51 protein-coding genes and 3 pseudogenes (2 of these 54 running past the window's edge) are annotated in these 57,671 nt (G+C 59.5%); 31 read left to right on the top strand and 23 right to left on the bottom strand.

All coding sequences use genetic code 11. From position 1 onward, the window contains the following. Window positions 1–167 carry the end of a TenA family protein gene (locus tag DNA98_RS07970; RefSeq protein WP_110528748.1) on the top strand. Its footprint begins 544 nt before the window's first position, so the window shows 167 of its 711 coding nt (coding positions 545–711); its start codon lies beyond the left edge, outside the window; its stop codon occupies window positions 165–167. 53 nt (window positions 168–220) lie between these two features. Here DNA98_RS07970 and DNA98_RS07965 read toward each other — a convergent pair whose 3' ends face one another. Then, complete coding sequence (locus DNA98_RS07965; RefSeq protein WP_110528745.1) at window positions 221–1,039, bottom strand: IclR family transcriptional regulator; 819 nt, start codon at window positions 1,037–1,039, stop codon at window positions 221–223. A 132-nt stretch (window positions 1,040–1,171) separates the two neighbouring features. Between DNA98_RS07965 and DNA98_RS07960 the strand changes: the two genes are divergently transcribed. The 9 genes and pseudogenes from DNA98_RS07960 to DNA98_RS07920 all read left to right on the top strand — a co-directional run bounded on the left by DNA98_RS07960 (window position 1,172) and on the right by DNA98_RS07920 (window position 10,594). Next, window positions 1,172–2,380 (top strand): amidohydrolase family protein, encoded by a 1,209-nt coding sequence (locus DNA98_RS07960; RefSeq protein ID WP_158531625.1) that lies wholly within the window; start codon window positions 1,172–1,174, stop codon window positions 2,378–2,380. A gap of 15 nt (window positions 2,381–2,395) precedes the next feature. Continuing rightward, the gene (locus DNA98_RS07955) at window positions 2,396–3,604 is read left to right on the top strand and encodes an ABC transporter substrate-binding protein (RefSeq protein WP_110528739.1); all 1,209 of its coding nucleotides are present in this window, start codon (window positions 2,396–2,398) and stop codon (window positions 3,602–3,604) included. A gap of 14 nt (window positions 3,605–3,618) precedes the next feature. Beyond that, window positions 3,619–4,479 carry a branched-chain amino acid ABC transporter permease gene (locus tag DNA98_RS07950; RefSeq protein WP_110528736.1) on the top strand — a complete coding sequence of 287 codons (861 nt, stop codon included), beginning with the start codon at window positions 3,619–3,621 and terminating at the stop codon, window positions 4,477–4,479. Further along, window positions 4,476–5,360: a branched-chain amino acid ABC transporter permease gene (locus DNA98_RS07945; RefSeq protein WP_110528734.1), complete on the top strand. Its 885-nt coding sequence runs from the start codon at window positions 4,476–4,478 to the stop codon at window positions 5,358–5,360. Before DNA98_RS07950 ends, DNA98_RS07945 begins: the two co-directional genes overlap by 4 nt. Before the next feature lies 1 nt (window position 5,361). Further along, complete coding sequence (locus DNA98_RS07940) at window positions 5,362–6,117, top strand: ABC transporter ATP-binding protein (RefSeq protein ID WP_110528731.1); 756 nt, start codon at window positions 5,362–5,364, stop codon at window positions 6,115–6,117. Then, window positions 6,117–6,839: an ABC transporter ATP-binding protein gene (locus DNA98_RS07935; protein WP_110528728.1), complete on the top strand. Its 723-nt coding sequence runs from the start codon at window positions 6,117–6,119 to the stop codon at window positions 6,837–6,839. Before DNA98_RS07940 ends, DNA98_RS07935 begins: the two co-directional genes overlap by 1 nt. 5 nt (window positions 6,840–6,844) lie before the next feature. Beyond that, entirely contained in the window at window positions 6,845–7,699 is an 855-nt protein-coding gene (locus tag DNA98_RS07930; RefSeq protein WP_110528726.1) for a 5-oxoprolinase subunit PxpA, read from the top strand. Beyond that, entirely contained in the window at window positions 7,692–8,933 is a 1,242-nt protein-coding gene (locus tag DNA98_RS07925; protein ID WP_110528724.1) for an amidohydrolase family protein, read from the top strand. The genes DNA98_RS07930 and DNA98_RS07925 overlap by 8 nt, the downstream gene beginning before the upstream one ends. 63 nt (window positions 8,934–8,996) lie before the next feature. Further along, window positions 8,997–10,594 (top strand): annotated as a pseudogene (locus tag DNA98_RS07920) (IS1634 family transposase). Between the two features lie 101 nt (window positions 10,595–10,695). On the opposite strand, the gene DNA98_RS07915 reads toward DNA98_RS07920, so the two are convergent. The 18 genes and pseudogenes from DNA98_RS07915 to DNA98_RS07835 all read right to left on the bottom strand — a co-directional run bounded on the left by DNA98_RS07915 (window position 10,696) and on the right by DNA98_RS07835 (window position 29,298). Then, window positions 10,696–11,370 (bottom strand): AroM family protein, encoded by a 675-nt coding sequence (locus tag DNA98_RS07915; RefSeq protein ID WP_110528723.1) that lies wholly within the window; start codon window positions 11,368–11,370, stop codon window positions 10,696–10,698. Then, the gene (locus DNA98_RS07910; protein ID WP_233493159.1) at window positions 11,367–12,212 is read right to left on the bottom strand and encodes a DUF1177 domain-containing protein; all 846 of its coding nucleotides are present in this window, start codon (window positions 12,210–12,212) and stop codon (window positions 11,367–11,369) included. The genes DNA98_RS07915 and DNA98_RS07910 overlap by 4 nt, the downstream gene beginning before the upstream one ends. A 95-nt stretch (window positions 12,213–12,307) precedes the next feature. Continuing rightward, entirely contained in the window at window positions 12,308–13,372 is a 1,065-nt protein-coding gene (locus tag DNA98_RS07905) for a DUF917 family protein (protein ID WP_110528987.1), read from the bottom strand. Between the two features lie 28 nt (window positions 13,373–13,400). Then, complete coding sequence (locus tag DNA98_RS07900; RefSeq protein WP_110528719.1) at window positions 13,401–14,264, bottom strand: ABC transporter permease; 864 nt, start codon at window positions 14,262–14,264, stop codon at window positions 13,401–13,403. Beyond that, window positions 14,257–15,261 (bottom strand): ABC transporter permease, encoded by a 1,005-nt coding sequence (locus DNA98_RS07895; protein WP_110528717.1) that lies wholly within the window; start codon window positions 15,259–15,261, stop codon window positions 14,257–14,259. The genes DNA98_RS07900 and DNA98_RS07895 overlap by 8 nt, the downstream gene beginning before the upstream one ends. A gap of 23 nt (window positions 15,262–15,284) precedes the next feature. Then, window positions 15,285–16,748 carry an ABC transporter substrate-binding protein gene (locus DNA98_RS07890; RefSeq protein ID WP_158531624.1) on the bottom strand — a complete coding sequence of 488 codons (1,464 nt, stop codon included), beginning with the start codon at window positions 16,746–16,748 and terminating at the stop codon, window positions 15,285–15,287. A gap of 162 nt (window positions 16,749–16,910) precedes the next feature. Beyond that, window positions 16,911–17,336 (bottom strand): IclR family transcriptional regulator C-terminal domain-containing protein, encoded by a 426-nt coding sequence (locus DNA98_RS18060; RefSeq protein WP_233493152.1) that lies wholly within the window; start codon window positions 17,334–17,336, stop codon window positions 16,911–16,913. Between the two features lie 177 nt (window positions 17,337–17,513). Beyond that, a pseudogene (locus DNA98_RS18505) lies at window positions 17,514–17,705 on the bottom strand (helix-turn-helix domain-containing protein); the annotation flags it as partial. A gap of 199 nt (window positions 17,706–17,904) precedes the next feature. Beyond that, window positions 17,905–19,563, bottom strand: coding sequence for a hydantoinase B/oxoprolinase family protein (locus DNA98_RS07880; RefSeq protein ID WP_110528707.1), 1,659 nt, complete (start codon window positions 19,561–19,563; stop codon window positions 17,905–17,907). Between the two features lie 14 nt (window positions 19,564–19,577). Further along, complete coding sequence (locus DNA98_RS07875; protein ID WP_110528704.1) at window positions 19,578–21,659, bottom strand: hydantoinase/oxoprolinase family protein; 2,082 nt, start codon at window positions 21,657–21,659, stop codon at window positions 19,578–19,580. A gap of 30 nt (window positions 21,660–21,689) precedes the next feature. Then, window positions 21,690–22,862 carry a Xaa-Pro peptidase family protein gene (locus DNA98_RS07870; protein WP_110528701.1) on the bottom strand — a complete coding sequence of 391 codons (1,173 nt, stop codon included), beginning with the start codon at window positions 22,860–22,862 and terminating at the stop codon, window positions 21,690–21,692. 10 nt (window positions 22,863–22,872) lie between these two features. Then, window positions 22,873–23,850: an ABC transporter ATP-binding protein gene (locus DNA98_RS07865; protein ID WP_110528699.1), complete on the bottom strand. Its 978-nt coding sequence runs from the start codon at window positions 23,848–23,850 to the stop codon at window positions 22,873–22,875. Next, a complete protein-coding gene (locus tag DNA98_RS07860; protein WP_110528696.1) occupies window positions 23,843–24,817 on the bottom strand; it encodes an ABC transporter ATP-binding protein in 975 nt (324 codons plus the stop codon). The genes DNA98_RS07865 and DNA98_RS07860 overlap by 8 nt, the downstream gene beginning before the upstream one ends. Further along, the gene (locus DNA98_RS07855; RefSeq protein WP_110528693.1) at window positions 24,818–25,666 is read right to left on the bottom strand and encodes an ABC transporter permease; all 849 of its coding nucleotides are present in this window, start codon (window positions 25,664–25,666) and stop codon (window positions 24,818–24,820) included. Beyond that, complete coding sequence (locus DNA98_RS07850; protein WP_199489373.1) at window positions 25,666–26,694, bottom strand: ABC transporter permease; 1,029 nt, start codon at window positions 26,692–26,694, stop codon at window positions 25,666–25,668. The genes DNA98_RS07855 and DNA98_RS07850 overlap by 1 nt, the downstream gene beginning before the upstream one ends. Before the next feature lie 125 nt (window positions 26,695–26,819). Continuing rightward, window positions 26,820–28,409: an ABC transporter substrate-binding protein gene (locus DNA98_RS07845; RefSeq protein ID WP_110528690.1), complete on the bottom strand. Its 1,590-nt coding sequence runs from the start codon at window positions 28,407–28,409 to the stop codon at window positions 26,820–26,822. Beyond that, complete coding sequence (locus tag DNA98_RS18500) at window positions 28,406–28,660, bottom strand: cupin domain-containing protein (RefSeq protein WP_370444439.1); 255 nt, start codon at window positions 28,658–28,660, stop codon at window positions 28,406–28,408. The genes DNA98_RS07845 and DNA98_RS18500 overlap by 4 nt, the downstream gene beginning before the upstream one ends. A 98-nt stretch (window positions 28,661–28,758) precedes the next feature. Then, window positions 28,759–29,298 carry a helix-turn-helix domain-containing protein gene (locus DNA98_RS07835; protein ID WP_110528684.1) on the bottom strand — a complete coding sequence of 180 codons (540 nt, stop codon included), beginning with the start codon at window positions 29,296–29,298 and terminating at the stop codon, window positions 28,759–28,761. Between the two features lie 246 nt (window positions 29,299–29,544). Between DNA98_RS07835 and DNA98_RS07830 the strand changes: the two are divergent. The 5 genes and pseudogenes from DNA98_RS07830 to dnaE all read left to right on the top strand — a co-directional run bounded on the left by DNA98_RS07830 (window position 29,545) and on the right by dnaE (window position 35,961). Then, window positions 29,545–30,356, top strand: a pseudogene (locus DNA98_RS07830) (IS5 family transposase). 263 nt (window positions 30,357–30,619) lie between these two features. Further along, window positions 30,620–31,261: a LexA family transcriptional regulator gene (locus tag DNA98_RS07825; protein WP_110528681.1), complete on the top strand. Its 642-nt coding sequence runs from the start codon at window positions 30,620–30,622 to the stop codon at window positions 31,259–31,261. A gap of 127 nt (window positions 31,262–31,388) precedes the next feature. Further along, window positions 31,389–32,573 (top strand): hypothetical protein, encoded by a 1,185-nt coding sequence (locus tag DNA98_RS17780; protein ID WP_110528678.1) that lies wholly within the window; start codon window positions 31,389–31,391, stop codon window positions 32,571–32,573. Beyond that, window positions 32,573–32,815: a hypothetical protein gene (locus tag DNA98_RS17775; RefSeq protein WP_110528675.1), complete on the top strand. Its 243-nt coding sequence runs from the start codon at window positions 32,573–32,575 to the stop codon at window positions 32,813–32,815. Before DNA98_RS17780 ends, DNA98_RS17775 begins: the two co-directional genes overlap by 1 nt. Continuing rightward, a complete protein-coding gene (gene dnaE, locus DNA98_RS07810) occupies window positions 32,788–35,961 on the top strand; it encodes a DNA polymerase III subunit alpha (protein WP_110528672.1) in 3,174 nt (1,057 codons plus the stop codon). The genes DNA98_RS17775 and dnaE overlap by 28 nt, the downstream gene beginning before the upstream one ends. A 558-nt stretch (window positions 35,962–36,519) precedes the next feature. On the opposite strand, the gene DNA98_RS07805 is transcribed toward dnaE, so the two are convergent. The 3 genes from DNA98_RS07805 to DNA98_RS07795 form a co-directional block, all read right to left on the bottom strand. Beyond that, window positions 36,520–37,122, bottom strand: coding sequence for a hypothetical protein (locus tag DNA98_RS07805; protein ID WP_110528669.1), 603 nt, complete (start codon window positions 37,120–37,122; stop codon window positions 36,520–36,522). Window positions 37,123–37,338: 216 nt separating this feature from the next. Then, complete coding sequence (locus DNA98_RS07800; RefSeq protein ID WP_110528666.1) at window positions 37,339–39,318, bottom strand: PQQ-binding-like beta-propeller repeat protein; 1,980 nt, start codon at window positions 39,316–39,318, stop codon at window positions 37,339–37,341. Between the two features lie 71 nt (window positions 39,319–39,389). Further along, complete coding sequence (locus DNA98_RS07795) at window positions 39,390–40,202, bottom strand: IclR family transcriptional regulator (protein WP_110528664.1); 813 nt, start codon at window positions 40,200–40,202, stop codon at window positions 39,390–39,392. A 237-nt stretch (window positions 40,203–40,439) separates the two neighbouring features. Between DNA98_RS07795 and DNA98_RS07790 the strand changes: the two genes are divergently transcribed. The 10 genes from DNA98_RS07790 (at window position 40,440) to DNA98_RS07750 (ending at window position 50,447) form a co-directional block, all read left to right on the top strand. Continuing rightward, window positions 40,440–41,195: an IclR family transcriptional regulator gene (locus DNA98_RS07790; protein WP_199489372.1), complete on the top strand. Its 756-nt coding sequence runs from the start codon at window positions 40,440–40,442 to the stop codon at window positions 41,193–41,195. A 33-nt stretch (window positions 41,196–41,228) separates the two neighbouring features. Continuing rightward, the gene (locus DNA98_RS07785; protein ID WP_110528659.1) at window positions 41,229–42,824 is read left to right on the top strand and encodes an ABC transporter substrate-binding protein; all 1,596 of its coding nucleotides are present in this window, start codon (window positions 41,229–41,231) and stop codon (window positions 42,822–42,824) included. Window positions 42,825–42,833: 9 nt separating this feature from the next. Continuing rightward, window positions 42,834–43,781: an ABC transporter permease gene (locus DNA98_RS07780; RefSeq protein WP_199489371.1), complete on the top strand. Its 948-nt coding sequence runs from the start codon at window positions 42,834–42,836 to the stop codon at window positions 43,779–43,781. Then, window positions 43,774–44,640 carry an ABC transporter permease gene (locus DNA98_RS07775; RefSeq protein ID WP_110528653.1) on the top strand — a complete coding sequence of 289 codons (867 nt, stop codon included), beginning with the start codon at window positions 43,774–43,776 and terminating at the stop codon, window positions 44,638–44,640. The genes DNA98_RS07780 and DNA98_RS07775 overlap by 8 nt, the downstream gene beginning before the upstream one ends. A 53-nt stretch (window positions 44,641–44,693) precedes the next feature. Next, on the top strand, window positions 44,694–46,046 hold the full coding sequence (locus DNA98_RS07770; RefSeq protein WP_110528650.1) for a hypothetical protein: 1,353 nt from the start codon (window positions 44,694–44,696) through the stop codon (window positions 46,044–46,046). Further along, complete coding sequence (locus tag DNA98_RS07765; RefSeq protein WP_110528648.1) at window positions 46,036–47,238, top strand: dipeptidase; 1,203 nt, start codon at window positions 46,036–46,038, stop codon at window positions 47,236–47,238. Before DNA98_RS07770 ends, DNA98_RS07765 begins: the two co-directional genes overlap by 11 nt. 25 nt (window positions 47,239–47,263) lie before the next feature. Beyond that, a complete protein-coding gene (locus tag DNA98_RS07760) occupies window positions 47,264–48,103 on the top strand; it encodes an alpha/beta fold hydrolase (RefSeq protein ID WP_110528645.1) in 840 nt (279 codons plus the stop codon). Window positions 48,104–48,210: 107 nt separating this feature from the next. Beyond that, window positions 48,211–48,399: a transposase gene (locus DNA98_RS07755; protein ID WP_158531623.1), complete on the top strand. Its 189-nt coding sequence runs from the start codon at window positions 48,211–48,213 to the stop codon at window positions 48,397–48,399. A 60-nt stretch (window positions 48,400–48,459) separates the two neighbouring features. Continuing rightward, a complete protein-coding gene (locus DNA98_RS17670) occupies window positions 48,460–48,798 on the top strand; it encodes a hypothetical protein (RefSeq protein WP_146237988.1) in 339 nt (112 codons plus the stop codon). A 131-nt stretch (window positions 48,799–48,929) separates the two neighbouring features. After that, entirely contained in the window at window positions 48,930–50,447 is a 1,518-nt protein-coding gene (locus DNA98_RS07750) for an FGGY-family carbohydrate kinase (RefSeq protein ID WP_110528639.1), read from the top strand. A gap of 18 nt (window positions 50,448–50,465) precedes the next feature. Here the strand turns inward: DNA98_RS07750 and xylB are convergent, their stop codons facing one another. Further along, window positions 50,466–52,001, bottom strand: a complete 1,536-nt coding sequence (xylB, locus tag DNA98_RS07745) for a xylulokinase (RefSeq protein ID WP_110528636.1) — start codon at window positions 51,999–52,001, stop codon at window positions 50,466–50,468. A gap of 469 nt (window positions 52,002–52,470) precedes the next feature. On the opposite strand from xylB, the gene DNA98_RS07740 reads away from it, so the two are divergent. From DNA98_RS07740 to DNA98_RS07715, 6 genes are all read left to right on the top strand, one after another. Further along, complete coding sequence (locus DNA98_RS07740; RefSeq protein ID WP_110528633.1) at window positions 52,471–53,244, top strand: DeoR/GlpR family DNA-binding transcription regulator; 774 nt, start codon at window positions 52,471–52,473, stop codon at window positions 53,242–53,244. Beyond that, window positions 53,241–54,284 (top strand): zinc-binding dehydrogenase, encoded by a 1,044-nt coding sequence (locus tag DNA98_RS07735; protein WP_110528630.1) that lies wholly within the window; start codon window positions 53,241–53,243, stop codon window positions 54,282–54,284. The genes DNA98_RS07740 and DNA98_RS07735 overlap by 4 nt, the downstream gene beginning before the upstream one ends. A 48-nt stretch (window positions 54,285–54,332) precedes the next feature. Then, the gene (locus tag DNA98_RS07730; protein ID WP_110528981.1) at window positions 54,333–55,682 is read left to right on the top strand and encodes a sugar ABC transporter substrate-binding protein; all 1,350 of its coding nucleotides are present in this window, start codon (window positions 54,333–54,335) and stop codon (window positions 55,680–55,682) included. An 88-nt stretch (window positions 55,683–55,770) separates the two neighbouring features. Further along, window positions 55,771–56,331 (top strand): SIS domain-containing protein, encoded by a 561-nt coding sequence (locus DNA98_RS07725; protein ID WP_013159422.1) that lies wholly within the window; start codon window positions 55,771–55,773, stop codon window positions 56,329–56,331. 2 nt (window positions 56,332–56,333) lie between these two features. Then, the gene (locus tag DNA98_RS07720; protein ID WP_110528627.1) at window positions 56,334–57,206 is read left to right on the top strand and encodes a carbohydrate ABC transporter permease; all 873 of its coding nucleotides are present in this window, start codon (window positions 56,334–56,336) and stop codon (window positions 57,204–57,206) included. 12 nt (window positions 57,207–57,218) lie between these two features. After that, on the top strand, window positions 57,219–57,671 hold the 5' portion of the coding sequence (locus DNA98_RS07715) for a carbohydrate ABC transporter permease (protein ID WP_199489370.1). Its footprint extends 408 nt past the window's final position; the window shows 453 of its 861 coding nt (coding positions 1–453); its start codon is at window positions 57,219–57,221; the stop codon falls past the right edge of the window.

The following is a 57,671-nucleotide window of genomic DNA, read 5'->3' as shown; positions in this document are numbered from 1 at the left end:
GGTTGCACGCGGGAGGGGCCTTCAAGAAAAACGTCTTCTGGATGCTAAAGCAGCTAGATCAGCTGGGCCCAGTCCATCCTGAGGAAGTTCAGCAGCGACTGGCCCGTATTTTCCGAGAGGTGCTGGAGTGGGAGATCGCTTTTCACGACGCGGTATATATCGAGTAAACAGAATACGGCTGTGTCGCCGAGTTTCACTCCTAAGGTTGAGGGTGTTCCCGCTAGCCGAGGCTCGGCGCTGCCTCACTACGGGGGGTTGTCTGGGTGTTTCTCCTAAGTCGATCTGAGATAATTTGCGCTGCCTTAAGGACAAGCTCCTTGTGCTTCTCTTCTTGTGAGGCGTCCAGCCGGGAAAGAGGACCGGAAACGCAGATGGCGCAGGTTACTGAGCCATCCGGGTTATGGATGGGAGCGGCTACGCTGAAGGCTCCGGGATCAAAGTCTTCTCTGGCAGTGTAAACTCCCTCAGCGCGAATCCGCCGCAGTATCTGACGGATTCTTTCCGGATCAACAAGGGTCTTAGGGGTAACTTTTTTAAGCGGTTGCGAGAGAATACGTTCAATGAACGTGGGATCAGAATAAGCTAAAATGACCATCCCTGTGCCCCCTACAGTGAGGGGATCAATCTGGCCAATTGGTGCAAAGGTTCGTAGGGGCTGTGGTGATTCTCGCATATCTACGATAAACCGCACATCCCCCCTTCTCTCAACTAGGTGGACGCTCTCTTGGCTTTCTGTCATTAGCCAATCCAGCACATCTCGGGATAAGGCTACAATCGGCATTGATCGCTCTGCTAGGTGACCTATATAGAGGCCACGGTATCCCAGGCGATAGGCCTGGCCTTCCTTAATTACGTAGCCCAGATGTTCTAGGGTCGTTAGCAGACGAAAAGCCTGGCTTTTGGTCATCTTTTTGGCTTTTGCCAGTGAAGAAACACTTTGCCACGGGTTCTCGGCCACCTCCTCTAAAAGCTGCATCGCTGCTACTACGGACTGGACGATGTACTGCTCCTTTTTGTTAGAGTCCAAAATCTTCTTCATAGACTTCCTCGTAATGGTTTGCTTGACAACCTTCGACGCTTAACCCTAGACTACTCTATATCACAATACGATATAGCGTTTCGTTAGACGAAACAAACCCTGGAGTATCTCTTTAGATTCAGAGAGGAAAACGTGATAAAAGTTTTGAAAGAAGTAAACATCGTGGATGTGGAGGCTAGCACCCTGATCGAGGGTCAAGCGATAGTTATCGAGAACGGCCGGATCGTAGACGTTACCCGCAGCCCAGTAGGGGGAGAGGCTATTTCCTTTAGGGGGGCATTTCTATGCCCGGGTCTGGTGGATGCCCATGTGCACTTGGTATGGGAAGGGCAGCCCGATCCTAATAGCTTTAGCCTGCGCGAGTCTGTGGCTATGACCGCTTATCGTGCAGCACGTAGCGCGTGGCGTAACCTAGAGGGCGGAGTGACCACCGTACGGGACGTTGGTGGACCTCATGGGATCTCTATCGCATTAGCGGAGGCAATCGAGCAAGGGATTAGCCAAGGAGCTCGAGTGCTGGCAGCTGGATCACCAGTAGTACAGACAGGCGGACATGTCTACAGCATTAGCGAGGAAGCCGATGGTCCAGATGAGGTGCGCAAGGCGGTACGGCGCCAGATTAAGGCCGGAGCCCACCTCATCAAGCTAATGTGCTCGGGCGGGGCCTACACTCGAGGAGAGTCGATTCATGCTACCCAGCTCACCCCAGCAGAGATTCGAGCGGCAGTAGAAGAGGCGAAGGCCGCTGAGCGACGCGTTGCTGCACACGCTCTACCCGAGCAAGCCATCCAGAACGCCCTTGAAGCCGGGGTCACTACTGTCGAGCATGCCGCGCTGCTCAGCAAGCGTAACCTCGATGCATTCTGCACAACAGGTGCTTTCATGGTTCCCACCTTGGCTCCTTACTACTTGATGGCGACCCGTGGACGCGAAATGGGGGTGCCAGACTATGCCGTAGTCAAATCCGAGCAGGTGATGGAGCATTACCCTACCTCTCTTCAAATGGCTTTCGCTGCCGGGGTGCGTATTGCCTTAGGGACCGATGCTGGTTCGCCGGGTATCCCGCATCCCACAGTACCCTTTGAGGCTTGGCTCTGGCAGAGTCTTGCCAATATCCCGGCCCCGGCGATCTTGCGGGCGGCCACGTTAGGAGCGGCTGAAGCAGTAGGGCTCGAGCAGGAGATCGGTCGCATTCAACAGGGTTACTGGGCTGATTTTGTGGTCTATCGTTCTAACCCTTTGGAGGATATCACCGTACTGCATCATCCCGAGGCAATTTTCCAGAGGGGGGCACAGGTGGCAGGCGGCGGCACCGTCTGGTCCAAAACTCTACTGGGCTAAAAAGGGGGTCAGGAGATGAGGGTTTATAGGCGTTCGAAGTTTCTTACTTTGGTGACCTTGGCTGCGCTAGGCTCGATAGCGCTCGCGCAGGAGAACGAGTTTCGTATCGGTGCACTTACTCCTCTCACAGGGGCAGGCAGCCCTTATGGTCCTGGCATGCTCGCAGCCATTAAGCTAGCTGTTGAAGAGATCAACCAGGCTGGGGGGGTGCTGGGCAAAAAGGTGGTGGTAATCAGCGAAGACGATCAGACCGACCCCGAAGCTGCGGTACGGGCGGCTAAGAAACTGATCGAGGTCAATCGGGTGTCTGCCATCATCGGAACCTGGTCCAGTGGTGTAACTATGGCGGTCCTGCCCCTGACGACCAAAGCTGGAATTATTGAGATGAACACCTCTGGAGCACCCGAGATTTCTAAAATTGGGAAGGAGACTGGACTAGTCTATCGTACCCAGGCTTCGAACACTCTCTTCGGGGTGGTTTTCTCCAAGGTAGCCTTGAAAGAGGGTTTCAAGAGGGCGGCCACCATGGCTTTCAACAACCCCTCAGGCCTCGGCAACACACAGGAGTTTGCTAAGAACTTTGTGGCTGCTGGTGGCGTCATCACTGCCTCGGTGGTGTACGAGGGAGGTCGGACTACGTACCGCTCCGAGCTGGAGAAGGCCCTTAGTTCCAAGCCAGAGGTTATAGTGATGGGCTCCTATTTGCCAGACACCACTATAATTCTCAAGGAATGGTACCAGCTAAACGAACCTATGCATTTTATCGCCCCTGCCTGGGCAGTGAACGATCGACTGATCAAATCAGTGGGTGCAGAGGTGGCGGAAGGGGTCTACGCAGTCGATGCCGTACCTAACTTTGGTTCAAAGAGCTATGCGCGCTTCGCCGAGGCGTACCAGAAAGCTACCGGGCAAAAAGTAACTGAGAACCCTTACTCAGCCATGGTTTACGACGCTACTACCGTGCTAGCCCTAGCTATCGAGGCTGCAAAAAGTACAGACCCTGCTGTCTTTAAGAAGTACATACGAGATGTCTCTGGCCCTCCTGGCCAAAGGGTATACAGTTTTGCAGAAGGAGTGACAGCACTTAAGAGTGGTAAAGCCATCAACTACGAAGGAGCGAGCAGCGCAATTGACTTCGACGAGTCAGGAGACGTGCGTCCGGCCTTTGGCGTTTACAAGGTGGAAAAAGGCAAAATTAATCTCAAGTACATCATCAAGCCCTAATACAGGTTGTTTCCATGGTGCTTCAGGCTATCGCAAACGGCGTGGTTGAAGGTTCAGTGATTGCCCTAGTCGCCTTGGGATTAACCGTAGTCTTCGCAGTTTCTCGCCTGCTTAACGTAGCCCATGGCGACTACCTCACGTTTGGCGCCTATGCGACATTCTGGGCATCTCAGGGTCTGAAGCTTACCGTACCTCTAGCTGCGCTTGTAGGAGTGGTGGCTACTATTGTCCTGGGCCTTTTCTTCCACCAATTGGTCTTCAGGAAACTCATCCGTTCCAGCATTGCTGCTTTGGTGGCTTCTATTGGGATTGCACTCCTCGTACGCCACGCGATTATCTTCATAGCAGGTACTGGGCAGCAAACCTATGACCTGCCTCTGTACCGAGCCTGGCGTATTGGCGATTTGCGCATTATTCCAACAGACTTGGCAGTCGTTGCTATAAGCCTGTCGGCAATTACTCTGGTTCACCTCCTGTTGAGGTACACCGGTTTGGGACGTGAGATGCGGGCTGTGGCGGATAATCCCGAGCTAGCTCGAGTCAGCGGTATCCGCGCCAGCCGAGTCTACGTGACGATGTGGGTAGTGGCCCTGGCGCTTGCCGCTTTGGCTGGAATGCTGCTGGGGGCACGAACAGTTATTCAGCCCTATCTGGGCTGGGACGTACTAATCCCGGCGTTCGCTGCCGCAATCCTGGGGGGCTTGGGCAACCCCTATGGGGCTATCTTAGGAGCGCTGGTTATCGGCATCAGTCAAGATCTAGCAGTATTATGGGTTAGCGAAACCTACAAGTCAGCAATTGCATTCGTCATCCTAGCATTGATGCTGCTCTACAAACCAACAGGATTGCTAGGCCGCAAGGAGGCGGTGCGGTGATCGCCTACCTTAGCGCCATGCTTATCCTGGGATGTATCTATGCTTTGATGGCCTTGGGTTTGAACCTGCACTATGGGTATACAGGACTGGTCAACTTCGGCCACGTGGCCTTCTTCGCCATCGGAGCCTACACCTCTGCTCTCGTGACCACTGCCCTGGGACTTCCCATCCCTATGGGGTTTGCGTTGGCGTTGCTTGCCGCTGGGATTGCTGCCTATCCGCTCGGTCTGGTGAGTCTGCGCCTACGCACAGACTATTTGGCCATTGTAACCCTCGGCTTTAGCGAAGTAATCCGCGCCATTCTGGTCAACGAAGCCTGGCTTACCCGAGGAACCCATGGCATCAGCAACATTCCTCGCCCGTTCAGTCAGTTGCCCACCGGGGCTAATGAACTGGCTTACTTGGGCCTGATGTCTGGGTTACTCGTGATTATCTATCTAGCCATCGAACGACTGGGTCGCGCACCTTTCGGCCGGACGCTTAGAGCGATTCGTGAGAACGAGGAAGCCGCTGTGAGTCTGGGCAAGACTATTGCTAACTTTAAAATGCGTTCTTTTATGATTGGAGCTGCCATAGCTGGCTTGGCTGGCGCAGCTTACGCGCACTACATCAACTACGTTGTTCCCGACCAGTTTATCCCTCTAGTCACCTTCTACATATGGGTGGCAATGATCCTGGGGGGTGCAGGCTCGAATAAGGGGGTGGTGCTGGGAACACTGTTGCTGCTCGTATTCCTCGAGGGCACCCGCTTTGTCAAGGATTTCGTGCCCCTCTTCACCGACGTTCAACTCGCTGCTTTGCGCTTCATGGTGGTGGGGGTCGCGTTGATCCTGTTGATGCTGTATCGGCCCCAGGGGATCTGGGGAAGAAAGGAAATCTAAGGTGGTTCTCGAGGCCCGTGGTATATGGAAGAGTTTCGACGGGGTTCAGGTTCTCCGCGACGCATGGATTGAGGTCGAACAAGGGCAAATCGTCGGCCTGATCGGTCCCAATGGGGCGGGGAAGTCCACTTTCCTCGCGGTGCTGAGCAAGTTTATTACCCCTGACCATGGCCGAATCGTATTCCAGCAGCACGACATCAGTCGAACGCCTCCTGACAAGCTTGCCCGCATGGGTATGAGCCGCACTTTCCAGGTGCCTAGGGAGTTTGGAGAGCTCACCGTATTGGAGAACCTGCTGGTCGCAGCCAAGTCTCAAGCGGGAGAGAGCATATGGAACGCCTGGTTTCGATTCGGGTTAGTAAACCAGCAGGAGAAGGAGCTTTCCGCGCAAGCACGGAACATCTTGCAGTTCCTCAAGCTCGATGCTATGTGCGATCTACCCGCCAAGCGACTTTCCGGAGGGCAAAAGAAGCTCTTGGAGCTAGGGCGTATCCTGATGCTTGAGCCTCAACTCCTCCTTTTGGATGAGCCCTTCGCCGGGGTCAACCCGGCTTTGATCGACCAGCTTATAGAACAGCTCCTGGAATTGCGCAGGCGCGGCCTGACTCTTTTAGTGGTAGAGCACAATATGTATGCGATAAATGCCCTAAGTGATGTGGTCTATGTGATGGTGGATGGCAGTATCCTCACTCGCAACGAACCTCAAGAGATCCGTAAAGATGCTCGAGTACTAGAAGCCTACCTGGGGAGTTATTGATGCCACATTTACTGGAGATCCAGGAGCTCGTGTGCGGCTACGGCGACGCTGATATCCTTCACGGGGTAAGCCTCAACGTTAATGAGGGAGAGGTAGTCACTATCATCGGCCCTAACGGAGCAGGAAAGTCTACCGTCCTAAAGGCCGTCATGGGCCTTCTGAAGGTCCGTGGTGGTGATATCCGGTTCTATGGGGCCTCGCTGCTCGGACAGCCTACCGAGCTGCTTATTGACCAGGGCATTGCCTACGTACCACAGGTCAATAACGTCTTCCCCTCCTTAACCGTATATGAGAACCTGCTGCTCTTTGGCCGCAAAATGAGGGGCGATATTAAGGCGCAGTTTGGACGTGTGCTGAATATGTTTCCTACTCTAAAGCCCAAGCTATCGATGCGGGCAGGTCTGCTCTCGGGAGGGGAGCGCCAGATGCTAGCCTTCGCCCGGGCACTCGTAACAGCTCCGGCTTTAATTCTCCTGGATGAGCCGACCGCAGCCCTTTCGCCTCTACTGGCTAAGCAAATCTTTCAGAAGATTCTGGATATCCGCGTTGGGGGCACCGCGATCTTGTTGGTGGAGCAAAATGTCCGTCGCGCCCTGGAGATCAGTGACCGCGCCTACGTTCTGGACACGGGGAGAAATGCCTTGAGCGGTAGCGGCCAAGACCTTTTGGCTCACCCGGCAATGGGCGAGCTTTACCTGGGAGGTACCGTCCACAGCGTGTAAAAACGATGATGCAAGGAACCATTGATATCAACGCGGATCTAGGTGAGGCCTGGGGCGTATATCCTGGACCTCAGCAAGTCTGGCGGGCCAATTGGGAGCGAGGTGAAAAGAACTTGGCTCCGGATGATCCCCTGACTGGTCCAGACCTCAACAGCATCTTGGAATCGATATCCTCGGCCAACCTGGCCTGTGGGTTTCATGCTGGAGACCCTTTTTCCCTTAAGCGCTATATAGAAGCGTGCCTCGCACGGGGGGTAGCAATTGGAGCTCACCCCGCCTACCCGGATTCAGCCGGCTTCGGCAACCGCTCAATGAGCCTTTGCTTCGACGATCTGTTGGCCGTGCTGCAGTACCAGATCGCAGCTTTGGATGGGCTCGTGCGCATGCTGGGCGGGCGGCTGAATCACGTTAAGCTGCACGGTGCTCTCTATCACGATGCACACGCCAAGCTGGAGGTTGCCGAGGCGGTTGGCATAGCGGTGGCCCAATATAATCCAGAGCTTTTTGTCTTCGGCCTGCCCGAAAGCCCTCTACAAGCGACGTGTAAAGCCCGGGGGCTTCCCTTCTGCCGCGAGGGGTTTCCAGACCGCGCCTACCTGCCCGACGGGCGGTTGCAACCGCGCTCCCAGCCTGAAGCGGTAATTGCGAAGCCGGAAGAGGTAGCCAGGCGGGGAATGGCCATGGTGGTAGAGGGCCGGGTGCAGACCATCAGTGGCAGTTTCTACGCGCTTAGGGTCGATACTCTCTGTATCCATCCAGATACATCCAAGGCCGCCCTGGCGTGCCGATGGTTGCGGCGCGCCCTCGAGGCCTCCAAAATCTCGGTGGGGGCTCCACAGCGGGAGAGAACCGATGGCTGAATTACCATTGGTGATCCATGGTGCTAGGGTATTTGACGGTGAGCGCGAGTTGCCGGGGATTTACACAATAGTGGTGCAGGGGACGCGCATTGAACAAGTGTTTCCGTCATCTCAGGCACCGGAAGCACTTCTCCAAAGCGTACGCCAGACAGGGCGGCTCTACGAAGCCGAGGATTCGACCTTGTTACCTGGACTGATCGACTTACATATACATTTGGTATGGGATGGTAGCACCGATCCTGTCAGCACTTTGCTCCTTCAGAAGCCCGAGGAAACGCTGCTTTGGGCTGCTGGAGTAGCTGAGAAATACGTGCGCAGGGGCATCACTACCGTTCGGGATTTGGGATCGAGCGGGGATGCAGCCATCCACGTAGCAGTTGCCATAGAGCGTGGCTGGATCACAGGTCCACGGATAATCGCCTCGGGGCGAACTCTCATCATGACCGGGGGGCACGACCCCTTTTGGGGAATCATGGTGGACGGACCCGATGAAGCACTCAAGGCCGTGCGGACCCAAATCTTTGCTGGGGCTGGGGTCATCAAGGTTTCAGCCTCAGGGGGGGTATATGGCCGTGCAAGGGGTGAACAGGTAGAAAACAGTGAGCTTCGGCTGGATGAACTCAAAGCGATTGTGGAGGAGGCTCACCGTTTAGGGTTGAAGGTGGCAGCCCATGCCATCTCAGAGTCGAGCATTGCCAACTGCCTCGAAGCCGGTGTCGATACCATTGAACATGGACATTTCCTTACCCAAGAGCAGGCTGAAGTTATGGTAGCCAAAGGGAGTGCTCTGGTACCGACCCTCTATGTCTATCGGAGGATTGCTGAGGCAGAGGGAATTCCTGCATATGCTCGAGCAAAAGCCAGAAACATTGTCGAACAGCATAGACGTGCTGTACTCATGGCACGAGAAAAGGGACTGCTGGTTGGTGCAGGCTCCGATGCAGGATCGCCACTGACCCCTCACCCTTCGCTGATAGAAGAGATAGCATGCCTGGTGGATGCTGGCTTTACGCCGGAGGAGGCTCTAAGGGCAGCCACGGGAAGTGCAGCCAAAATCTTGGGACTTGAGGGAGAGATTGGCTCGATAAAACCAGGTCTGCGGGCAGATCTGATGCTGGTGAGAGGGAGGCCCCTACACGACCTTTCCCATCTAGGGGCGGTAATCTTGGTCGTTCAGAACGGCCAGATTCGCTATAGGGAAGATCAGAGGGCTGATTCGTACTCTGGGAATTAATCAAAAAACGTGATACGCGACCCACATTCCGCACCCCTCCTCCCCCTGCGTTAGGATTTTGGGATGGAAGACCTACAGGTGTACGACCTCGGCCACCTGGGCCTGGTAGCCGGCATCGTGGACCGTATTGGGCTGGTCCCCCTGGTGGACGAACGGATAGGCCCCCGCCTGGGAGAAAAGGTGAGCACGGGGGTGGCCCTCAAGGCCGCCATCCTGAACGCTCTGGGCTTTGTCACCTCCCCCCTCTACCTCTTCGGCCACTACTGGGAGGGTAAACCCACGGAGTGGCTCCTGGGGGAGGGCGTCACTCCCGAGCTTTTGAACGACGACCGTATGGGCCGGATGCTGGACAGCCTCTACGAGGCGGGGGTCACCGAGGTGTTCCTGGAGGTGGCCAAGAGGGCCCGCCAGGCCTTTCCCTTCCCGGTGCGGGCCCTGCATGTGGACGCCACCCGCTTTCACGTGCACGGGCGGTACGAGGGGACGGAGGAAGAGGCCGGGGCTATCCGCATCACCCACGGCTACAGCCGGGACCACCGCCCCGACCTCCAGCAGTGGGTGATGAACCTGGTCTGCGCCGACACCGGGGGGATACCGCTGCTCTTTGCCCCCGGGGATGGAAACCAGTCAGATCAGGAGGCCCTGGTGCCTCTATTAGCCCGCTACCGCCAGAGCCTGGAGCTAGGGGCGGTGGGGGTGCTGGACGGGGCGAACTACACCCGGGAGAACCTCAGGGCCCTAGAGGGGTTCTCCTGGGTCCTGCGGGTCCCCGCCACCTTGCGGGAGGCCCGGGCCCTCCTGGAGGGGGAGTTTCCTGAGGCAGCCTGGATCCCTCTTCTCCCGGGGTACCGGGGGTGGAGGTGGAGAGGGCGTACGGGGGAGTGAGGCAGCGCTGGCTCCTCTTGGAGAGCCAGGAGCGGGCCAGGGCGGAGGAGGAAGGCCTCTGGCGGCGGGTGGCGCGGGCGGAGGGGGAAGCCCGGAAGGCCCTGGGGAGGCTTTTAGCCCGGGAGTTCTCTTGCGAGGCGGACGCCTGGAAGGCCCTGGAGGGGGTGAGCCGGGGGCTTCCCTACCACCGCCTGGTGTACCTGGGGGTGCGGGAGGAAAGGCGGCGGGGGAGGGTGGGGCGTCCGAGGAAGGGGGAGGCCCCGGTGGCGGTGCACTACCGTCTCCTGGCCCGCTTGGAGGTGGACGAGGGGAAGCTGGAGCGGGCGAGGCGGGGGCTGGGGCGCTTCCTCCTGGCCACGGACGTCCTAGACCGGGAGGCCCTGCCGGCCGGGGAGGTGCTGGGGCGGTACAAGGACCAGGCCCGGACGGTGGAGCGGGGGTTCCGTTTTCTAAAAGACCCCCTGTTCTTCACGGGGAGCACCTTCCTGAAGCGGCCCGAGCGGGTGATGGCCCTGGGGATGGTGATGGCCCTGGCCCTTTTGGTGTACGCCCTGGGGGAGTGGGAGCTGCGGCAGCGGCTTGAAGAAACGGCATCCAGCCTGCCGAACCAGAAGGGCAAGCCTACCCAAAGACCCACCCTGCGCTGGGTCTTCCAGCTCTTCATCTGGGTGCGCCTGGCCTGGCTGGACGACCGGCCCCTGGTGCTGAACCTGGCCCCCCATCACGAAACCGCGGTGCGCCTGCTGGGGGCACAGCGATATTACCTCCTGGGGTAAGGGGGGTGCGGAATGTGGGCTTGCCCTTCAGGTAAAGCAACAAGATGGCCGGGATGGAGATATGAGGTAGCACACGAAGGAAGGAATTTTGCGCATTAGCGCTAGAGGCTGAGCAGTTCTGCAATGGCTCGCGCCAGCACAGTCCTAGCTAGAATTACCGGCCGTCGAAGCTTTTTGCGAACAACTTGGCGCATGACCTCGGTATAGCCGAGGCAGTCCATCACCACTAAGTCGGCCTTCCAGGCCGCCAGCCGCTCTGCGGCCTCGCGAATCTGTCGAGCGCTGTCGGGCGTGTAGGGGTTGACTGGGGCCACCTCAAGATCGGCCAGTCCAGCTCTAGCCCAGCGCCGGTGTTGATCAGCCATCTGGCCTGCTTCCGGAGTGAGGATTCCTACGCGGCTACCCTGGCTGACAGCGGCTACGAAGTGCATGAGTAGGCGCTCGGGGTAAAGCACCGGGGCTCCAACGCTAAAGGGCGGGAATGAGCCAGTACACAGCAGCCCTATCAAATCTACGCCCTCCTCAGCAAGCTGCTCTACGCAGGCCCTGACCTTAGGAAGCAGGTCGGTCTTCCCTACCACCACCCCCTGGCCATCCCGCAATCGGGTGACCAGCAGACTACCTCTGGGGTCTCGAGCAAGCCCGGCGAGTTCCTCTGGGCTCAAGCCATCCAGCGCCCCCCGCTCGATGATCTCCACACCCGGCAGCAAAGGTCGCAGGTCTGGCACTAGGTCATCTCGAGGGGATTGACCAATCGTGATTAAGCCAATTCTCACGTTTTTTGACTCCCCAAGGTCTGCAGTTGACGCATCTCGCCGTAAAGTGCCACCAACCGATCGAACTCGCCCGGGTCGTAGAAGCGGGCCAGACCTGCGCCAAAGTCCTTAGCCACCTCCAGAGCAAATCGGGCAGCCAGAGCAATATCTACCTCGTGACTGGCTCCCGTAGCGCTGCCAGCCACTACGGTCTGTGCGGTGATCGGCACCCCCACCACAGGCGCAGAGGTGGACGTGGCCGGTTGCATTAGGCTGTTGATGTGGTAAACCCCGTTGCCGTAGGGGGTGATGTCGGCCATGGAGAGGGGAAGCACCGCCGGTAGTTCCCCGGTCACCCGCTCAAGAATCCCCAACAGGTCAGGGCTTGGGCGCAGGAGCCAGCCTTCCTTGGCAGTGGGTGTGATGGCGATGCCTTTGCGGTTCAAAATGCGGTTACCCCGAGTAGTGTCGATGCTGAGAATGGCGTCCATCTGCGGGTCTACCTCGTAGCGGTTCATAGTTAGCATGTCCACTGGCGAACCCATGAAGGGCACTGGTTCATGCGGGATCATGGGTGCATTAGGGCAGACATGAGTAGCTACGATCACATCTCCCTGGAGCCAATCACCCCGGCGAGCCATTTCTGCTAGCTTAAGCCCGGCACTGAGGGCAGCAGCGGCCCCATCGGCATCGGATACCAGGCCCACTTTATGGGGACGGGCCCCAATACCCCCTAAACGCCCGATAATCCCGAGAGTAGGCGATGATCCCCCCTTGATCTTGCCTGCGCTGCCAGGAAAGCGCACCTTTACGAACTCTGTGAACCCCCTATCCCCGGCAACTCTCTGCACCTCCACATGCATTCCGGAGTCCACTGAGCGGAAGAGGGCAGCCACAGCCTCTCCTGAAGCCAAGGGGTCATCCAGTACATCCAATACCTGCAAAACCTGCTTGAGCATCACGCCTCCTGTGTGGTAAGAGAAACACCAAGAGCTGTTTCCACACTTTTGAGCGCGTCAGGTCCACGCACCCCTGTCCCCAAGGGCAGCCGCTCTTTAGATATCCATACCAGTACCACCTCATTCCCGGGCCGCAACTCGGCAGTATTGTACGGAAGCCCATCCTCGGCCCCTAGGGCAAAAATCAAGTCGGGGAAGCTAGCTTTGCGTACCCCTGATATCTCCACAGTCATAAATTCGTTCCAGAAGCGGGTTTCAGCCTCGCCAATTCGGATTTGACCAATATCGTAGCCACCCCTGGTCTCGAGTGCCACTTCTTGAACTATAGCTGGCCCCAAACATTCTCCAGCACCAAAGTACTCGAGGAGGACCTCTGCTAGGCGCATTCCACCCTGGTCCTTATGGGAAAGGATCAACCGGCCCAATTCAATAGCCAATGTAAGGGCCCCCGGAGCCCCGTTCTCACGCACGTAATCAGCAGCCACCGGGTTGCGCGCCACTGCCACCAGCCCACCAGCAGACACGGCGGCCTGCCGGACAACGTGATCCACCGAAGCTAAACTTCCCTCAACATAGAGGCACACTCGGCGCTCAGGGGTTCCACCAACTGCAGTTTGCCGAGCCAGATAACCCGGTAGGCGGTGTAAACCCATGGATCCCATCACCCCTGTGGGGTGGGCCCGGCCATTAGCCGGGGCATCCACCACCGGGATGCCGGTGAGGGCCGACTGCACGAAGCCGTTGGCTGAGGAAGCCCCGCCGTTCTCCGAAGAAATGAGACCGCCAGGCTGAATTCCTGCCCTCTCTATCAGCAACTCGAGGGCCTCCAGGTAATCTGAAACCCGTACGTCTCGCTCGGTAGCGGCCGGAGACCCCACCCCCGAGACCGTCACAACGGTAGCTTCGGGCGGCAGAGCATCCAGGCTCACCAGGTGTGGCCGTCCAATTTCCATGGCCAACTGTAGGTAGCGCAATCCCTCACGCCAGTTCCCACCTCCGCCTGCCCCGAGCACGCCTCCACCTAGAGCCAGGGCTTCTGCTGTCTCCCGGTCAATTACAATCATGGAAATTCCTCCAGATTTCCCTTTCAGCTCAACTCCGCACGTCCAACGCATCACGCAGTGCATCGCCTAGTAGGTTGAAGCCTACTACTACCACGAATATGGCTAGGCCGGGCATGGTGCTGACCCACCAGCCATCGGGCAGATATACCCGACCCCTAGCTACCATGGCTCCCCAGTCCGGCGTGGGTTCTTGTGCACCAATGCCTAGGAAGGACAAGCTGCTTCCCAAGAGGATCACGAAGCTGATGTCTAGCGTAGCCTTGACCACGATAGGAGAGATCATGTTGGGAAGGATATGCCGCAACATGATGACTGAATCTCTCTGTCCCAAGGCCCTTGCCGCGTCTACAAACAGCTCGTTACGAAGTTTGAGAACCTCACCGTAAACCAACCGGGTATACCAAGGCCACCAGGTAAAAGACACCGCAATCATGGCTGTCGCCAGGCTGGGATTGAAAGCCACAGTCACCGCAAGTGCCAAGGCTAGAGGTGGAATAGACAGGAAAATATCGGTCACTCGTAAGATCAGGGCGGCAAGACGACTGCCAGGCCAATATCCAGCTACCAATCCAGTGACAATGCCCACGGTCAAGGCAATACCTAGTACTACTATTACGAAGAGGAGGGCAGGCCGTGTGCCAAAAATCACGCGGGAGAGGATATCACGGCCCACCTCGTCCGTACCGAACCAGTGAGCAACACTGGGAGCTTGCATAGACTGGTCAAAATGCACCACCGCCCCCGCATCTTGGGGATAGGGAGCGACCCAGGGAGCTAGAAGTGCACATATCAGCGTTGCTGTCACGACAACCACACCCACCAGCGAAAGCGGGCTGCGTAAGAATCGCCGGAGTACCCGCGAGGGTACCTTTTGACGAACTGCCTCAGTCATAGCGCACTCTTGGATCCAGCACTCCGTAGAGCAGGTCTACAATCAGATTGGCCAGCATAAAAGCCAACCCGACGATCAGCGTCACCGCTACAACTGCATTGAAGTCTTTAGCCAGAACAGCTGCTGCGCCATAGGCCGAGATCCCCGGCCAGGAAAACACCACCTCCACCAAAAAGGCGTTCTCGATCAAAGAACCAAAGCTCAGGCCCAGCAAGGTGAGTACCGAAGTGAGACTGTTGCGCAGGGCATAGCGCAGCACCAATCTTGAGGTCGGAACACCATATGCTCGGTGCACCAGAACGTACTGCTGTCTGAGCACCTCGATCATGCTAGCCCGGCTCAGCCGAGCCAGCTGAGCTGCGGTAGGAAGGGCAAGGGTCAGGGCGGGAAGAACGAGGTGCCATAGGGAGTCGAAGAATCCCGGTAGGTTCCCAGCCAACAGGGCATCGAGGGTATAGAAGCCTGTTGGCCCATGAATGGGGGCGGCCGCTCGGCCGATGATGGGGAATAGGCCGAGCTTGGAGGCTAGGAAGATCTGGAACAGGATGCCGACCCAAAAACGAGGCAGAGCCACGCCCGAGATCGAGGTCAGCCGTACCAGGTTATCCACCCAGCTGTTCTGATAGAGCGCCGAGAAAATCCCTGCGGTAACCCCCAACAGAATCGAAAAAAGCAGCGATACAGTAACCAGCTCGAGCGTAGCCGGGAGCAATCCCGCGATGTCTGATCCAACTCCGCGCAGGGTGCGTAGGGATACACCGAAATCTCCCCGTACCAAGCCAATCAAGTAGTTGACAAACTGAACCGGCAAGGGCTGGTCCAGGCCTAATTGGTTCCGCAGGGCTGCGACTTGCTCAGCAGTAGCCTCGGGGCCAAGAGCCAAACGCACGGGATCGCCCGGCATCACCCGAGCGATCAAGAATATCAGGACCAAGAGGCCGAGGAGGGTAGGGACCAACTGGACTAATCTTCGGATAGCGAATTCATGGGCACCCACCGTCAGCCCCTCCCCAGTCTGGCTTACCTACTCACGGTGAAATCATAGAAAGCCACATCGTAGCCTAGAAGCCCCACGTAGCGGTAGCCTTTGACGTTATCACGCAAAGCTACGCGGTGCATGGGGTTCGCCACGTAAATACTTGGATAGTCCTTAACGACCAGACCCGTAGCCTGGAGATAGAGTTCCATCTGCTTTTCAGGATCCGTAGCCCGCCGTGCCCGCTCCAGGAGGGCTGTCACAACAGGGTAGCTGTAGCGGCTAATGGTGCGGTAGCTTCCCCAGGCACTCGGGTGGTACATGCCGTAAGTGTGGCTATCCGGATGGGGGTACTTGAGGGTATCAAAAATGGCTGCCAGATCCGGTGTGCTAGACTCGGAAGCTGACATCTCCACAATTCGAGCCCAGGGAAGCTCCTGCAGGTTTAGCTTGATGCCAAGCTGGTTGAGGCTACTTTGTAACAGTAACCCGGCCTGGCGCTGCAAGTTGCCGCCTTCGGGAAAGACATAGTTGAGCTGGATCTGGCCAGGCTTGAAGCCGGAGAGTTGCAGTTCCTTTTTGGCTCCCTCGAGATCGTACTTGTAAGCTACGATCCCATACTTATCCAGATCTTTGCTACTTATATCGTAGGATTCCCAGGCCGCTAAGGGCACCGGACCTCTGGCCTGGAGCGCTCCTTTAAAAATCTGCTTTATGGCGGTGTCGTAATCGAAGGCCATCGCAATGGCCTTGCGCACGTGGATGTTGTTGAGCGGAGTTCGCTGGGTGTTCATCTGGATATGAAAAAGTTGGGCACTGGGCTTCTCATCTACCACGACACCCGGGGCCTTTGCTAGCTGTTCGTAAGTCACAGGGGTACGCCATTGATCAATCATGTCCGCCTGTCCGCTGGTGAGAAGCGTACGCATAGTGGCCTCTTCCTTAACCACGCGGTACACCACCTTCTCTATCTGCCCAGGCTTCCAGCCCCTCCAGTAGTCGGGGAAGCGCTTGAGTTCGAGGATTGTCGAACGCTCGTAGCTGCTGAGCTGGAAGGGTCCTGACCCAGCCTCCGCATTGGTCAGATAGGCCTCGCCGTAGTCGCCGTTATCGCCATAAGGTCCCGCCTTTTTATTAGCTAGCACCAGCTTTTTGTTGACCACGAATAGCTGAGTCAAAGTGGAGAGGAAGGGGGCGAAAGGCTGGGACAACCTAAACTGCACGGTGTTGCGATCCAGGGCCTTGACGTCCTTGGGGTCCAAAAGATTCAGCCACAGCCAGGAGAACCCTTTTTTCAGGGCCAGCATTCGCTGCATCGAGAAAACCACGTCATCGGCCGTGAGTTCAGTTCCATCATGGAATTTGATACCCCTGCGAATCTTGAAAGTATAAGTCCGCCCATCGGGATCTACTTTCCAAGATTCCGCTACATGAGGCCCCGGAGCCATAGAACCCTGTGACACCTTAGGGTAGAGTAGTGGATCGTACAGGTTAATTACACCATGCATTGAACTCTCATCAGTATGCTTGGCGGGGTCGATGGTAGGTATTTCCTGCCCCTCCAGGTAAGTGAACGTGACTTGGGCCTGTACACTCCCTATTAGGACTACCCACACTAGAACGCTAGCCAACCAAAATATCCGTGTCATTCGCATGTCCTCAACACCTCCCTATCTCTGGCCGTTGCTTTGAGGGCTCAATCTTTTCAACTCCCTGGCGATGGCCGACGCCGCTTGTTGTTGAAGAGGTAAAGTCTTATACGCTACTTCGATTGAAAAGCGATCGGCAGGTCCTGCGAGACTCAGTCCAGCCAGCAGGTTATGTGCCTCATCCAGCACAGGAACTCCCAGTGCAGCTACTCCGGGGGTGAGCTGTCCAGCGGTGTAGATGTGCCCATTCTTCCGAATGCTTTTGAGGGTTTCCTGCATCTCGAGCCGTCGGGATTCCTCAGGGATCCAGTACCTTAATATCTCGGCTTGGGTAGATTCGGGGAGGTAGGCGAGCATGATCTGGTTGGAAGCCCCCAGATGTAGAGGGGATTTCTCGCCCACAGTCATGGTCAACCGCAAGGGCTGATTTCCTTCCACCCGGCCCACGCACAAGCAGTAAAACCCCTCTACAACAGTTAGAAAGGCGGTTTCACCCGTAGTTAGGGCTAACTGTTCCAGATAAGGATGAGCGAAGTCGGACAAGAACTGAAATGGCCAGCCCCGAGCAGCCAGTACCCTGATTCTTGACCCCAGGCAGTAGGCCTCAGTCGCGGGCTGTCGATACAGAAAGCCATACGAAACTAGCTTTAGGAGGAGCCGGTGCATGGTTCCCTTAGGAATCTTGAGGGCTCGTGCAAGATCGCTCAACCTCCAACAGGGCTGCTGTTCAAAGGCCAGCAACGTAATCAGGAGCTTATCGAGGGCCCCGGGGTTATCTCCGGACTGAGGGACGGGTTGTTCCACTGAATAGAACATACGTTCTGTATATCGGAAAGTAAAAATAGTGTAGACAGCGGAATAGGGCCTGTCAATACTCGTTATAGGCCGAGGGTTCCAGCGGGAGCCTCAGGAGGTCGGGCCGCAAGTTCAAATTTCCGCAGGCGCATAAAGTTCAGGGCAGCCTTCACGTGATCGAGCCCTTCACATCCAGACAGCCGATATCTATCTACACCTCCTACACCTCAAGCCCATAAACATCTCTGGCCTGCTCTTTGGCGATATAACCATTCTTGAGGTCTTCGAGTACCTTATCTCTGGAACGTTTCCGTGGATCTCCGTAGCCCCCTCCATTGGCAGTGTAGATTCGGATCACGTCACCTTTGTAGAGCCTCAAGGATGTGACTGTAGAGTACATCTCGCGTCGCCCATCGCCGCGAATGATCTCTACATAATTAGCCGAACCTTCTCGCGCACCTTTCAACCCCCAAGGCTTGAACTTGCTGCGAGTATAGGAAAGGGTAAGGAAGCAATTGTCTGAGCGCACCTGGTAGTCCAGCACAATGCCCTTGCCCCCGCGATATTGCCCTTCGCCGCCCGGCTCGTCGTTTAGCCTGAGCTGGTCAACGTAGAGGCCATACCTGACCTCAGCTACCTCCACGGGGCACCGAAGGGTTTCCCCATGAACGGCGCTGTAAGTGGCACTGATCCCATCACTCCAGGCCGATGCCCCCCAGCCCCCAATCTGTGGCTCTACGATGGTGAAGTACCGCCCAGTGTCCGGGTGGGTCCCGCCAATCACAGTCCCACAAATCGAAGCGAAGTGGCCTGCCGGCAAGCGCTCAGGCCCCAGGTGTGGTGCCAAGCAGCGCCAGATCAAGTCGTACAAACGCATTCGCACCTCGAAGATATACCCAGAGGCTCCCGGTTCCTGCACGTCAAAGACCGTGCCGGGCATGGTCAGCAGGCGCAGGGGTCGAAAATGCCCAGCATTGGCTGTGCGGCTACTATCGGTAATAGCCTTGAAGATCATTTGGGTCGAAACCAGGGCACCGTCCCTCGAGGTGTTGTAGGGACCTTTATCCTGGGGTGGGTTGTCCCGCAGGTCCACGGTGAACGTGCGGTCGCTGATCTCCACCACCACTTTGTAGATGGCTCCGTTTTCCTGCTCTTCCTCGAGACTGAACCTTCCCTTGGGAAGGGTTGCAAGCGCAGCAAGCGCTACCTGCTCGCCATAGTCAAGGTATTGCTCGAGAGCGATTTTGAACGTCTCCACCCCGTACTTCTCGACCAGCTCTAGAATTCGCCTCTCACCAATCCGCACAGCAGCGATCCCCGCCCATAGGTCACCCTCTAGAAAATCCGGCAGGCGGCTATTGGCCTTCATGATCTCTATCACCGACTGGATCGGCTTGCCCTCTTCGATGATCTTGACCGCTGGCAAGCGCAACCCCTCCTGGAAAATCTCGGTCGCGCTGCTCGACATCGAACCTGGGACCATCCCTCCAACATCGTTCCAGTGGGCGATGTTAGCGGTCCAAGCGACCAGCTCCCCACCGGCAAACACCGGCATGGCCAACACCACGTCGTTGAGATGAGTGACGCCTCCGTAGTAGGGGTCATTAGTAACAAATACATCGCCGAGCTGGATGTCACCCGAATGGATATCGAGAATGCGCTGGACCGCTTTGTCCAATACCCCTACAAAAGAAGGAATCCCCGCACCCGAAGTCACCATCTGCCCCTGCCCATCGGTAATACCGGTGCCCATGTCCAACACTTCGTAGATGATGGCGCTCATGGCGGTCTTGCGCATGGCCGCGAACATCTCATCGCTGATAGCCTGCAGTGAGTTCTGGATGATCTCGAGCGTGATGGGGTCAGAAGTCTTGATCATGGGCCACCTCCTTCTCAAACGTTCTGCTGAAGGGTGATGTGCACATTGCCATAATCATCCACCCGCACACGGTTGCCGGGGTGGATCACCATGGTGGTCCCGCGAGTCTCGATGATGGCCGGACCAGAGAAGCTCATACCCGGCTCAAGCAGGTGTCCATCATAGATATCCGAGAGGTGGATTCCTTCTAAGGCGAAGTCCACCTCGCGCTGACCCTTTTTGGCATCCCCCAGGCTGCGGCCGGTTACTGGAAGCTTGGCTGGCTCCAGCTTGCCTACAGCAGCGAAAGCCACCACGTGGGTTCCCACGAACTCGATGGGGGCGTGGAGCCGATAGGTGTACTCACGCTCATAGGACTGGTGAAACGTATCAGCGATCATGGCGATAGTACCAGCCTCTATAGGACCTTCGGGGAGCGGGATCTCGACAGCGTGCTCCTGGTTCTCGTAGCGCAGCTTGGCATATCGCAGGAAACGCACCTGCTCAGCCCCAATCTGCTCGGTAGCGAATTGCTTGAGTGCGTTGGCGGTCACCTCTTCCAGCAAGGTGTTTATGGCGCCTGCATTTTCCGGGCGCAGACTTACAATGCGGGTGACGAAGAAATCCCGCCGCAGGTCGCTCATCAGCATGCCCCAGGCCGAGAAAACGTCAGCAGCCCGAGGGATGACGACTTTGCGCATCCCCAGTTCGCTCGCCAGGGCCACGGCGTGCATGGCACCGCCACCGCCGAAGGCCACCAGCGTGAAATCCCGAGGATCGTAGCCCCGGTTCACCGAGACCAGCTTGAGGGCATTGACCATGTTGTTGTTGGCGATGCGAACAATGCCACGGGCGGCTTCCTCTCGCGTGACCCCCAATTGAGCTGCAATCCGGTCGAGCGCCCGGTTCATGGCCTCCACGTCAGCCTTGATCTCGCCGCCACAGAAAAAGTCTTTGTTGATCCGGCCCAGAGCCAGGTTAGCATCGGTCGTAGTGGCGTTTTCCCCGCCCCGACCATACGCTGCTGGCCCAGGTACGGCCCCGGCAGACTGAGGTCCCACGTGAAGCTTGCCGAAATCATCCACCCAGGCGATGCTCCCTCCACCGTTGCCGATTTCTACCAGATCCACCACCGGAACCATGATGGGATAGCCCGCCGATTTCTGGCTGCGCTCGATCCAGTAATCAGAGATGATCTTGACGTGACCGCCCTCGATCAGGGAGCACTTGGCAGTGGTGCCACCAATATCCAGGGCCAACACATTGGACTCACCAATCAAGCGGCCAAGTTCAGCCGCTCCCCAAAAGCCGCTAGCCGGGCCAGATTCCACCATGGTAATTGGGATCTGCTTGACCCGCTCGGTAGAGTCCACGCCACAGTTGGACTGCATAATGTAGAGTTGTCCAGCGAAACCCTCCGCCTTGCTGCCTTGCTCGAGGCGGCTCAGATAGCGCTCGGCAATGGGCTGAACGTAGGCTGACAGCACCGCAGTGCTGCTGCGCTCATACTCCCGCCATTCCCGTGTAATTTGATGGGACGCCACCACCGCGACCTCGGGCCAGAGTTCGCGCATTCGCTCCAGCACCCTCTGCTCGTGGGCAGGGTTGGCGTAGGAATGCAGCAGGCAGATGGCAATCGCCTGCACTCCCTCCTTCTTGAAGTCCTCGAGAATCCCCGGCAATCCGCTCAAGTCGAGCGGCTGGCGCTCTTCCCCTTGAGGAGAGAGGCGGCCCGGCACTTCCCGGCGCAGGTAACGCGGTACAAAGGGTTCGGGTTTCTTGTAGAAGAGGTTGAAGAAATCCGGGCGGTTGCCCCGGGCAATCTCGAGCACGTCGCGAAACCCCTGAGTGGTGATGAGGGCGGTCTTGACGCCCTTACGCTCGGTCAGGGCATTGATCACCACGGTGGTACCGTGGGCCAAGAAGTCGATGTCGCTCAGCGTAAGGCCCACCTTGTGAATCACGTTCATCACCCCCTGCTCAAAATTGGGCGGGGTGGTGTCGGACTTAGCGGTGACGATCTCCTGGCGGCCCGTGGCAGGGTCGGTGTAGAAATACACCAGATCGGTGAAAGTGCCTCCAACATCGCTAGCCGCGCGAATGATCGATGGTTTCATGCTTCCTCCTATCGCCTGCTGGGCCGGGCCTCAGCCCAGCACGTCCAGCTCAGTCTGCCTGGCGGTGGTGATCTCGATGCCTGTGGCAGTGCTGTAGACATTGATCTCGCTGCGCACGCCGTACTCGGGGAAGTAGACTCCCGGTTCGATAGTGAAGCCCAGACCAGGCAGCACCGCTCGCTCATCCAGCGTCTCGAAGTCGTCGAAGTGGACGGCCTCTCCGTGGACGGTCTGTATGCCTAGGCTGTGCCCAGTGCGGTGCTTGAGATTGGCTGCGAAGCCCCCATTAATGAGCACCTCGCGCACGACTCGATCCACCTCGTTTCCCCGCACGGCCTGCCCGGCCGAAAGGCGGTTTTGCAGCAACTCTACTCCGGTATCGCGCGCGGCCAGCACCGTCTTGAAAGCCTGCAGGAACTCTGGGCTAGGTGAGCCGTAGAAGGCCATCCAGGTGATGTCGGCGAAGGGATTGTCGCCCGGCACCTTGCACCACAGGTCCATCAGGATGGCATCGCCGGGTTCGAGGGTCTTGGAGCGGCTGGCCGAGGGCACGTAGTGCGGGTCCCCTGCTCCCGGCCCGAAGCCCACGATAGGCGGGTGGTCGGGGTCCATGCCCTGTTCTGCGATGAAGCGGTTCATGTATTGCTGAAGCCGGTACTCGTCGATGGGCTCCCGGCGGGCAATGTGCTGGACCAACAGCTCTAGCGCTGCGTCCTTGGTGCGGGTGAGCACTTCGGCAGCCTTGAGGTGGTTGGCCAGTTGCTCGGGTGTCCAGATTAGGAAAAGCTGCAACACATCGCCTGAACTCACCACCTCCACACCCAGGGAGCGAATGAGCTCGAGGGTTCCCCCATCCACCCTGGAGACATAGGGGATATTGCCGTTGGGAGAATACTCCATGGCCACCCTCCTGGCTGCGCCGAGCAGGTTGCGCAGTTGCTGGAGCAGGGTCTGCCGGCTGTTGTACTTGTGCAGCGCGTAGCCTGCCCGCGGGAAGGAACCGAACTCAATGTCGTGTACCAGAACCTGTGGTTCACCTCGAGCCGGTATCCACAAGAACCAGCGCCGGGTAAGCAGGGTTCCTCTATGGCCAAACACCCTGGCGGCGAAGGGGTTGGTGCCGCGGAAGTCGTATACCAGCCAGCCATCAATCTCGGCCTCACGCAGGAATTCCTGAACCTCAGGGAGTTTCTGTCCGATCATGGCAATCCTTTCATGTCTTGACCAGCTTGTTGGGGATCTCTCCGCTCACCATGTGGCAAGCCGAGTAGTGATCCTCGCGGACCATAGTGAGCGGCGGGAGCTGCGCCCAGCAGGCTTGCTCGGCAAATGGACAGCGGGGGGCAAAAGGACAGCCCTGTGAGACCGCAGCGCTATCGAGAGCCAGGTTTCGCTCCCAGGGCCACTGCGGCTTGAGTGCTTCTTCTTCCTCAGAGACAACCGGAATCGAGGAAATGAGCATGCGGGTATAGGGGTGCTCGGGGTCACGAAAGAGCTCAGCCGTGGGGCCGATCTCGGCCACCTTGCCTCGATACATCACCATCACCCGATCCGCGATGTTGCGCACTACCGAGAGGTCGTGAGTGATAAAGACATAAGTGAGCCTGAATCGGGCCTGAAGCTCGATCAGCAGGGCCAGCACCTTGGCCTGCACGCTCACGTCCAGGGCACTGGTAGGCTCGTCCAGCACCAGCAGCTTTGGCTCGACCGCCAGGGCTCGGGCAATAGCCACCCGCTGCCTCTGGCCGCCAGAGAGAGCAGAGGGGAAGCGGTCGAGGTATTCCGGGCTCATCCCTACTACCTGTAATAGCTCAGCCGCCCGCTTACGATGATCGTTCGTCAAACCCACCCGGTGAGTCTGTAGGGGGACCTGAATGCTCTGAAAGATGGTGCGACGAGGATTCAGGGTGGTCATGGGATTTTGCTGGACGTACTGAATCTGACGGCGCAGACCCAGGGCCCGGTTTGTACCGAGTTCCTGGCCTTGAAACCTGAGACTACCACTCGTCGGCCCTTCAGCACCCAGCACCAGATTGGCCAGGGTCGTCTTGCCCGAGCCGGACTCACCCACCACCGCCAGGGTCTCACCAGGAAACACATCCAGGGTCACCCCATCAAGGGCTTTGACCACGCCCGTGCGGGTCACGTAGTGCTTGCTCAGCCCACGGATCTCGAGTAAAGCCTCAGGCACGGCTCACCTCTTCATAAAGGACACAGGCCACGCGATGACCGTTGCCCAGGTCACGCAGGGGCTGATCTCGCTGACAAGCGGCGTGGACGTGGGGGCAGCGCGGATGAAAGCGGCATCCGGAGGGCGGTTTGGTGTAATCAGGCACAAATCCCTCGATACCCTGAGGAAGTTCTCCCCCACTCAGCTTGGGAACTGAGGCTAGGAGAGCCCGGGTATAAGGATGTTTGGGGCTAGCGAAGATTTGCTTGGTTAGCCCCTCCTCTACCACGCTTCCGGCATACATCACATACACTCTTTCGGCAAACTCGCGCACCACCCCTAAGTTATGGGTAATCAGCAGTACCGCCGAGTGGGTCTCCTCAGTAAGCCGTCGCATGAGCCGTAGCGTCTGCTCCTGTACCGTCACATCGAGCGCAGTGCCAGGCTCGTCAGCCAGGATCAGGTCTGGCTGGTTTACCAAAGCCATGGCAATCAACACACGCTGGTTAAGACCCCCCGAGAGCTGAAAGGGATAGGCCCCCAACACTCGCTCTGGGTCGGTGATGGCAACCTGCCGCAAAGCCGAGCGGGCCAGTTCGAAAACCTCGGCCCGGCGGCGGGCTTTGCCTCCGCGGCGGATCACCGCACTCATCTGGTCGAAGATGGTAAACGTGGGGTTCAAGGAAGCCATGGGGTCCTGGAAAATAGGGCTAATGCGTCGTCCCCGCAGTTCCCGCAGCTTGGCCGCTGGGCTATGAAGCAGATCCAGTCCGTCAAATTCAATGTGACCTTTAATTTGTGCGTTGTTTTGCCGTACCAACCCCAAGATGAGCCGCAAAGTGACCGACTTGCCACATCCAGACTCTCCCACCAAAGCTACCCGCTCGCCCCGGCCAACCTCGAGGTTCACCCCCTTGAGCACGTAGGAGATCCCTTCAAAAAGTTTGAAGTGTAGATGGAGATCAGAAATTCGCAGCAAGGCTGCCATCTACACCTCCACATCCAGCAGATCACGCAACCCATCACCTAGCAGGTTAAAGCCCAATACGCAAATCAGCACAGCCAGCCCTGGAAACACTGAAATCCACCACTGGTCAGGAAGGTACTTGGCTCCCTCAGCTACCATCGAGCCAAGGTCAGGGGTTGGGGGCTGTACCCCCAAACCAAGGAAGGAAAGGCTCGAGCCGATCAGGATTACAAAACCCATGTCCAGGGTCATCTTGGTGAGGATCGAAGGGGTGCAGTTGGGAAGTATTTCGCGGAAAAGGATGTGCCACTTGGGCGCTCCAATCACCTCTGCAGCGATAACAAAACCTTCCGTGCGCACCGAGCGGGTCAGGTTGTAGACAAGGCGGGTGTACCAAGGCCACCACATCACCGTAACCGCTATCATCGCGTTGAACAGATTAGGCGGCAAAAAGCCTAGCACAGCCAGGGCTAGCACCAATGGAGGCACAGACAAAAACACGTCAGTAATGCGCATTATGATGGCTTCAGTGCGCCCTCCGAAGTAACCTGCCAGCAGCCCTAGCAACACCCCTACCGGTACCGCCAGCAAGAGAACCACTATCCCCAACATGAGCGAAACTCGAAAGCCAAAGATGACCCGGGTTAGTATGTCCCGCCCAATGGTATCGGTGCCGAACCAGTACTTGGCCGAAGGGGGCAGCGAGGCCTCAGTAAAGTTAGTGAAACTGCCAGCATGGGCCGGATAGGGAGTGACAAATGGGGCCAGAATGGCTAGCAGCATGATCAACAAGATTAGCATCAGTCCCGCCACCGAAAGTGGGTTCCGAGAGAAGCGGTACCAGGCCCTGGATCTGAACACGCCGACCATCAGTGATCCCCCTGACGATAGCGAATGCGGGGGTTCACATAGCCCACCACCAGATCCACCACTATATTGATGAGCAAAAAGAAAGCCGCAATCACCAGGGTAGTGCCAACGATGGCATTCAGATCCTTGCGAATGATAGCTTGTACCGCATAGCGGGCCATGCCCGGCCAGTTAAATACCGCCTCCACTAAGAAGGCCCCTCCCAACATGGCTGCCAGATCTAGTCCAAGGATGGTAAGGGTGGGGATCATCGCTGGACGTAAAGCATACTTAAAGGCAATTGTAGACTCACGAAGACCAAAAGCCCGAGCCATTTCAATGTAGGGCTTTCCATAGGTGTCGAGCATGTTAGCCCGGGTAAGCCGCGCAGCTTGGCCCAACCCAGCCATAGCCAGGGCAGTCGCGGGCAAAATCATGTGTTTGAGTGCATCCCAGAATGTAGCCCACTGCCCCGCCAGCAAAGCGTCCAGCGTAATCATCCCACTGATCCGTGGCGGCGGTAGGAAAGCGTCACCCAACCGACCCGCGACTGGCAATACCGAAACCCAATAAGCAAAAAACAACACCAGGAAAATAGCCCACACAAAGTTCGGTGTAACTACCCCTAGCAAGGCGAAAACCCGAGCCAAATTGTCAGGCCAACGGTTGCGGTAATAGGCAGCCAGGATACCCAGCGGCAATCCCACCAGTACCATCATTAACCCGCCAACCAGCACTAGTTCTAACGTGGCTGGGAAGAACTCAGCGAGGTCAGTAGTGACCGCCCGCTTGGTGTAGAGCGACATGCCCAAGTCACCCTGAACCAAACGTTTGACGAACTCTAAGTACTGCAGTGGCAAAGGTCGATCCAGATAAAGCTCTTTTCGCAGATTTTGCACCTGCTCTTGCGTGGCCATTGGCCCCAAAGCGATCCGGGCAGGATCTCCAGGGATCACCCGGGCGATCACGAAGATCAGAATCGATACCCCGAGGAGCACCCCTATTGAGGTAAGCAGGCGATGGCCGAGATAGGCAAAAAAGTTCGTCACCACTTCTCCATTGAGGGATTTTCAAACAGCATTAACCAGGTGTGTTCGGGCGTTCCCGAGCGGGAGAAGCTCACAGAACTTTGGGTGACCTGAGACAAACCACTACAGGTCACCCGGAAAAGGTTCTAGTTCACCTCGATCAGTCGGAAGAGCCAGTTGGCACCGGTAGTAGAGACAGACTTAGACTCATCCTCCAGGGTAGGCACCTTAATGTTGGCTTGTTTGGCGAACACGGCCAGGTTGTCGTAGCCGAAGATATCGGTTTGCAGATCCACCACGCGCTTTTGCACTTGCTTGTACATCTCCATGCGCTTGCTGTTATCCGAGGTGGCCCGGGCCTCATCAAGTAGTCTGTCAACCTGGGCGTCCCTGAGCCAACTCGACGACCAGAAAGTACCGGCGGCTTTAGAGCTGTACATCACGTACAGCAGGCCATCGGGATCGGGGTAGTTGAGGCCAGTGAAAAGCGGATAAATGTTGGGCGTGGTTTCAGGTTTAGCAAAGCGCTCGGTAAGAGCGGTCCAGGGCACCTTGGTGATGTTGACCTTCACGCCCAGTTCAGCCATGTTCTGCTGGAACAATAACGCCATCTTCTCCTCAGCGGGAACCTCAGCTACCCAGGCCATATCGATCACTACACTGCCGAGTTGGTTCGCGTACTTGGACTTGGCCAATGCCGCCTTAGCCGCAGCCAAGTCACGCTTAGGAAAAGGAAGGGAAGCGTCATAACCGGGAACTCCCGCCGGTAGAGGGCCACGGGCAGGTTTACCGCTTGAGACTGTATCGGTGATCTTTAGCGTGCTCCGCAAAGCTTCGTAGTCAAAAGCCAGGGCCATGGCCTTGCGGAAGTTAACATCGTCGGTGGGGGCCCGCTGAGTGTTGAGCTTAAGGAGCAACGAGCCCGATCCACCCTCAGTGATTAGCTCGATCCCGGGTTGGGCAGCCAGCGCCTTGAAAACCTCCTGGGGATGCCATTGGCTGGAGATATCATGCTCTTTGCGGACCATGAGGGTACGCATAGTGGAAGATTCAAGAGAGTACCGCTGCCGCACAATATCCGGAGCCTTAGGAGAAAAGCCCAGGAAATAATCCTTGAACTTCTCCATCACGGTAAGCTCTTGGGGATTATGGGAGACTACCTTGTAGGCCCCCGAACCGGCGTCGTTGCTAGAGAGAAAGGCTTGTCCATAGTCGCCATTCTCCCCAAACTTGCCCTCCTTCTTGTTTTTCAGCACCAGGTCCTTGTTGACCACCGGAAGGCGCACTAAGGTGGCCAGAAAAGGCGCATAAACCCCTGATAGGTTGAACTGTACAGTATAGGGGTTAATTGCCTTTACCGAGGACACCCATTGCGAAAACAAAAAAGCAAAGCCCTGGTTCAAAGCTTTAACCCGCTCGTAACTAAAAACTACATCATCAGCCTGGAGTTCGCTGCCATCGTGGAACTTGACCCCCCGACGCAGGGTGAAGGTGTAGGTCTTCCCTCCATTGGATATCGTCCACGCCGTAGCCAAGTGAGGCTTCACCCCCTTTTCCGGATCTGGCATTACCAACGTGTCATAGAGGTTATAGGCCAGCACCGAGCCGGAGTAGTCGTTGGCTTTGTGTGGATCAAGTTCGCCTGGAGCTGAATTATCTAGCCGCAGCACCCGCTGCTGCGCCAAACTAAAGCTCGCTAGCACTACCAGGGCCACCAACCAAATTGCTTTCTTCATACGTCCTCCTCTGAGACCCGCTCAACCCGGCCAAACCAAAACCAGATCAGTTCAGTGTCCTCAGTAGCCCGAGCCCTATGCTCTTCGCCCGCGGGGATTAGCGATACCTCGCCCGCTTGAAGCATGGACTGTTCTCCGGCACATTCGACCTCGAGCCCGCCACTCAAAATTACTGACAGCTCATGCTGCTCGTGCTTGGAATAGCCCTCTAAAGGAACCCACTCCCCCTTATTCAGACGGACCGTGCCCATCTTAAGACCCGCCCATTGCTCCGGCTCCAATTCCAGCAACGACAGCACTCGCTCAGGAGCACTCGGGTATTTCAGCCTAAAAACTTCCATGCATCCTCCTATAGAAGCGGCATACTGGTAACCGAGATCAGGTGAACCTCTTCATCGCCATCGTTTCGCCAGCCATGGCGCAGTCCCGACTTGTAATGGATAGTGTTGCCTGGCCCCAGGTGATAGGTTTTCTTACCCACCTGCACAGTGAGCTTGCCTTTCAGGACGAAGAAGAACTCCTCCCCCGGATGTTTAGATATCTCCTTGCTGTCATACCTAGGAGGAATCACCACGTACAGAGGCTCCAACTCACGGCCTTTAGAGGTTGAACCCAGCCGGGCATAGCGGATCTTCGAACCATCGAGGCTGAAGAAATGCAGGTCGTCTATGGAGCGTACCCGCTCATCCTGGTCGTGGGTATCGAGGAAGTAGTTCATGCTCACGCCGAGCCCTTCAGCAATGCTCTTTAAGGAAGTCAAAGACAATCCCCTAACACCTTTCTCTACCTGAGACAAAAACGGCACTGATAAGCCTGTACGCTTGGATAGCTCTGTGAGAGTCAATCGCAGCTGCATGCGCCGCGCGAGAATCAGCTCGGATAGCTCCATGAGTTACCTTTAAGCAAGACTGTAGCAAATATTATTTGCTAAGTCAATAAATATTTTGCCAAGAATTAGGGAGATCGGCCAACGCAGAGTCGTGTAAGGAATTTTGTGTAAGGGTTTAGGTAAAAAGGGGTGTACTGGCTCAATGAAAGAGGTACTCCATGCAGGGCAACCGCAAAGTCCCGGAATGCCCTAGAGGCTGTTGGGAATCTTATCCAAACATAGGCTACCGGTTATGTTCGGGACATGATGAACTCGAGGCGAAAGCCCTACCTCAGCGACGTGAGCGATGAAGAGTGGAGCCTGGTCGTGCCCTATCTGACGCTCTTACCACTGGACGCAAAACGGTCTGAGTACGACTTGCGCGAGGTGGGGGCGCCCTGCGCGGGTGGGTGCGCAGCGGGGCCCAGTGGGAGCTCATGCCCCACGACTTCCCTCCCTGGCGGGTGATCTACGAACAGACCCGACGCTGGATCGAGAACCACTGCTTTGAGAACATTGTGCACGGCCTGCGAGAGATCCTGAGATTGCACAGGGACAAACCGGCTCAACCTAGCAGAGCGGTTCTGGACTCGAGGGTGATGCAGAGCACCCCGGAGAGCGGGCATCGCGCCAAGTACAACGGGCACAAGCGCCGTAAAAGCACCAAGGTGTATATCGGTGTGCACACCTTGGGGCAACTGCCAGCCCTGAGCAGCACTCCGGTCAATGAGGATGACCGCAAGCAGGTGGCGGCCCTGGCCGAGGCGATCCAAGCGGTCACCGGTCAGCGGGTGGAGATCGCCTTTGTCGACCCGGGCTATACCGGTTCCGAGGCCGAAGCCGCCGCCCAGGAACAGGGTATCCATCTGGAAGTGGTCAAGAAGCCAGGGGCCAGCAAAGGCTTCGTGCTTCTGCCCAAGCGTTGGTCAGTGGAGCGCTCCTTCGCCTGGACCTCGCGTTTCAGGCGATTGGCACGGGATTACGAGCGACTCACACAGACCCTCGAAGGTTACCACTGGTTAGCCTTCTCCATTCTGATGCTTGCAAAAGCAGCCCCCCTATTATGTATGGCTACCTAACAGGCTCTAGACCCGGTCGCCGTATCGGCAGGCGGGCACCCTGCTTCCCGCTCCTCCCTGGCGGGGCGGATGCCCCCGGTGTTCGTCGGGAGTTTCCCCCGTCGGACTACCCCATAGAACCCCCTGCTCCGAGGGGCAGGGTGCAGGGGAAACGCCGTTCCCAAAATGCCTGTGCGAACAGGGCCACCGCTCTTGACCCCAGGCGGTGCTTGCGCGTATTCTCGAACCAAATACTTGTAACCTTACAGGCATAGGGATACCGGATGCAACTCACCAGGGGCCAACAGCAGGTAGTCCAGAAGATGTCCGCGCTGAAGCGGAAGCTCGGGCGCATGCCCAGCGTGCCCGAACTCAGCGCCGCACTGGGCTACTCCTACCAGGCCTTGCGGCAGCACCTGGGCGCGCTGGAGCGCAAGGGGCTGCTCGAGGTCCTCTCGCGGGGCCAAGGTCGCAGCTCCGAGATCGTCCTCACCCCCCAGGGAAAGCTGCTGTTGGGCCAGGGCATCCCCGTCCTGGGCTACATCGCGGCGGGACCGATGACCCCGGCGGTGCAGCACAACCTGGGCCTGCTCGAGCTACCCGGCAGCCCCGAGGCCTGCGCTTTTGTGGTGGACAGCGACTCGATGGCCGATTTCTTCCTGGTGGGAGACGTGGTGGTGGTGCGCAAGGTGGCCCGCCCGCCCCGCTCCCGGGAGATCTGCGCGGTCTCCGATGCGGAGACCGGCCGGGCCACCCTCAAGTATGTAACCCTTCAGGGGGATAGGGTCCTGCTGGAGCCGCATAACCCGGCGTATCCCAGCTTTACCCTGCCGGCTAGGGAGCTACGTCTGCTGGGGGTGTTCGAGTACATGCTGCGCGGCCGAAGCCCCGAGCACCTGCTGCGCACCCTGGGGGTGGTTATGTAACCCGCCCGGCCCATGACTTGAGGGCGCGTTCAGCCTGCCCGCCATCGCGCGCCCTCCCCTCTAGCACCCCAGGGTTCTGCCCCGGAGCGGTCTTCTATTGGTCTTGCCAGTATAGCAGAAAAGGAGCATGTCCAAAAGCCGTTCCCACCCCCCAGCACCGGACCCCAGCCCCTCCGCGGAGGGGGTCGCGGCCCTGCTGTTTGACCCCTGGCCGCTGTATGTGGCCTACCGGCTGAACCCGGGGCTGCCCCAGGAGCCGGTAGCGGTCACGGTAGGCGACCGGGTGATCGCGCTCAGCCCTGCGGCGCGCAAAGCCGGGGTGAGCCCGGGTATGCGGGGCGCGGCCGCCCGGGCCCGGCTGGCCGGGCTGCACCTGGTCCCGCTGGGCACCCCCCTGCTGCAGGCCACCTGGGAGACGCTGCTGGAGGAGATGCCGGCCCACAGCCCCTGGGTCGAGCCGCTCCGCCCGGGTCGGGTGCTGCTGCGGTTGGACCCGGCAGCGGCGCGGGCGCTGGCGGAAGCCTACGGGGTGAGGGTGGGTTTTTCCGGCTACCGCGAGGTGGCCCTGCTGGCGGCGCTATCGGCCTACCCCGGCCAGGTGCGGGCAGTGCCCCGGGGGGAGGAAAAGGGCTGGACGGATCGGCTGCCGCTGTACCTGCTCAAGGGGCTGGGCCTGGGGGCGCACTCGCTGGAGTGGCTGGGCCAGCTGGGGCAGCGCACCCTGGGGGACCTGCGGCAGTGGAGCGCGCCGCAGCTGGAGCGCACGCTGCCGGAGTACCGGGTTCTGCAGCCCTATCTGTGGGGTCCCTGGAGCCCCCGGGTAGGCCGGGCCAGGATTCCCGCGACCCTGCGGGCGCAGCACACCTTCGCCGAGGCCGCCCGAGAGCCTTTAGCGTTCGAGCCGGCCCTCGGGCGCCTGAGCGAGCAGCTATCCGCTGCGCTAGGGCGCCAGGGCAAGGCCGCCTTCCGGCTGACGGTACGGGTGAGGGCCGGCGGCCGCCCCTTCCAGGCCGCCCGCCAGAGCAAAGTCCCGCTCCAGCAGCCGGGCCCCATCTACCGCCTGGCCCGGCGGACCCTGGAAGACACCGGGGCGTTGGGCCTCCCTTTGCAGCAGATCGCCCTCGAACTCTCGGACCTGCGCCGCCCGGGGGTCCAGGGGGCCTTGTGGGAAAGCCGCCCGCAGGGCGCGGCCGCCCGGGCGGTGGCCGAGCGGTTCCCCGGGACGCTGGTACGGGTGCGGGAGCTCGATCCCTACGCCCTGGCCGCGGATCAGCAGGCGGTCTGGGTCCGGGTGGTAGAGGGGGGTCCCTGATGCGCCGGGTGGGCCGGGCGGTCGCGGTGGATTCCCACCCCGACGGGCGGCCGAGGGCGGTGGTCTATCGCCGGCGGCGGGAGGTGCTGCGCTATGTGAGGCGCTGGCGCAGCAAGGGCCGCTGGGTGCTGGGCGAGGGCCCCCGCGCCTACTGGTGGGTCGAGGTGGAGGGCGGTCTGACCCTGGAGATCTACCACCAGGAGGGAAGCGGCCTATGGGTGCTGACCCGGATTCTCGACTGAAGCCCGCGGCCTTGCACGTGCACTCCTACTTTTCCGAGGGGGGTGGGGTGAGCAGCCCCTCCCGGCTGGCCCGGCGGGCCGCCGAACTCGGGTACGGGGCGCTGGCCCTGACCGACTGGCTTTCGCTGGCGGGCGCGGTGGAGCTGCACCAGGCCTGCCGCGGCCTGGGCCTGCAGCCCCTCACCGGGGCCACCGTGCCGCTTCGGGTGCAGGCGCAGATCTATCCGGTGGTGTTGCTGGCGGCCTCGCGGCGGGGCTATGGCCACCTCGGCGAGCTCATCACCCTGGCCCGGGAGCGGGAGACCCCCTATGTCGAGCTCGAGGAACTGCTCGCCCACGCCGAGGACCTGCACCTGCTCAGCGGGGGCCGGGCCGGGCCGGTCAGCCGCCTGCTGGCCGCGCGAAAGTCCGCGGTTTTGCAGGGCCTGCTCTCCACCCTGCGCAGGGCGTTTGCGGAGCGGCTGTGGATCGGGCTGTTCCACGAGTTCTACCCCGAGGATGACCGGCGGGTGCGGGCCTTGCGGGCCTACGCCGGCGAGCTCTCCCTGCCGGTGGTGGCGGCCCCGGAGGTGCGCTACGCGGTCCAGTCCCTCTACCCTTTGCACGAGGCCCTCACCGCGGCCCGGCTGGGCATCAGCGTCCACACCCCGCACCCCCAGGCGGTCCGAAACGATGCCCAGTACCTGCCCTCCCTGGCCGAGCTGCGCGACCGCTTTCCCTTTCCCGAGGCCCTGGCCAACACCGCCCGGCTGGCCCAGGCCTGCGCCTTCGAGCTGCTACCCGAGCGCCTGGAGACCGCCCCGCCCCGGCTACCGCCCGGGCTCTCGGCCCCGGCCTACCTGCGCCAGCGGTGCTATGCCGGGCTGGAGCAGCGCTATCCCGCCAGCGCGCGGGAGGCCGCCCGGGCCCGGCTGGAGTACGAGCTGGGGGTGGTGGAGGAGATGGAGATGGCCGGCTTTTTCCTGCTCGAGGCGGAGATCGTGGACTACTGCCGCTCCCGCGGCATCCTGGCGGCCGGACGGGGCAGCGCCGCCGGCAGCCTGGTCTGCTATACCCTGGGCATCTCCCAGGTGGACCCCCTGGCGCACGACCTCCTCTTCGAGCGCTTCCTGCACGCCGGGCGGCGCTCCACCCCCGACGTGGACATCGACCTGGCCTCCCACCGCCGCGACGAGGTGCTGGCCTGGGTGGAAAGGCGCTTCGGCGGAGGGCGCCGGGAGGCCATGACCGCCAACTACATCACCTACCGGCTGCCCTCCGCCCTGCAGGACCTGGGCCGGGCCCTGGACCTGCCCGCGCACCAGCGCACCGCGCTGAGCCGGCGGCTGGGCCGCGACTACCGCCACCTGCGGCCCCACCAGGCCCGCCGGGCCCAGGCCGTCTTTGACGAGGTTCTGGGGGACAGTCCGCTCAAGGAAGTGCTGCTGTGGCTGCTGGAGCAGATCGAGCCGGGCCACGTGCGCCACCTGGCCCCCCACAGCGGCGGGGTGGTGCTCTCCGCCCACCCCCTGACCCACTACTCCCCCCTGCAAAGGAGCAGCGGGGGGATCGTACACCTGCAACTGGACAAGGACGGGGTCGAGCAGATGGGCCTGATCAAGTGCGACCTGCTGGGCCTGAGGATGCTGGGCGTGCTGGAACGGGCCCGGGAGGAGGTATACCGCAGCGAGGGGGTGTGGCTGGACCTCTTCCGCCTGCCCGACGAGGCGGCGGTCTGGGACGCGCTGGAGGCGGGCGATACGCTGATGCTGTTTCAGCTCGAGAGCCCGGCCCAGATGCAGACCTCCCCCCGGGTCAAGCCCCGCAGCCGGACCGAGCTGGCCCACCAGATCGCCCTCATCCGCCCCGGCCCCATCCAGTCGGGCACCGTGCATCCCTACCTGCGGCGGGCCCAGGGGCTGGAGGCCGAGTCGGTGGTGCACCCGGCCCTAGCCCCCATCCTGGGGCCGACCCGGGGGGTGCTGCTCTACCAGGACCAGCAGCTGCGCATCCTGCACGAGTGTGCCGGCTACAGCTGGCCCGAGGCCGAACGGCTGCGCAAGCGAATCGCCCGCGCCGAGGAGGGAGAGCCGCTCGAGGCGGAGGCCGCGCAGTTCATCCAGGCCGTCGAGCGCACCCTGGGGGCCACCCCCGCGCAGGCCCGGGCCATCTGGCAGATGGTGGCCGAGTTTCGCGGTTACGGCTTCTGCGCCTCCCACGCCCACGCCTTCGCCCAGCACGCCTACGCCAGCGCCTGGCTGCGGCGGCACTACCCGGCTGAGTACTGGGCCGCGTTCATGAGCGAACGGCCGGGCTTCTGGCCGGCCGACACCCTGCGCCAGATGGCCCACCGGCAGGGCTTCGCGGTGCTGCCCCTGGACATCAACCACAGCGGCTTGCACTACCGCTGCGAGAAAACCCCCCAGGGCAAAGGGGTACGCCTCCCCCTCACCGCCGTCCGGGGCCTGTCGCAAACCCAGGCCGAAGCCATCCTGCTGGAGCGGCTGGAGCGCCCCTTCGCCTCCCCCGAGGACTGCTACCAGCGGGTGGCCCTGCCGCGCGATGTGTGGATGAACCTGGTACGGGCGGGGGCCTTCGATGCCATGCTGGACCGGCGCGCCGCGCTGTACCAGGCCCAGGCCCTGCTGCAGACCCACCCCAAAGGGGCGCGGCCCTGGCTGGAAGCTCCCCTGCCCCCCACCCCGGCCCTGCCTCCCCTGGAACTCCCCGAGCGCATGGCCTGGGACTACCAGACCAAGGGCTATAGCGAGCTGGCCCTGCACCCGCTGGATCTGATGCGCTCGAGGCTGCTCGAGCTGGGCTGCAAGCCCCTGGTCTCGCTGCAACGGCGGGGAGGAGGCCCGGTGCGCACCGCGGGCCTGTTCAAGTTTCTGCAAAAGCCCCCCTCGGCTCGAGGGTTTGCTTTCGTGGTCGTGGAGGACGGCGCGCAGCTGGCCCAGCTCATCCTGGCCCCGCCGCTATGGGAGCGCTACGCCCGAACGGTGCAGAGCGCCCCGGTGTTGGTGGTGGAAGGCTGGGTGCAGCCGGCCGGGGGTTTGCTGGCCATCCAGGTAGCGCGGCTCTGGGGTCTTCCGCTGGAATCCACGGCGGTCTCGAGCCACCCTGCGGCCGCGGAGCCGGGGGACGCGGTGGCCCTGAACCCTTGAAGGACCGCTAGCCAAGCCACCCCGGCGGCGATTACCTTCAACCCGCGGACGCAAAAGCCTACAGGAGATGGGCCGCCTGCCCAGCCAGCGCCACCCCGCCGCAATCGCCGGATCCTGAACCCCCACCCCTACCGGGCCAGTCTCGCGCACCGCCTCCACCCAGCCCCCCAGGCTGGGCGCAGACGAGAAGGTGGTTCCCAAGGAAGGCCCGCTCATCCAGGACGGGCGCCGCACCTGGGCCACCCGCCGAGAAACCGGCGAGGCTCAAACACCCTTGGTTACCGGGTATTCGGCCACATCCCCTGGGAGAAAGCGGGTTGGGAAGATGAGCGGGGAGGGTGAAAGTTCTAATTCACGAAGCTCAGTGCGGCTACGTGTAGCTTCACTGGATCATATATTCCCCGACTAAGGGCGTAGTCTCGCCGAGCAAGATGCCACTCGGCGTGTTTGCCTAACGGGCAAAGTAGCCTTCCATGCCGACGGAGGCTGATCGCAGGCAAGCTGAGCTTGGATTTGAGCCCTCTGTTATCGGTGCAGGTGGAGGCCGCGTAAATTCAGTTAAAAGTACTTGCCGAGGTCTACCGTCTCGCTATAGGTAGTCTGGCCTTGACTATCCTTGAAACTAAACTTTCCCACTTCACTAATCTTACCGTTTGCAGCGAGGTCGCTTAAGTCAAAGCTGTAGCTGATAAGCCCTAAAAAACGCGACTGTGGGCGGGAACCTTGGATCGAGAAGATGTCAGTGTAGGGCCCGTCCACGCTGGGCTTGGCGGTGTAGGTTTTGCCGTCTACCTCGAGCGTAGCCTCCTGGTACTGGTCGAGGTAGCTCCGCTGGCGGGTTTTCCCCTCCTCGTCGGTGATCTTGCTACTGCCGTAAGCCTTGGTCCACTGCTCAACTTCTTGATCTACCGTATAAGGACTGTGAGTGAAGATTACGAAAGTCAGCTTATTCTTGTAGCGCTCCACCACAGCGTTCAAGGCGGCCTCCGTAACCAGCTTGCGCTGGATAGACTCGAGGTAGCCGAAGTAGCGCACCCGCTCGTAAGGGGTCGCTACGATGATGGCGTCCACCTCCCCGTCTCCCGGCTTGAGCGAGATCCCGTCGTTGTACTCCTTGAGCAGATAGTCGCCCAAGATGTAGCCGTTGCGCGGGGTATTCATCGCACTGCCCTCTTTGAGGGCTCTTTGTATTTCTTCCGTAGTCAAAACAGGCTGGAGAGCCAGCGCCGGGCCTAAAGAAAGGCCGAGCGCGGTTAGAACCAACAGGGTACGTTTGGGCATGGGGGATTTCCTCCTTCGTCGGTCAGGCCGCGGTTAGGAATCTCGGCTACGCTCGGATCGAGTTCTACTCGAGCGTAGCCGAGCGAACCATAGGCACTAAGGCAGGGTGAAGATGGCGATCCTCGAGGGGACCGCGTTCACCCCAGTGGCCCCACGCGAGGTGTTCCCGGCAGGCACCGCGATGTACTGCTTGCCGCCCACCACGTAGGTGGCGATCCCGGCCCCGATGGGGGCTTTATCGATGTTCTCCTGGAAGAGCACACTGCCGTTATTGGCGTCCAGTACGTAGAAGGTACCGTCAGTATCACCTACCAGCACCAGGCCGCCCGCTGTCGAGGTCACCGGACTGGCCTTACGAACCCCCCCGTCGGTGGTATGCCGCCACAACATCCTCCCGGTGAGGGCATCGAAAGCGGTGGTGTAGCCTTTAGAGTTCTCAATGGGATCGAGTTGCATTGAGCCGCCGAAGAAGAGCTGGCCGCGCACGTAACGCACCTCACCTAGCTTTACCACCCCACACCAATCAATTGAGTTGACATAGAGAAGCCGGGTCACTGGCGAAAATGACGGCCCGGACCATTGGCTTCCTCCGGTGTAGTTGGGGCAGATCGGGGTGCCCTCGGCAGTGGGAGGCTGGTCGGCATTCTTAATGGTTACGGTGGGCACCTTATAGACTTGCTGCTTAGCGCTCTCATCGTAGGTGAAGAGGAAGCCAGCCTTGGTGGGCACACTGGCGTACAGCTTGCCGTTCAGCCGGAAAAGCAATGGGGCTACCGAGGTGTCGTAGTCTTTATCGTCGTTGGGAATTTGCTGGTAGTAGTGGTTGAGCTTGCCGGTTTTGGCATCCAAAACGATCACCGAATCAGTGAAAAGGTTGGCCCCGGGACGATAGTTGGCGGCAAAGTCAGGGGCAGGGTTACCCACCGAGATATAGAGCAACCCGCTCTCCCGATCGAGGCTGTAAGTAGTCCACATAGAACCGCCGCCGGTAGTGGTGGAATCAGCGTTTTCCCAAGTATTCGCTCCTTCTTGATTCCCTGTGGGAATTACGTCAAAGCTCCAGGCTTCCGAGCCATCCTTCACGTTGAAGGCGTGCATCTTAGCTTTGATGCCCCAGTCCGCCCCGGCCTCGCCCATAAAGACCAGGTCGTTCCACACAATGGGGGCTGAGCTGGTGAAGTAACCGTCAGTGGAGTCCTCGATCTTCTTGTCCCACAAGAGTTGGCCGGTGTTGGCATCGAGGGCGATGATGTGGGCGTCGCCGGTCCCGCGGAAGAGCATCCCATTGTAGATCGCCACCCCACGGTTGGTGGCCAGCGCTACCGGGCCGCTGGGGGTATAAGTGTGCTCCCAGAACTTTTTGCAGTTGGTGGCATCGAGCGCGATGGTGCGGTTTTCCTTGGTGATAAACATCACGCCTTTGTAGACCACTGGAGTAGCCTGAAAGCCCCCCAGGTCGCCCAGATCCAGAGTGCAGACTCGCTTCAGGTTCTTGGCGTTGCTGCGGTTGATGTTCATCGCGGTGGCGAAGCGCTGGCTCATGTACCCTTTGTTGTTCATCAGCCAGGAGTCCAGGGAAAACTCAGAGTTGTTGAGTTCGGCCTGGGTGGGCCCGGTGATCTTTACTGGAAGCGGGGCGCTCACCACCGTGGCCGGTCCTTGTGCGGCCTGGGCTGCAGCGGAGAACTTGAGGTCTTTAAGATTGGCCCTAGCCAGCGGCTTATCGCCGGGTTTGAAACCGTTGGCGCTCAGGACGTGAGCCAAGATAGCGAGGTATTGATCTTGGCTGAGGCTACCGGGAGCAGTCAGCGGCATGGTGGTGGACATAATGTAGTAGAAGTCCTCGAGCGAGTTCTTCTGCCATTTACTAAGGAACTGATCTCCCTTGAGGGGTGGCCCCGATTGCCCTTGAAGCTGCGTCCCGTGGCACATAGCACACTGCGCCTGGTAAATCTGTTGCCCCTGGCTGGCTTGAGCGGCGGTATAGCTTACCTGTGCTTGGGCTAGCGCCCCTGAACCGAAGGCCAAGATTAAAGCCAGCCAGATTTTCCTTTGGTTAGCGACCCACTTTCTCATTTAATGCTCCCTCCCCTTCCAATTCCCATGCTCACGACCGCGGGGCTAAGCCGGGTGTTCAGCCATGTTATTCAGTTCTCACCCCCTTCCAGGGCAAGCTCGGTATGGGGGTTGGGATAAAGTCCCGCGTACCCCGATTGCCGCGAGATCTGCTGGGCATACTCCATCACTGCCTGGGCATAAGCTGGAATGGACTCGAGGGCAAAGCGATACGAAGGTCCCGCCAGGCTGAGCGCCCCGATCACCCGGCCTTGCTGGTTAAAGATGGGAGCGCTCACCGAGCGGGTCTCGAGGTCATAATCTTGATCCCCTACTGAATAGCCCTGCCTGTAAGTGCGCTGTATATCCTCCAGCAAAGATTCGGGGCGAGAAAGGGTATAAGGGGTGTAGACCGGCAACTCGGGCAACCGCTCCAGGAGGCGCTCCCACTGTGCTTTGGGTAGATAAGGCAGCACCGCCCGCGCCCCGCCAGCGTGGAGTGGGAAAGCGTGGCCAATGAGCGAAGCCCAGCGCACCACCCGGTTGCTCTCGCATAGATCCAATAGGATCATGCTCTCCCCCGAGAGGGCCCCCAACACAGCGGTCTCGCCGGTCGAACGAGCCAGTTCGTTCAAGTAGGGCCGGGCCAGCTCAGTTAGGGAGGAATTAACCCGGTGCCCAGCCAGGGCTAGGGTACCGATCACCCTCGAGAGAACGTAGTGCTGGTCGTCCTCTAGCCGCACCAACCCGGCCCGCTCGAGTGTGCGCAACGAACGAAATACCTGGCCGCGATCCATCCCGGTCAGCTCCGCGACGCGGGCTGCGGTGAAGCGATGGGGCGCCTCACCAAACACCAACAGTATTTGTAAGGTCTTGTATGCCGCTTGAATGACATATCGGTCCATGGTGGGGAGCACTTAGATGAAACTCTTTGTGCTTTACTAAATAAAACAGATTTACCCAATGATACGCTACCCACTCAATTTCGTAAAGTGCAGTGACAGAAAAACTTTGGAACCTCGAAGCATCGAAGCATCGAAGATCTCGGCTTGACAGATGTAAAGGGTTGTAATAGCTTGTTAGGAAATTTTCACATTGTGAAAGGTTATCACATGGTGAATCAGAGCCCGAACCAGTATGTTATGAATTCTTCCTACCGCACCCTCCAGGTGCTGCTCGCCTTTGCGGCCCCGCCGCACCGCTTCACCCTGACCGAGGTGACCCAAAGGATGGGTCTGGAGAAAAACCAGGTGTACCGTTCCTTAAAAACCCTCGAAGAAGCTGGCTTCTTGCGCACCGATGCCGACGGACGCTTTTCGCTAACCCCAATCCTGGGGGTACTGGCCGCTGCCTCTGCAGGCAACCAACCATCTTCGCTAGTAGACATAGCAGCTCCGTTCATGGATCGGCTGGCTGCCGAGACCGGGGAGTCGGTTAACCTCTTCGTGCTGGTAGGCGAACTGGCAGTATGCGTTGATCGGCGGGACAGCACCCAGCGGGTACGGGTGGCTTCGGTGCTGGGCCAATCGGTGCCGCTTCACGCCGGAGCGGTTCCCAAGGCCATCTTGGCTAACCTCCCCGAGACCGAGCGAGAACGCATCCTGAGCCGACTATCCAGCTATCCGCGCTATACCGAGCGCACCGTGATGGAGCCAGCCAAACTGCGGCAGGAACTGACCCAGATCCGGGAGCAAGGATATTCGGTAAGCGACGGGGACTTTGATCTAGCTGCCCGCGGGGTAGGAGCGGCTATCTTCGACCACAGCGGCCAGGTAACCGGTGGAATCAGCGTGGGAGGGCCAGCCTTCCGGGTGGATGACCCAACCCTGGCTCGCTTTACTGAACTCATTGTCCAGGTAGCCCGGGCCATCTCAAGGCAGCTCGGCTACCCCATTTAGAGGAACGGCTTCAGTAAGAGGAGGCTCATAGTGATGAAAGGTATACGGTGGAAGTTTGGCAGTATAAGCGCGGTGTTGCTGGCAGGGACGCTTAGCCTGAGCCGAGTGCTGGCCCAGGATTATGACCCCAGCGCGACCTTAAACCTGGCAACCAATGCGGACCCCACCTTAAACCCCTGGACCCCGGGGGCCGTGGTGGAGTCCAACCTGATCAACACCATCGTCTTCGATCAATTGGTGCGTTACAACAAGAAAGATCTGAGCCCAGCCCCCGGTCTGGCTACAAGTTGGAAAGTGTCCCAAGACGGGCTCTCCTGGACCTTCCACCTACGTAAAGGGGTGACCTGGCACGACGGCAAGCCCTTCACCGCGGAAGATGTGGCTTTTACCTTCAACGACGTAGTGCTCAATAAAAAGTTGGGCGCGCAAAACGCCGGTAACTTCAGCAAAGTCAAAACCGTGGAAGTGGTCAACCCCTACACGGTGCGCTTTGTGCTCAACGCGCCTTTTTCCTCTTTGCCCTACTACTTGGCCTATTATGCCGGCATCCTCCCCAAGCACGTTTTAGGCAACGCCGACAATCCCCTTCAGGTAGCCAGCTTTAACAAGAAGAACCCCATCGGCACCGGGGCTTTCCAGGTGGCCGAGTTCGTGCCGGGCTCTTACGTACGTCTGGTCAAGTACGAAAAGTACTGGGGCGGTACTCCCAAGATCAGTTCGATCGTGTTCAAGATCGTGCCCGATCCCAACACCCAGATGGCCCAGGCGATCTCCGGGGAACTGGATTTCGTGGGGGTCTCTAACCCCGCTCTGCTGGCCGGGGCGGAGCGCAACCCCAAGCTGCAAGTGCTGCGCCAGAGTCAAAACCTCTATTACTTCGTAGCGCTCAATCAGAACGACCCTCGCTTCCGCGACGTGCGGGTGCGCCAGGCCCTGCTCTACGCCATCGACCGCAAGGCTATGATTGACTCGGTGGTGCGCGGTTATGGGACTATCGCCACCGGTCCCATTGCCCCCTTGCAAAAAGCTTTTTACGTGAAGGACGTGCCCCAATATCCCTATAACCCAGAGAAAGCCAAGCAACTGCTGGCCCAGGCCGGCTGGACCCCTGGCCCCGATGGGGTATTGCAAAAAGATGGCAAGCCCTTCGAGATCGACATGCCTACCGGGCAGTTCGGCTATCTGGTTCCGGCCACGCTGCTGGTACAGCAGTACTGGAAGGCCATCGGGGTGAAGGCCAACGTCAACGTGATGGAGTGGAATGCCTACATCCAGAAGATGTTCGTCAACCGCCAGTACGAAGCCACCCTGGCCTGGTGGAGCACCCCTCCGACCCCCGATGTAACCCCCTACTATGCTTCCTCCGCTGCCGACAAGGGCAACAACATCCCCAACTACAAAAATCCCGAGTTAGACAAACTGCTCGAGGAGGGGCTCAAGGCCACCGGAGTGCAGGAGCAGGTGCTCATCTACCGACGCATCCAGCGTCTGCTGGCCGAGCAGCTACCCTACCTTTACTTGTGGTACCCCGACATCATCTCCGTGCGTAACGAAAGGGTCGGTGGGATGGCCGACATCAACACCGCTACGGCCTTCCAGTACTCCTCGGAGTGGTTCATCAAGCGCTAGGAGCTGAATGTGGCCGCTTACATCATCCGCCGGCTCCTCCAAGGGGGGGTAGTGCTGTTTTTGATCTCGGCGGTCACCTTTTTACTCATCAACCTGGCCCCGGGAGGCCCCACCTCGGCAGTGAGTTTGGGCCGCACCGCCGAAGAGCGTGAAGCAGTGCTCAAACAATATGGCCTAGACCGCCCGGTGCTGGTGCGCTACTTCGACTGGCTGACTGGGGTAGTGCGGGGAGATTTTGGCAAATCCTACAACCAAGGCCTTCCTGTTGCCTCACTGCTGGCGCAGCGGATGGGTAACACCCTCCAGCTGGCCCTCACCGCGCTGACCCTCACGGCCATATTAGGAGTGGCGCTGGGTGTACTGTCGGCTTTGTACAAAAACCGCTGGCCCGACCACCTGATCAGCAGCCTGGCCACAGTGGGCATGTCAGTACCCGCCTTTTGGCTAGGTATCGTGGCCATCATCGTCTTCGCGGTGCAGTTCAAGTGGCTCCCCTCCTCGGGCATCTTCACAGTAGGCCAGGAGTTCTCGCTCATAGACCGCCTGCGTCATTTGGCAATGCCCGCCGGGGTGCTGGCCTTCACCCTGATGCCCAACGTCATCCGCATTACCCGCACGGCCCTTCTGGACGTGCTCACCTCAGACTACGTGCGCACCGCCCGAGCCAAGGGGGTCCCGGAGCGGGTGGTGCTGCTCAAGCACACTCTCAAGAATGCCCTGGTTCCGGTCATCGCCATTCTGGGCCTCATCACCACCGTGCTTTTTTCGGGCTCGGTGGTGGTGGAGAGCGTTTTTGGTTGGGCCGGACTGGGCCGGCTCGCCATTGAGGCCGCCAACGGGCGCGACTACCCGGTGATCCTGGGGGTCACATTGCTGGTGGGAGCCATCGTGGTGTTGGTCAACTTGTTGGTGGACGTTCTCTACGCTGCCGTAGACCCCCGGATCAGCCATGAATAGCGCCATCCCGAGTTCTTCCGCCCCCTCCCGCCCCCGCAGTCGCTTCTGGCTGCGGGTTCGCCGCAACCCGGTGGGGTTAGGAGCTTTTCTAATAATCTGCCTGTTAGCCTTACTGGTGGTTTTTGGTCCCACCCTATACCGGGTAGCCCCAGACGCCACCGACCCGCTTAACATCCTGGCCACCTCGAGCCCCGCCCATCCTTTTGGTACCGATGAGCTGGGGCGAGACATGCTGAGTCGGTTGCTCTATGGGGGGCGGGTCTCGCTCGCTGTAGGTCTGCTCTCCATGCTGGTGGGGCTCACCATCGGAAGCTTAGCCGGGAGCATAGCCGGCTATTTCAAAGGCTGGGCTGAAACCCTAGTGATGCGGTTGGTGGACGTGTTTATGTCCATCCCTAGCTTCTTCTTGGTGCTGGTGATCGTGACGGTCTTCGGCAATCATCCCCTGACCGTGGTAGTCACGGTAGGAATCGGCTTCTGGGCTCAGATGGCGCGGGTGGTCTACGCCGAGTTCGCCAAGTACCGGGGGCGCGAGTTTGTGGAGGCGATGCACGCCCTGGGAGCCTCCCACGCACGCATCATGTTCCGGCATATCTTTCCCCAGGTACTGCCTCAGGCTATCGTGCTGGCCACCCTGGGGGTAGGCTGGGCTATTCTCACCGAGGCCGCCCTCAGCTACCTGGGGCTGGGCATTCAGCCCCCACTGGCTTCCTGGGGCAACATGCTGCAAAACGCCCAGGCTTACCTCTACTCCAACCCCATGCTGGCGATCTGGCCAGGGCTTTTCATCGCGGTGACGGTGCTGGCTTTCAATGTTTTAGGCAACGCGCTGCGGGACCTCCTGGATCCGAGAAATTAGGGCTCGAGGCGGGGAAGATCACAGTATCCAGGTAGACGGTATGAAAGGAGAAAATGACAAACCGGCGGAATGAGACCACGCTCTCGGGGCCTCCCCAGTTGAGGAACCTGCGGGTGGCCGTCTACGCCTCCGGCGGAGCCCCCGCGCACCACCTAGCCCTGCTGGCCTTGTGGGGGGGCCAGCCCAGGGTGATCTACGCGGAGGAGATCACCGCGGGCGGCCTCGACAGTCTCGACGCGGTGATCTTCCCTGGCGGCGGGCTTCTAGCGATGGCCGGGCAACTCGAGCCGTTAGGAGCCACAGGAGTCGCCAGGGTTCGCGCTTGGGTCGATTCCGGGGGCACATACATCGGCACCTGCGCAGGCTCCTGTCACCCACTCAGGATGAGCGACCCCTACCGCGAAGCCCTACCGGCGGCGGCCCAATTTCAGATGTGCGAGGTGACCCCGTTGAATGCCTCCACCGGCGAGTGGGGTCTGGACTCGCCAGGAACGGGCCGGATACAGGTCAGGCCGGAGGATCACCCGCTATTTGAGGGATTCTCCGAGCCTTTCGAGATCGTTCACTACAACGGTCCCCTCTTCCCGCCGGAACCAGGGGCGGCAGGGGAAGTACTGCGGGCAACCGAAGCCTTCACCCCCTTCGAGCGGTCGCTGGGGCTCGACGGCGAGACTACCCTCGAGCGCTCCATCGCCCGAGGCGCCCGCATCGCCTACCACCAGCCGGTGGGCGCCGGCCAGATCATCCTGTTCGGTTCACACCCGGAGTTCGGGGCCAGCGCCCTGCAACTGGGTTGGCTCCCCGCCTCGAGGCTGCTCGCCAACGCCCTGAAGACGGTCAGGGCGCACGGAAGCGTCAGCCCCAAGACCGGTACGGTCGGCCGCGAAACGCTATCCGAGGCCACCCGTACCGTCCACGAGCTGGAAGTGGTGCTCGAGCGCCTGGCCCCTTTGCAGCTACACCTTCCGCCGAACACCCCGCCTTTTCTGGGGCAGAGTGGCCCCGAGCTATGGACGGCAGCTCTCGAGGAGTCCCGGCAAGTGCTCGAGCGGATGCGGCTCTGGCTGACGAACAGCCCAGTCGGGGAGGGCTTGGCCGCTCCCTTCCTCCTCGACAGTGCACCCCGACCCAACCAGGACTTCGGCTTCGCCGGGGCGAAGCAGCTCCTTACTCGAGCGCTCGAGATGGCCCGTCAAGCTCTAGACACCCCGCCAGAAGCCTGGCCCGCCTTCAGCGGCGCTTACAATGAGTTTCTCAGCCATCCTTATCATCTGGTCGCCAGCACCTACTTGAGCGCTGGCGGCCTCATCGCCGGGGCAGCCCTCCAAGCCACGGCCTTCGCCGCGGCGAACGGCCTGGCTCTGCCGGAGATCGTGCCCCTCACAGGAGTGAATCATGCAGAATAAACGCTATAGCGGATACAAGTCTTTCCAGTACCTCGAGCCCGGTGTTGACTACAAGCCCTTCAAGCTGGCCAAGGAGCTGGACCGGGTGCCAAGCCGCAAGGTAGAGGTGACCCCTGAGCAGGAGGAGCGGGTAAAGCGCATCTTCCGGGAAAACCTCATCATCTCATTGCACGATCACTGTTTCGTAGCCCCTGAAAACCTCGCCGAGTTCTTCGAATTTCGCCGCCAAGGCCGGGATTGGACTGGCTACGAAGGCCTCAGTGTAAGCGGTCTGGACTGCGTGTTTGACAACCTCATGAACGGCACCGCCATGATCACTTCACGCTCGGGCTGGAAGTGGGACGACATCATCTATGACATCGGGATGCGCCTTTCGGATATTGCCCACCAGGACATGGTGGTATTGGCTACCACCACTGAGGATATCGTGCGGGCCAAGCAAAATGGGCAGATTGCTTTCGTGGTCTCGCTCGAGGGCGCGGCCATGATCGAGAACGAGCTCGATCGCTTGGACATCCTCTATGGCCTGGGGGTACGCTGTTTGGGAATCGCCTATAGCGAGGGCAACCAACTCGGCGGGGGCTTACGCGAGCCCAACGACGGCGGGCTCACCGTGTTCGGACGCAAGGCGGTTCAGCGGATGAACAAGCTGGGCATTGCCATCGACATCTCCCATTCCGGCGACCGCACTTCCATGGACACCATCGAAATCAGCGAGAAGCCGGTCTTCATCACCCACGCCGGGGCCCGGGCCTTGTGGAACTCCAACCGCCTCAAGCCCGATGAGGTGATCAAGGCCTGCGCGGCCAAAGGCGGAGTCATCGGCATCGAAGCCGCCCCCCATACCACCATCACCCATAAGAACCCTCGCCACTCCATCGATAGCTTTATGGAGCACTTCGAGTACTGCGTAGACTTAGTGGGCATTGACCACGTAGCTTTCGGCCCAGACGTGCTCTTTGGCGATCATGTGGGTCTGCACCACACCCTCTCGGAGGCCTTGTCCATCGCCGCCAGCCGGGGGGCGCTGGAGTATCCCAAAGTGGAGTGGGTGGACGGCTTGGAGAGCCCAGCTGAAGCTTTCCCTAACATCGTGCGCTGGCTGGTCAAGCACGGTTATAGCGACGAGGATATCGCCAAGGTGGTGGGGGGTAACATCATGCGGGTGCTAAAGGAAGTCTGGTACAAGTAGGCAGATAGCCTGCGGGGGAGCGATAATGCATATCGAAATCAACGGGGTAAATTTGGTTTACGACGACTCGGGCGGCGAAAAAATCCCCTTCGTCACCTTGCACGGCGGCCCCGGCATGGGTAGCCGCAAGGGGGACTGGGCAGCGTTCCAACCCCTCACCGATACTTTCCGCCTTATCAGCTATGACCAGCGTGGCAACGGCGAGTCGGAGGGCCGCGAGCCCTATTCTCACGAGCAGTTTGTGGCCGACCTCGAGGGGTTGCGCCAGAAGCTGAACCTGGGCCGGATCGTGCTGCTGGGCGGCTCGTATGGGGGCTTTATCGCCCTGGAGTACGCCCTGCGCCACCCGGAGAACCTACACGCCCTTATCCTGCGCGACACCGCCGCGAGCAACAAGTACCAGTACACCGCTAAGCAACGGGCGCTGGCGAGCGGCTTACCGATGGACGGGGAGCGCTTGGATCGGCTCTTCTCCGGCCGCCTGACCTCCGACGAGGACTTTCGCGAGAGCTTCGCCATGATCCAGCCGCTCTATACTGTCCGGCGCGACCCCGAGGAGGAAGCCCGGCGGCTGGCCGCCCTCCCCTTCCGCTACCAGACCCACAATTGGGCCTTCCGCCGCAACCAGCCCAATTACGACCTCACCGCCCGCCTCCCCGAGATCAAGGTCCCGGTCTTGGTCACGGTAGGCCGCCACGACTGGATTACCCCGCTCGAGGCCAGCCAGGAGTTACACCGGCTACTCCCCAATAGCCAGCTGGTGATCTTCGAGAATAGCGGGCACTCGCCCCATGTGGAAGAGCAAGAGCGGTATTTGCAGGAGGTGCGAAATTTTCTGCAGCGCCACCTGGCTTCGCAGATCTGACCTCCTTCCAACCAGCCGGTGTCGCAAGAATCCCGGCCGGATACAGGTCTATAACCGACGAATAGGCGGGGAGTACGCAGTTCCCCCATGCTCGGCTCATCCGCCTGGTGCAGGATAACCTTTCCACCCACAGCCCGGCCTCCTTCTATGCGCATCTGCCTGCAGCGCAGGCGTTTGCCCTGATGGAGCGGTGGGAGTGGAACTACACCCCGCCCAGGGCCAGTTTGCTGAACATGGTGGAGATTGAGCCATCGACTCTCTCCCGGCAGTGCTTGCAGCGCCGCATTGGAACCTAAGAGGCATTAGAGCGGGAGGTACGGGCCTGGGTGGCGGAGCGTAATCGACGTCGGGTCACGGTGAGCTGGCAGTTCACGGTACAGAAGGAAAGTTTCAAGTTGTTTGACTTATTCTCCACCCTAGATGTGGGTATCCAAGAAGACCTTGCGGCTTGGAAAGCTCGTTGGGATTTAGAACGGGTACATCGCTTGCTCAAACAGAATCTTGCTCTATTCAAATGCCTTTCTCGTTCCTATGCTGCTCAACTCAAACATGCTGACCTTGCCATCACTGCCCTACATCTTGTTCGACAACAAAAACAACTACATCCAGATCTTTCTTGGCGTGCAGCACAGCAAAATGCTGCAAAAATCCTCAGATCTCAGCTTCTGACCGAGCTTTCTTCGCTTTCAGCCTAGTTTTATGCCTTTCTTCTCATCGCTTTTCGTGGAGGGTCAACCTTTTGCTAAACTGAATGAGAGCGGCAACACTTGATACCGATGTTTGAAGCGCATACCCGTTACAAAGCGTGCGTTCTTAGGGAATAGAGATGAGCGAATTGCTCCTGGGTATCGACGTAGGCACCTACAGCAGCAAGGGGGTGCTGGTAGCGCCCGATGGCACCGTGCTGAAGAGTCAGGTAGTCGAACACGGCCTGGACATCCCGCATCCGGGATGGGCCGAGCAGGACGCGGAGAGGGTGTGGTGGGCCGACGTGGTGGCCCTCTGTAAAACTCTCCTCGACGGTAGACCCTATACCGCAGGCGAGGTGGCCGCGGTATGCCTCAGCGCGATCGGACCGTGTCTGCTGCCTTTGGACCGGCAAGGCCGCCCGCTGCGGCGGGGAATCCTGTACGGGGTGGACACCCGCGCTACCGAGGAAATCGAGTTGCTCGAGCGCTCCATCGGCCCCGCAGCGCTTTTCAGGCTCAGCGGCATGGCCCTCTCCAGCCAGGCCGTAGGACCGAAGATCCTCTGGCTCAGGCGCCACGAGCCCGAAATCTGGCGGCAAACAGCGCGCATCACCACCGCCAGCAGTTACCTGACCTACCGCCTGACGGGCGAGCACGTCATGGACCGCCATACCGCCAGCCACTACATTCCCCTCTTCGACCTGAAGAGCTTGGAGTGGACGGACCGTTACGCCCAGCAGGTAGCCGACCCTTCACTCCTGCCCCGCCTGGGCTGGAGCGACGAACTGGCCGGGGAGGTGAGCCCGCAAGGGGCCCGGGAAACCGGCCTCAAAGCGGGTACCCCGGTGGCCGTGGGGGCGGTGGACGCCCTGGCCGAGGCGGTGAGCGTGGGGGTGGCCCATCCGGGGGACCTGATGGTCATGTACGGCAGCACCGCGTTCTTACTCCTGGTGCAGGAGAGCCCCACCCCCGACCCCCGCCTGTGGACGGTCGCCGGGGCCCGCCAGGGGCAGTACAACCTGGCAGCGGGGATGGCCACCAGCGGCAGCCTGACCCGCTGGTTCCGTGACGAGCTGGCCCGCGACCTGAGCGAGACCGAAGCCTACAAACGACTCTACCAGGCAGCCGAGCAGGTACCGGCGGGGGCCCGCGGCTTGCTGGTCCTGCCTTACTTCAGCGGCGAGCGCACCCCCATCAACGACCCCAAAGCCCGGGGCCTCATCGCCGGGCTCAGCCTCTCGCACCGCCGCGAGGAGCTGTTCCGGGCAGCCCTCGAGGGCGTGGGATACGGTATCCGCCACAACCTCGAGACCCTCGGGGAGGTTGGTACCTCAGTACGGCGTGTAGTAGCGGTGGGGGGCGGCACCCAGGGGCGCACCTGGCTACAGATCGTCAGCGACATCAGCGGCCAGGAACAGCTCCTGCCCGAGGTGACCCTCGGGGCTAGCTACGGCGACGCTTTCTTAGCCGGGGTGGCCGGGGGCCTCCTGCGCTGGGACGATCTGGAACGGTGGGTGCGCCTCAAAGGGCGCGTCGCCCCCAATCCCGCCCACAAAGCCCGCTATGACGAGTTGTACCGGATTTACCTGGAAATCTACGCCGCCACCCGTACCCTGATGCACCGCCTCGCCGGGATGGGCCAGGAGGGCGCCTGAGTATTCTTCAGGGGCGCTTCACTTTGGGTGTACCCTAAAAACGCCACTCTCTTTGAGCGCCGGGTAGAGCCGGATGTACTGCCGGTACAGTTCCTGGTAAGTCTGCGCCAGTCTAGGGTCGGGGAAGGTGGTTTCGGGCTTGAGCCGGACGGCTTTGGCCACTGCCTCGTCCACGTCCGGGTAAACCTCCACCCCCACCCCCGCCAGCAGCGCCGCGCCAAAGGCGGGTCCCTCCTCCACCTCGAGCCCCTGCAATGGGGCTTCCAGCGTGGCCGCAACGATGGCCCGCCACAGCGGGCTGCGCATTCCCCCGCCCACGGTGCGCAAGGCCTCTGGCTGGATTCCCAAGGCGGTGATCCGTACCAGCGAGTCCTTCAGCGCGAAGGCCACCCCCTCGAGGATGGCCCGCACCAGGTGGCCTTTGCGGTGGGCCAGGCTGAGCCCCACCCAGCCCCCCCGGGCCTGGGGGTCCAGGTGGGGGGTGCGCTCTCCTGCCAGGTAGGGCAGGAAATAAAGCCCTTCGGCGCCCGCCGGGATCGGCCCGGCCTGATCCATCAGCACCTCGTAGGGATCGCGCCCGGCTCCTTGGGCGGCGGCCACCTCTTCCCCGGCCAGGGTGTCCCGGTACCAGCGCAGGCTGCCCCCGGCGGAGAGGACCACCCCCATCAGGTGGTACTTGCCCGGTACGGCGTGGCAAAAAGCGTGCAAAGCCCCCTCCGGGTCCAGGCGCAGGCGGTCGCTGGGGGCGAAGATCACCCCCGAGGTGCCCACCGAAACCGAGGCGGTTCCCTCCCGTACCACCCCGCTCCCCACCGCCGCCGCCGCGTTATCCCCCCCACCCGCCGCCACCGGCAGGCCCGCCGGCAACCCGGTGCGGCGGGCCGCCTCCGGGCTCACGTACCCGGTGATTTGTGGGCCTTCATGGACGCTGGGGAGCCACTCGGGGGGGATCTCGAGCGCCCCCAGAATCTCCGGCGAGTAGTCGCGCCGCGCCAGGTCGAGCAGCAGGGTACCGGCTGCGTCCGAGGCATCGGTGGCGAACCCTCCGGTGAGCCGGTAACGGATGAAGTCTTTAGGCAGCAGAAGGTGCCGGACCCTGGCGTAGGCCTCCGGTTCGTTCTTCCGCAACCAGAGGATTTTCGGGGCCTGGAAGCCGGTGAGGGCGGGGTTTCCAGCGATCTCCCGCAGCCGCTGGGGGCCTACCCGTTCCTCGATCTCCCGGCACTCGCCTGCGGTGCGTCCGTCGTTCCACAATAGCGCGGGCCGGATGGGGTTGCCGAGGCTATCCAGGAACACCGCGCCGTGCATCTGGCCGGTGAGCCCCAGGGCCAGGATCTCGATCTTTTGTTCTTCGGCCTGCTCTGCCAGCCGCTTTAGCACCGCCACAGAGGCCTCCCACCAGACCTCGGGCTCCTGTTCGGCCCAGCCGGGCCGGGGGACGAGCAGGGGATGTTCCGCGCTCTGCGCGCCCAGAACCCTCCCCTCCAGGCTCACCAACAACCCTTTGCAACCGCTGGTGCCGATGTCCAGGCCCAACAGACCGTGTCGTTTCATAGGGATCTCTCCAGACAAGCTTGGGTAACAGTATACCTATATCGACGGTACGAAGTGGCTGCCTATGGGGAGCTATAACCGTGCCCCTCGGATGCTGACGGGACCGTCTCTGGAGCTGTGATTGCACATCCAGATGCCGGAGGGTATACCGGGAAAAGTGGATCGGCAAGGAGATTCAGGGATCTATGGGATAAAGATTCTAACATTTTGCCACACCTCCACTGGCAGTGGGTACCTGCGCGGTTTGACTCTTCTACCTATGAAGTATAGTACGGTGCCGGTCCGGAGCGCTTATCAGTCCGCCGAAACTGCGGCCAGTAAACCGGGATATTGTTCCACATCAGGGTGTTGGCTCCCAATAAATGTTAGGAAATGTTGACTTTTTTTAAGAGATGTCTTATTATGCATCGCATAACCAAACTCGGTTCATAAGCTAGAAGTATCTCTTTTGCGAGGTAATCGCCGTTTTATGCTACCGGAGGAGCGTCGTCATAATTTGTTACGCCTGACTGCCGAACGAGGCCGTGTGAAGATCTCAGAGGCAGCCAAGAGGTTTGGTGTATCCGAGATGACCATCCACCGAGACATCCAGCTGCTGGAGTCCCAGGGTTTAGTACGCAAATTACACGGTGGGGTGGCCTTGGCAGGAGTCCAGGAAGTTCCTTACCGAGAGCGCATAGTACAGCAGTATGCCCAAAAGCGCGCCATTGCGGAAGCAGCGGTCAGACTGGTTCAGCCTGGCTACACCCTTTATCTCTCACCCGGAACTACCACCACCGAGATCGCCCGCTTGCTGCCTAATGAAAACCTTACCGTGATCACCAACAGTCTACCTATTGCCCAAGAGCTGATGCACGCTACCCAACTTGAGGTAGTGCTCACCGGGGGCTCGGTGCGGCGTTATGCTGAGGCCTTGGTCGGCCCAGCAGCTGAGGCTAGTCTAGCTCAGGTCTTCGTTAATCTGGCTTTTGTAGGGATCACCGGCATGGATCCGGTGGGTGGACTGACTGTTTATTCAGAGAGCGAGGCCAGGGTCTTGCAAGCGGCCTTACGGTCTGCCCGCAAGACAATCTTGGTGGCGGACAGCAGCAAATGGGGCAAGGTGATGGGGCCACAGGTAGCGCCTGTGGAGATGGTGCATGTCCTCATAAGCGATGCAGCCTTGCCCAAGTCGGCGGTGGAGTATCTACAAGCTCGCGATGTGGCAGTAACCCTAGTAGAGGTAGTTGAGGACAAACGATGAAAGCTCTTTTGATCGATGGCCCAGGGAAAGTCAGGGTAGGGGAGTTCGAGCAACCCCCCACGGACGTGGAAGGGCGGCTGCGCATCGCGGTACAGGCCGTAACAGTGTGCGGCTCAGATCTACACTACTTTCTCGAAGGCGGTATCGGCAGTGCAGTGGTACGGGAACCCTTTGTAGTAGGACATGAGTTTTCTGGCATAGTAGACGATCCGAATGGGGCAAGGTTTGGCTTGCCGGAAGGTACACTGGTCGCAGTAGATCCTGCCGAATCTTGTGGTGGTTGTGAGTGGTGCTTGGCGGGCTCCCCAAATCTCTGTCCCAACGTGGAATTCGCAGGTTCTCCCCCAGTCCCCGGGGCTATGCGGGAGTTCTTCTGGGCCAAACCGAGCAATCTTTTCCCTCTGCCGAAAGGGTTTGACGCGGTGGACGCGGCTTTGCTGGAGCCGCTCGGAGTTGCGATTCACGCGGTGGACCACGCGAAGATTCGCCTTGGCTGCCGAGTAGCTGTGGTGGGGGCCGGGGCGATTGGCATGTATCTCCTTCAGGTAGCCCGGGTAGCTGGGGCCGGGGAGGTGCACGTCCTTGAGCCGCTAGAGTATCGCCGCCGTAAAGCTCTGGAGCTTGGCGCAGATGCTGTTCATAGCACCCCAGAGGAACTTTTACAGGCCACCGAAGGGCTGGGAGCGGAGGTGGTGCTGGAGGCCACTGACAGCGCACAAGGTCCAGAAGACGCCTGCACGGTCGCACGCATCGGTGGCAGAGTGGTGCTGGTCGGTATACCTGAGGGTGATCGCTTTAGCCTCACAGCTTCGCAGGTGCGGCGTAAGGGACTCACGATCAAACTCTCTAGGCGAATGGGCCACGTATACCCACGAGCAATCCGCCTTGCCTCATCCGGCCGTGTCAACTTGCGGGCGGTGGCTACGCATCAATTCACCCTGGATCAAGCCCCTTTAGCCTTCTCCCTTCAGGCTGCGCGTAAGGAGGAGATTATCAAAAGCGTCATCCACATTCAGCCACAAACCCCGATCGATGGCTGAATGGACGATGAGGCGGGGAATGCCCCGCATTGTGGAAAGGAGGCAGTTGTGAAGCGTCTAGTTGCACTCGTTACGGCCCTCACTCTGTGTATCACCATAGGGGGAATAGGAGCAGCTCAGGGATGGTCGCTAGCAGAGGCAGCCAAACCGTATGCTGGCACCAGCATCAAAGCTATCTTCCTCGACCGTCCCGGGTACAAGGCCGCAGCCAAGCTATTGCCGGAGTTCGAGAAGATAACCGGGATCAAGGTGAATACTGAAGTGATCCCTTACGAAAACACTCGGGAGAAGATTGTCCTTGACATGACTGCCCGCGGCGGGGAGTACGACGTGGTACTCACCGATGTCGTATGGATTGGAGAGTTCGCCTCCAACGGCTGGCTGGTACCTCTTGAGAAGTTCTATAACGATCCGAAGCTGGCTGACCCGGCGCTCAATCTCAAAGGGTTTTTCCCCATTCTACTCGACAGCTTCGGCACCTGGGACAAAAAGATCTACGGACTTCCCTTCGATAACTACGCTGGGCTGTTGTTCTATAACAAATGCATGCTGCAAAAAGCTGGATTTAGCAAGCCACCGGCTACCTGGGAAGAACTCCTGAAGGTATACGCCCCCAAACTCACCAACCCTAAAGCGGGGGTGTATGCCTTTGCTCTACAGTCCCGACGCGGAGAGACACAGAGCGCAGACAGCTTTATGCGGATGCTCTGGCCTTTTGGCGGCTCTTTGATCGATCCCAAAACCTTCGAGCCTAATCTGCTCTCTCCAGCCTCATTGCGTGGCCTGCAATTCCGTCAGGATCTCATGAAGTACATGCCTCCGGGCATAGTCGACTATGACCACAACGAAGCGGTAAACGCCCTGGCGCAGGGTAAGGTCGCCATGATCACCGAGTGGAGCGCATTTTACACTACCCTCGCAGACCCTAAATCCTCCAAGCTTGGCAACTGCCTCGGTGTGGCCACTGAGCCTGCAGGCCCTGCGGGTCTCAAGGGAGCTTTGGGTGGTTTCAGCTACGGAGTCAACGCGTTTAGCCCGCCGGAGCGGCAAGCTGCCGCATACTTGTTCATCCAGTGGATCACCAGCGAGGCTAAGGCCAAGGATTACGTCAGAGCTGGCGGTGTCTCGGCTCGGATGAGCGTGTACAAGGATCCGGCTATCCAGAAAGCTTTCCCCTTTACGGTACCGATGGTAAAGGCCTGGGAACAGGGTAACCCTATCTTCCGTCCACGTTTCCCCGAGTGGCCTGAGATCTCTGAGGTTATCGCACAAATTGGCACCGAGATGATGCTGGGCAAGGTTTCGGTGAAGGATGGTGCTGCTCAAATCAACGCCAAAGTGAAAGAGATTCTGACGAAAGCCGGATACTACGACGGCAAAAAACCGAAATTGCAATAGCCTCGAGTGGTTGGCTGATGTGTTGCCTGCGCGGAGCGCTCGAGAGTACCTAAGAAGGCCCGTGCAGGCAACAACACCAGGTGGAGTTATGCATGATTTGAGAGCAATGGCAGCCCAAGCTCTTTCCGAGATCGAAGGGGTGTTTGCTAAGGTAAGTCCTGAAGCGACGGAAACCCTACTCAATGAGGTTTTGCACGCTCGCCGTATCGCTACATATGGCGTCGGTCGCGAAGGGCTGATGATGAAGGCCTTGTGTATGCGGCTGTTCCACCTCGGCTTAGACGCCCACGTGGTGGGTGATATGACCACGCCGCCTTTGAGTGATGGTGATTTGCTGTTGGTAAGTGCAGGCCCCGGTCACTTTTTCACCGTAGAGGGCCTTGTCCGTGCTGCCCGGCAGGCCAAGGCCCGAACCCTTTGCTTCACCGCACAGCCGCAGGGCACAGTTCCTCAGCTGTGTGATGTGATTGTGTATCTGCCTGCTCAGACCATGGCAAATGACCAGGGCGAGGCGACCTCAATACTGCCCATGGGTAGCCTGTACGAGGCCGTGCTGATGGTGTTCGCTGATCTGATTTCCATTTTGCTGCGTGAGCGGTTAGGTCAAGATCCTGCCCAAATGCGCTTGAGGCATACCAACCTGGAGTGAGCATGTGGTCACCCCGAACCCGCAACTTTTTTCTCGCTCCCGCAGTTATTGTTTTGCTTGGAGTCGGGATTTTTCCCCTGCTGTTTGCGGTGGATGTTTCCTTGCGTGATTACCAAATCACTAAACCCGCGCTGGGCTTTGGATGGAACAACTTTGCCAACTATCTGCAGGTCTTCAGCGACCCGTATTTTTGGGGATCGTTAGGGCGCACCTTTTTCTTTCTAATTTTGACCCTTCCGGTACAGTTTCTGCTGGGCTTGTTCATAGCGCTCTTGCTGTACCGAAAGGATTGGGGGTTTCTTCGCTCGGTTGCTCGGGTCGCTCTGGTAATCCCGCTGGCAACTACCCCTGCGGTGGTAGGTCTGATAGGCCGGCTCATCTTCGATAGTGACTTTGGCCTGGCAAATTGGATAGTTTATCTGCTCGGTGGTGCCAAGGTCACTTTCTTGGGAGATCCTAATCTGGCACTGCTGGCAGTGGCGTTCATGGACACCTGGCAGTGGACGCCCTTTTTTGCCCTGGTGTTTCTAGCAAGCCTTACTTCGGTGCCCCACGAGGCTGTGGAAGCGGCCACTCTCGAAACGGATCGGCGGTGGGATTTGTTTCGCTTCGTGGAGTGGCCTTACCTGCTTCCGGGGCTTACCGCCGTACTGATTTTGCGTACGGCGGATGCGATGAAGTTGTTCGATCTGATTTTCGTGATGACGCGAGGTGGTCCTGGCTCCGCTACTGAGCTGATCAGCGTATATACCCAGCGCGTTGGATTCCGCGTCTTCGATCTCGGGGTGGCTTCCGCTATGGCCGTTCTATCGCTGGTAGTGACCATAGTACTTGCGAGGCTATACATTCGTGTGTTCTACCGTGAAACAGAATAGGTGGCTGGAAAGATGATAGATGCCGATATAGTTCGTGAAAAAGCAGTGTCACGTCCACGGGTTGATCTAGGGCACCTCGCAGTGGGGGTAGCGCTAGTGCTAGTCATCGTGGCCACCGTCTTTCCCTTTTTCTGGATGGTCGCAGCCTCGTTAAAGACTCGGGCCGACGTGTTAGCCTTCCCGCCAGTATGGATCTTCACCCCTACCCTCGACCACTACCGCGAAGCGCTTTCCCGAGTAGATGTGGCCCGCTCACTGTTTAACTCCCTCATCATAGGAACTGCATCTACCTTCCTGGCGCTTTTGGTAGGAACACCTGCAGCTTATGCCTTGGCACGATGGGAGTGGCGAGGTAAGCGCGAGGTGTGGTTTTGGATAATTAGCAACCGATTTATGTCCCCGGTAGTGCTTGCTCTGCCCTTCTTTCTCCTGGCAAGGGCGCTAGGGGTTCTTGACAACCCCTGG

The organism is Meiothermus sp. Pnk-1, from assembly GCF_003226535.1.
GTDB lineage: Bacteria > Deinococcota > Deinococci > Deinococcales > Thermaceae > Allomeiothermus.
The sequence above is the reverse complement of the archived record's forward strand: the minus strand, read 5'-3'. Positions and strand labels throughout refer to the sequence as shown.

Bases quoted from the DNA above. Each gene is read 5' to 3' on its own strand.
- DNA98_RS07965 (WP_110528745.1), bottom strand. From the start codon at position 1,039: ATGAAGAAGATTTTGGACTCTAACAAAAAGGAGCAGTACATCGTCCAG.
- DNA98_RS07955 (WP_110528739.1), top strand. From the start codon at position 2,396: ATGAGGGTTTATAGGCGTTCGAAGTTTCTTACTTTGGTGACCTTGGCT.
- DNA98_RS07950 (WP_110528736.1), top strand. From the start codon at position 3,619: ATGGTGCTTCAGGCTATCGCAAACGGCGTGGTTGAAGGTTCAGTGATT.
- DNA98_RS07935 (WP_110528728.1), top strand. From the start codon at position 6,117: ATGCCACATTTACTGGAGATCCAGGAGCTCGTGTGCGGCTACGGCGAC.
- DNA98_RS07930 (WP_110528726.1), top strand. From the start codon at position 6,845: ATGATGCAAGGAACCATTGATATCAACGCGGATCTAGGTGAGGCCTGG.
- DNA98_RS07925 (WP_110528724.1), top strand. From the start codon at position 7,692: ATGGCTGAATTACCATTGGTGATCCATGGTGCTAGGGTATTTGACGGT.
- DNA98_RS07910 (WP_233493159.1), bottom strand. From the start codon at position 12,212: ATGCATGTGGAGGTGCAGAGAGTTGCCGGGGATAGGGGGTTCACAGAG.
- DNA98_RS07905 (WP_110528987.1), bottom strand. From the start codon at position 13,372: ATGATTGTAATTGACCGGGAGACAGCAGAAGCCCTGGCTCTAGGTGGA.
- DNA98_RS07900 (WP_110528719.1), bottom strand. From the start codon at position 14,264: ATGACTGAGGCAGTTCGTCAAAAGGTACCCTCGCGGGTACTCCGGCGA.
- DNA98_RS07890 (WP_158531624.1), bottom strand. From the start codon at position 16,748: ATGCATGGTGTAATTAACCTGTACGATCCACTACTCTACCCTAAGGTG.
- DNA98_RS07880 (WP_110528707.1), bottom strand. From the start codon at position 19,563: ATGATCAAGACTTCTGACCCCATCACGCTCGAGATCATCCAGAACTCA.
- DNA98_RS07875 (WP_110528704.1), bottom strand. From the start codon at position 21,659: ATGAAACCATCGATCATTCGCGCGGCTAGCGATGTTGGAGGCACTTTC.
- DNA98_RS07870 (WP_110528701.1), bottom strand. From the start codon at position 22,862: ATGATCGGACAGAAACTCCCTGAGGTTCAGGAATTCCTGCGTGAGGCC.
- DNA98_RS07860 (WP_110528696.1), bottom strand. From the start codon at position 24,817: ATGGCAGCCTTGCTGCGAATTTCTGATCTCCATCTACACTTCAAACTT.
- DNA98_RS07855 (WP_110528693.1), bottom strand. From the start codon at position 25,666: ATGGTCGGCGTGTTCAGATCCAGGGCCTGGTACCGCTTCTCTCGGAAC.
- DNA98_RS07845 (WP_110528690.1), bottom strand. From the start codon at position 28,409: ATGAAGAAAGCAATTTGGTTGGTGGCCCTGGTAGTGCTAGCGAGCTTT.
- DNA98_RS18500 (WP_370444439.1), bottom strand. From the start codon at position 28,660: ATGGGCACGGTCCGTCTGAATAAGGGGGAGTGGGTTCCTTTAGAGGGC.
- DNA98_RS07835 (WP_110528684.1), bottom strand. From the start codon at position 29,298: ATGGAGCTATCCGAGCTGATTCTCGCGCGGCGCATGCAGCTGCGATTG.
- DNA98_RS07825 (WP_110528681.1), top strand. From the start codon at position 30,620: ATGCAACTCACCAGGGGCCAACAGCAGGTAGTCCAGAAGATGTCCGCG.
- DNA98_RS17780 (WP_110528678.1), top strand. From the start codon at position 31,389: ATGTCCAAAAGCCGTTCCCACCCCCCAGCACCGGACCCCAGCCCCTCC.
- DNA98_RS17775 (WP_110528675.1), top strand. From the start codon at position 32,573: ATGCGCCGGGTGGGCCGGGCGGTCGCGGTGGATTCCCACCCCGACGGG.
- dnaE (WP_110528672.1), top strand. From the start codon at position 32,788: ATGGGTGCTGACCCGGATTCTCGACTGAAGCCCGCGGCCTTGCACGTG.
- DNA98_RS07805 (WP_110528669.1), bottom strand. From the start codon at position 37,122: ATGAATACCCCGCGCAACGGCTACATCTTGGGCGACTATCTGCTCAAG.
- DNA98_RS07800 (WP_110528666.1), bottom strand. From the start codon at position 39,318: ATGAGAAAGTGGGTCGCTAACCAAAGGAAAATCTGGCTGGCTTTAATC.
- DNA98_RS07795 (WP_110528664.1), bottom strand. From the start codon at position 40,202: ATGGACCGATATGTCATTCAAGCGGCATACAAGACCTTACAAATACTG.
- DNA98_RS07790 (WP_199489372.1), top strand. From the start codon at position 40,440: ATGAATTCTTCCTACCGCACCCTCCAGGTGCTGCTCGCCTTTGCGGCC.
- DNA98_RS07785 (WP_110528659.1), top strand. From the start codon at position 41,229: ATGAAAGGTATACGGTGGAAGTTTGGCAGTATAAGCGCGGTGTTGCTG.
- DNA98_RS07775 (WP_110528653.1), top strand. From the start codon at position 43,774: ATGAATAGCGCCATCCCGAGTTCTTCCGCCCCCTCCCGCCCCCGCAGT.
- DNA98_RS07770 (WP_110528650.1), top strand. From the start codon at position 44,694: ATGACAAACCGGCGGAATGAGACCACGCTCTCGGGGCCTCCCCAGTTG.
- DNA98_RS07765 (WP_110528648.1), top strand. From the start codon at position 46,036: ATGCAGAATAAACGCTATAGCGGATACAAGTCTTTCCAGTACCTCGAG.
- DNA98_RS07760 (WP_110528645.1), top strand. From the start codon at position 47,264: ATGCATATCGAAATCAACGGGGTAAATTTGGTTTACGACGACTCGGGC.
- DNA98_RS07750 (WP_110528639.1), top strand. From the start codon at position 48,930: ATGAGCGAATTGCTCCTGGGTATCGACGTAGGCACCTACAGCAGCAAG.
- xylB (WP_110528636.1), bottom strand. From the start codon at position 52,001: ATGAAACGACACGGTCTGTTGGGCCTGGACATCGGCACCAGCGGTTGC.
- DNA98_RS07740 (WP_110528633.1), top strand. From the start codon at position 52,471: ATGCTACCGGAGGAGCGTCGTCATAATTTGTTACGCCTGACTGCCGAA.
- DNA98_RS07735 (WP_110528630.1), top strand. From the start codon at position 53,241: ATGAAAGCTCTTTTGATCGATGGCCCAGGGAAAGTCAGGGTAGGGGAG.
- DNA98_RS07725 (WP_013159422.1), top strand. From the start codon at position 55,771: ATGCATGATTTGAGAGCAATGGCAGCCCAAGCTCTTTCCGAGATCGAA.
- DNA98_RS07720 (WP_110528627.1), top strand. From the start codon at position 56,334: ATGTGGTCACCCCGAACCCGCAACTTTTTTCTCGCTCCCGCAGTTATT.